The following is a 46,677-nucleotide window of genomic DNA, read 5'->3' as shown; positions in this document are numbered from 1 at the left end:
GGCAGTCCGGGCCGCCGTCCGGCCCGCAGCAGCTCCCGCCGTCGGGTCCGCAGCCGATCCCGCCGAACCAGCCGCCGAACCGCGGCCAGCTCCCGCAGCCGACCCCGCCGCCCGCGAACGTGCCGGGCCCGCAGCCGCCGGTGCACCGCGGCCGCGGCCCGCGTCCCGGCACACCGATCCGGCCGTGGCAGGAAGAGGCGATGCGGGACCCGGACGCCACCCGGTTCATCCCGCGCACCGCGGGCGTTCCGCTGGCGGCCCCCTCGCGCTGGCCGACCGCCGACCCGGACGTGCTGCGCCCGTACGACGCGCTGGCCACCCAGGTCATGCCGCGGATCAAGGATGCGCCGCTCGCGCGTCCGGCCGAGGCTCCCGAACAGCCGAAGGACGAGGGTCCTTCGGTCGCGAAGGAATCCGGCCGGATGGCGATCGCGTCGCTGATCAGCCGGATCACCGGGTTCCTGTGGAAGGTGCTGCTCGTCGCGGCGATCGGCAACGGGATCGCGACCGACTCGTTCAACGTCGCGAACACGATGCCGAACATCATCTTCGAGCTGCTGCTCGGCGGCGTGCTCACCAGCGTGGTGGTGCCGCTGCTGGTGCGTTCGCAGGACGACCCGGACCACGGCCAGGCCTACGCGCAACGGCTGCTGACCACCGGCGTCACCGTGCTGTTCATCGGCACCGTGATCGCGGTGATCGCGGCGCCGGCGTTCACGTCGCTGTACATCGATTCGTCCGGCAACGCGAGCGCGGGCCTGACCACCGCGTTCGCCTATCTGCTGCTGCCGGAGATCTTCTTCTACGGCGTGTTCGCGCTGGTCTCGGCGATGCTGAACGCCAAGCACGTGTTCGGTCCGACCGCGTGGGCCCCGGTGATCAACAACCTGGTGGTCATCTTCACCATCCTCGTGGTGTGGCTGATGCCCGGTTCGATCGACACCGGCAACCCGTCGCTCACCGATCCGAAGGTGCTCACGCTCGGCCTCGGCGTCACCGGCGGCATCGCCGCGCAGGCGCTCATGCTGATCCCGCCGCTGCTGCGGTCCGGCTTCCGCCCGCGCTGGCGCTGGGGCCTGGACAGCCGGATGAAGGAGTTCGGCGGGCTGGCCCTGTGGGTCGTCGGCTACGTCGCGGTCAGCCAGGTCGGCCTCACGATCACCACTCGCGTGCTCACCAAGGGCACCTCGGGCGGCGTCACCGCCTACAACTACGCGTGGCTGCTGTTCCAGCTGCCCTACGGCGTGCTCGGCGTCTCGCTGCTGACCGCGATCATGCCGCGAATGAGCCGCGCCGCCGCCGACGGCGACACGAAGAAGCTGGTCAGCGACCTGTCGTATGCCTCGCGGATCTCGACGGTGACCCTCGTCCCGATCTCCGCGGTGATGACGATCGTCGGCTCGTCGATGGGTGTCGCGCTGTTCGCGCTGGGCAAGGGCTCGCTGGAAGGCGCCGAGCGGATGGGCCAGGCGCTGGCGATCACCGCGTTCGCGCTGCTGCCGTACGCGCTGGTGATGCTCCAGATGCGGGTGTTCTACGCGATGAAGGACGCCCGCACGCCGACGTTGATCATGATCGTGATGACCGTGGTCAAGGTGCCGCTGCTGTTCCTGTGCCCGGTGCTGTTGAACCCGGAGAACGTCGTGCTCGGCGTGATGATGGTGAACGCGCTGACCTACGTGATCGGCGCGATGCTCGGCCAGGTGTGGCTGTGGGTGACGCTCGGCAACCTGCGCAGCAAGCGGGTGATCGGGGTGATCCTGTTCACGGTCGTGGCGAGCGTCCTCGGGGTCGGCGCGGCGTGGGTCGTCGGGCTGATCGTGCCCTCGTCCCTCGGCCCGGTTCTGCACGCCTGGATCAAGCTCGTCCTGCAGGGACTCGTCGGGATCGTGGTCTCGTTCGGGGTGCTCATGGCGCTGAAGGTCGAGGAGCTGAAGCCCGTAACATCGAGATTCACCCGATTGATCAAGCGCGGGTAACGATTGATTCACGACTCACGACGCTTCTACGGCTGATGATCCGGGTACCCTCGGTGCCGGGAGCGAAGCGGGAGAGAGCGTGGACACGAGACGAAGCGAGCAGGCGGGGGACGCCGCGGGCATTCGCGCCCGGGGCGGATCGCTCGCGCCCGGACGCGTCGTAGGGGACGGCCGGTATCGCCTGCTTGCCCAGTTCGGGGTAGATGAGCGGGCCGCCGCGCACCTCTGGCGCGCGCGGGACGGGCAGCTCAAACGGGACGTCGCACTGACGCTGCTGGTCGGCGATCCGGCCGATCCGGAGGCGGCGAGGCAGGCGAGGCGCACCCTGGAACGGGCCGCGCACGCGTCGAAGTTCGGGCACGGCGGCGTCGCGCGAGTGCTGGATGTGCTCAGCCTCGGCAGCGGCGTCACCTCCAGCGAGGGACTGCTCGGCGTCGTGGTGGCGGAGTGGACCAAGGGCAGCGACCTGGTGGACCTGGTCGCGCAGCGCCCGGTGGCCCCCGCCGCGGCCGCGCGGATGGTGCAGGCGCTCGCAGAGGCGGTCGACCACGCCCACCAGAACGGTCTCGTCCTCGGCCTCGACCACCCGCAGCGGCTGCGGCTCACGCCGGGCGGCGCGCTCAAGCTCGCCTTCCCCGGCCCGCTGCCCGAAGCCACTCTCCGCGACGACGTCAAGGCGCTCGGCGCGGTGCTGTATCTGCTGCTCACCGGACGCTGGGCGCTGCCGGGCGGGCCGCCCGCGATCCCCGCGGCGCCGCTCACGCCGCAGGGGCACGTCGTGCCGCCGCGGTCGCTGGTGCCTGCGGTGCCGCCGGAGCTGTCCTCGCTGGCCGTGCGCACGATCGAGGACGGCGGCAGCGGCGGGATCCGCACCAGCTCGGCCATTCTGCGCGTGCTCGGCCAGGTCGCCGAGCAGGAGGAACGCACCCAGCTGATCAACGCGGTCGGCAAGGACGACCCGGCGGCGGAGACCGACGGCACGATCTGGACCACGAAGAAGCCGGTGAAGGACGTCGCGCGGCGGCGGAAGCTGGCCTTCGGCGTCACCGTGCTGGTGGTCGCGACCGTGGTCATCCTCGCGTGGGGCGGGCTGATGCTGATCAACCTGTTCCAGGGCGACGGCAAGCCGACCGGTCCCACGATCAACGTCGCGGCCCCGCCGAGCAGTGCTCCGGCGAAACCGGGCAACCCGGCGCCACCGCCGGGCAACCAGCCGCCCGCGGCGCCGAAGATCGGCGACCCGGTGGCCCCGAAGTCGGCGACGCTCTACAACCCGCAGGGCTCCGGCGACAACGCGGGCCGGGCGAAGAACACGATCGACGGCGACCCGGGCACGGTCTGGAAGACCGACCAGTACCAGCAGCAGCTGCCCGCGCTGAAGCCCGGCGTCGGCATCGCGGTCTCGTTCGACAACCCGGTGAACCTCGCGCAGGTGAAGATCAGCGCGGACAGCCCGGGCACGAAGGTCGAGATCCGGTCGGCGGACAGCAAGAATCCGCAGCTCGACGACACGAAGGTGGTCGGGAGCGGCGACCTGAACGGCCCGGACACCACGATCACCCTGCAGCAGCCGACACAAAGCCAGTACTTCATCGTCTGGATCACCCAGCTGGGCGACAACGGCGGCGACGGCTTCCTGAGCCAGATCGGAGAGCTGAGCTTCCTGCCTGCGGCGTGAGCTGCGAGCACGACTCAGTAGGCTCTGCCGGGTGACGGCTGCAGCTCCCACGGATGCGGATCTGATCGCGGCGCACGCCGCGGGCGATCCGCATGCGTTCAGTGAACTGGTCCGGCGGCATCGAGACCGCATGTGGGCGGTAGCGCTGCGCACGCTGCGCGATCCGGAAGAGGCGGCGGACGCGCTGCAGGAGGCGTTCATCTCGGCCTTCCGCGCGGCGGGCAAGTTCCGCGCGGAGTCGCAGGTCACGACCTGGCTGCACCGGATCGTGGTGAACGCGTGCCTCGACCGGATCCGGCGGAAGCAGGCCCGGCCGACCGTGCCGCTGCCCGAGACCGGCGAGTACAACGAACCGGCCGCGCCCGGCGACTCGATGGCCGAGAAGGAGACCAGCCTGCTGGTCCGCAAAGCGCTCGACGAGCTGCCCGAAGACCAGCGCGCGCCGATCCTGCTCGTCGACGTCGAGGGCTATTCGGTGGCCGAGACGGCGAAAATGCTCGGCATCGCCGAGGGCACGGTCAAGAGCCGGTGCGCGCGCGGCCGGGGAAAACTCGCGAAGGTTCTCGGGCATCTGCGGAACCCGGACGGGGGTGGCGACGTCCCAACTAACGAAAGCAAACGCAAGCACGCCACTTCGGAGGGGTCCCGGAGTGCCGGGCGAGCCCAGCGCTCGCCGGGGAACGGGGAGGGACGATGACGGACGAGAGCCGGGGGGCAGGCGGAACCATCGGGCCGCCCTGGTCTGTCGACCTGCTCGCCGACCTCCACGCCGGGGTCCTCGACGACCAGGAGGCAGCGCAGCTGTGGCCGCGGGTGAACGCGGATCCGGAGGCGCGCGCGATCATCGAGGCCCTGGAGGCGACCACCGCCGACCTGTCCGCGCTCGCCGCGGAACCGGCGCCGCCGATGCCCGCCGAGTTCGCGGCGAGGCTCGACGCCGCGCTCGCCGCGGAGTCGGCGGCCCGGCAGGAGGCGACGTTTCCGGCGGCCGCACCGGAGCCCGCTGAACAGGCGGTCGCGCCGGTGGTGGACCTGTCGGCGGCGCGGAAACGGCGGAACCGGCAGCTCGGCTGGGGCGCCGGGATCCTGACCGCCGCCGCGGCCGCCGCGGTAGCGATCACGCTGACCGTTCCCGGTGCGACCAAGACCAATACGTCCGGCGTCGCCGCGCCCGCGCCGTCTTCGGCAAGCGGCCCGTCCGTCGGCAGCGACGGCAGCGGTGCGGAAGCGCTGCTGGGCGGCGGTCTCGGCGTGCGGAACTACGGTCCGCTGCAGGACTCGAAACGCTTCGACGCGTGCGTCGCGGCGGCCGGCATGGACCCGGCGGTGCGGCCGGAAGGCGTGCGGCCGGTGACCGTCGAGGGCAAGCCGGGCGTGGTGGCGATTTACACCACCGGCAAGCTCGCGCAGTTCCGGCTGGTCGCGTTCGGCGCGGACTGCGGGCCGGGGAACGCGGACAAGCTGTTCGACAAGGTGGTCGGCAAGAAGTAGCGGGCAGGACGTAGCGGGCGTCACCGCCGGGAACACCTCCACCTACGATCGTGTTGAGCCTGGAGCACAGGTCATGACGAGCGGAGGGTTGACGGGTGGCTGCCGAGGAAATCAGGAACCTGATCGTCGTCGGGTCGGGTCCTGCCGGTTACACCGCAGCGGTCTACGCGGCGCGCGCACAGCTCGAACCGCTGGTGTTCGAGGGCACGCAGTTCGGCGGCGCGCTGATGACGACCACCGAGGTCGAGAACTTCCCGGGCTTCCGCGACGGGATCCAGGGTCCGGACCTGATGGAGGAGATGCGCAAGCAGGCCGAACGGTTCGGCGCGGAGCTGCGCGCGGAGGACGTCGAGTCGCTTGAGCTGACCGGCGACGTGAAGTACGTCGTCGCGAACGGCAAGCGCTACGCCGCCCGCGCCGTCGTGCTGGCCATGGGCGCCGCCGCGCGGTACCTGAAGGTGCCGGGCGAGCAGGAGCTGCTCGGCCGCGGCGTGTCCGCCTGTGCGACCTGTGACGGTTTCTTCTTCCGCGACCACGACATCGCGGTGGCCGGCGGCGGCGACTCGGCGATGGAGGAGGCGACCTTCCTGACGAAGTTCGCCAAGTCCGTCACGATCGTGCACCGCCGCGACGAGTTCCGGGCGTCGAAGATCATGCTCGAACGCGCTCGCGCGAACGACAAGATCAAGTGGCAGCTGAACTCGCAGATCACCGGCGTCGAAGGCGACGGGACCGTGTCCGGCCTGAAGGTGCGCGACACGCAGTCCGGCGAGGAGAAGACGCTCGACGTGACCGGGTTCTTCGTCGCGATCGGCCACGATCCGCGCAGCGAGCTGGTGCGCGGTCAGGTGGACGTGGACGAGGACGGCTACGTGCTCACGCAGGGCCGCACGTCGTACACGAACCTGCCCGGGGTGTTCGCCGCCGGCGACCTCGTGGACCGCACCTACCGGCAGGCGATCACCGCGGCCGGTTCCGGCTGCAGCGCGGCGATCGACGCGGAACGATGGCTCGCGGAGCACGGCGAGGCCGAGGCGAACGAAGCACCGGAACTGGTCGGCGGCGGCTACGGCGCCGGCGAGCACTGACTTTCCCACCGAGTTGAAGGAGCAAGCGATGTCCGAACCCGTGAAGGTGACCGACAAGTCGTTCGTGGACGACGTCCTGACCAGCGAGAAGCCCGTTCTCGTCGACTTCTGGGCGACCTGGTGCGGGCCGTGCAAGATGGTCGCCCCGGTGCTCGAGGAGATCGCGAAGGAAAACGGCGACAAGATCACCGTCGCGAAGCTCGACATCGACGAGAACCCGAACACGGCGCGTGACTACCAGGTGATGTCGATTCCGACGCTGATCCTGTTCCAGGGCGGCAAGCCGGTGAAGCAGATCGTGGGCGCGAAGCCGAAGGCCGCGCTGCTGTCCGATCTCGCCGACGTGCTCTGAGCGGTCCACCTGCTGAGAACCCGGGCCAGCGGCGATCGACTCGCCGGTCCGGGTTCTCGCACGTTCGGGAACCACCCGCACGGGGGTGGGCACGCAGGTGCACTCGGCGTGTCCGCCGCGCGGCGACGCACCCGCCGGTGGCGCACCGACCGGGCCTGCGTCCTTACCGAGAGTTCACAGGGCACAATAGGTGCCTGGGTACACCCCCTACCCGGGTTTCTGTTTCGCATCGAGCCGGTTTCGGTGCCTGAGGAAGAGCGAGGAGTGCATGCGGGTACTCCGCCGCGGTGACGCCGGTCCCGACGTCGCCGAGATCAGGTCGATCCTTGCCGGGATGGATCTGCTCCCGCCGGTGGCGGGGACCGAGCGGTACAACACGTTCGACGTCGCGGTGGAGCAGGCCGTGCGCGCGTTCCAGCAGCGCCGCGGGCTCATCACCGACGGGGTGGTGGGCCCGGCGACGTACCAGGCGCTCAAGGGCGCGAGCTATCACCTCGGGAGCCGCCCGCTCCAGTACCTTTTGTCGTCGCCGGTGCACGGCGACGACGTTTTCACTCTTCAGGAGCGGCTCACCGAACTGGGCTTCGACGCGGGCCGCCCGGACGGCTATTTCGGCCCCCAGACCGAACGCGCCCTGCGCACGTTCCAGCGCGACATGCGGCTGACGTCGGACGGCATCTGCGGCCCGGCCACCATCCGCGAACTGCACCGCCTGTCCTCGCCGCGCGCTCGCGGCGGCCGCCCGGTTTTCCTGCGCGAGCAGGAGCAGGTGCGCCAGGCGGGCCCGCGGCTGCGCGGCAAGCGCATCGTGATCGACCCGGGCCACGGCGGCGAAGACCTCGGTGTCGTCGCGGGAGGCCTGCGCGAGGCAGACATCGCCTGGGACCTGGCGCGGCGGCTCGAAGGCCGGATGCAGGCCACCGGCATGGAGGCCCTGATCAGCCGGGGCCCGAACCACAGCCCGACGGATTTCGAACGCGCCCGTTTCGCCAACGACGCTGGCGCGGACCTGTTCCTGTCGCTGCACAGCGACGGCAACCCGTCGCCGCGCGCGCAGGGCGTCGCGAGCTTCCACTTCGGCACCGGCAACGGCACGACGTCCACCGTCGGCGAACTCTTGGCCGGCTTCATCCAGCGCGAGGTCGCGGCCCGTACCGGCCTGCTGGACTGCCGCACGCACTACAAGACGTGGGAGATCTTCACCCGCACGCGCTGCCCGGCCGTCCGCGTGGAAATCGGCTACCTGACGAACCCGGACGACGCCGCCCGCCTTGGCGACCCCGCCTTCCGCGACGTCGTGGCCGAGGGCATCCTCATCGCGGTCAAGCGCCTCTACCTCCTCGGCGAAGGCGACCAGCCCACCGGCACCTTCACCTTCGCCGACGTCCTGGCCCACGAACTGGCCAAGGCCGAATAGCCCTCTCTCGCTATTCGCCCCCTCCGGTTCTCCCTGCCTTACCCCTAGCCCCACCCTGATTCGCCCTGCCCGGGCCTTTCCCCGCCAAGACCGCCCAGGGCCCCACTCAGCGCGCCCCGCCGCCGCACCGCCCTCTCAGCCCGTGTTTACCCGTGCTGACCCGCCCGCACCCCGAGCAACCACTACCCACAGTCACCACCAGCCGCCGCCCCCTCGGCGACCCCTCCCGAGCACCGCCACCCCCGAACCAACCGCACCCGCGCCCTAAAACAACCGGAGCCCCCACACCGCTTAACCGGCGCCACAAGAACTTGCGCCGAACTGCCACAACACCCACCACACCTGGGGGCAGCCCCCACCCTTCCCGGGGGGCGTCCCCAGATCCATTCTATCCATCCACAGCTTTTCCACGGCCTCTATCTGCAATCTGTGGATAACTCGGGGACTCTTCCACAGTTGTGCACAGGTACCGGGAGTGGGTGTTTTCCGCGCGGATCCGAGGTGGTATGGGGCTCGTCGGACTCGGTCCTGGGGCATCCGAGGTCCACCCCCGGCGGCGGCGAACAGGCCGGGGCTGACCTCGGGCGATGCTGTTCGAGCGGCCGCACAACCCAGTCGGGAATGAGGGTCGCGGTGAGCAGTAAAGCGGGCGAGCGGCGGTAGTTGTCGCGACGGTCGGCACGGAGAGTGACCGGGTAGCCGGGGAGTGGCGGAGTACTGCGGGCTAGCCGGGACGGGCGTTCATGGTGGGTGCCAGCGAGGTCATTCTGGCTGACCTGCCTGGGGCACGAAGCCGGTCAGGCGCGGCCGAGGCTCGGTTCCGCGGTCGTGATCGTCACTTGGCCCAGCAGACGTTCGAGTGCCGCTTCGACGTCTTCCTTCCAGGTGATCGCCGAGCGCAGTTCCAGGCGCAGGCGCGGGTACTTCGGGTGCGGGCGCACCGTTTTGAAGCCCACGCTCTGCAGGAACGCGGCGGGGAGCACGCACGAGTGCTGGCCCAGCGGGTCCTCGTCGTCAGGGGTGGCGTCGCCGAAGGATTCGATCGCGCGGACGCCGCGTTTGGTCAGGTCCTTCGCCACGGCCTGCACCAGCATCCGGCCGAGGCCGCCGCCGCGGAATTCCGGCAGGACCTGGAAGGCGGTGAGCAGGACGGCGTCGGCGCTCGGCGGCGACGTCGGGAAGGCGAGCGAGCGGGGCACCGCGTTCGGCGGGGCGTACAGCACGAACCCGACCGGCAACGTGTCGCTGTAGACGATGCGGCCGCAGGAACCCCATTCCAGCAGCACGCTGGACACCCAGGCTTCCTTCTCGACCTCGGTGGAGCCGTACTCCTCGGCCTGCGCCTTCAGGTGCGGCGCGAGCTCCCAGTACACGCACTGCCGGCAGTTCTTGGGAAGGTGCTCGAGATTGTCCAGGGTGACGCCCACCACGCGACGTGACACCTGAAACCTCCCTGGACCCCGCAACTCCGGCCATCGCGCCCGCAAGAGCGCAGGCGGCACCGGAAGAACCACCCCGAGGATAGGCCGATGTGACAAGCGCCGGAAGAGCGGGGAGCCGGAAGAGGCCGCGGTTACACTCGATGGATCTACCAGCAGGTACCCACCGAGCCCTCAGGTGTCCGATGACCGAGAACCGCCCCGCCAAGCCGCAGACCGGCCGCCACAATCTCGACCCGCACCTCGACCGGTACGCAGCACGTACCGCCGGGATGACCGCATCCGAGATCCGCGCGCTTTTCGCAGTGGCAAGCCGGCCGGAGGTCGTCTCGCTCGCCGGCGGCATGCCGAACCTCGCCGCGCTGCCGCTCGACACCCTCTCGGCTCAGGTCGGCGAGATCATCGCCGAGGAGGGGCTCGTCGCCCTGCAGTACGGGTCCGCGCACGGGATTCCCGCGCTGCGTGACCAGATCTGCGAAATCATGGCTCTCGAGGGGATCAAGGCGCACCCCGACGACGTCGTGGTCACCGTCGGTTCCCAGATGGGCCTCGACATGGTGACCCGGCTTTTCTGCGACCCGGGTGACGTCGTGATCGCCGAGGGCCCGTCGTACGTCGGTGCGCTCGGTTCGTTTTCCGCTTACCAGGCGAACGTCGTGCACGTCGCGATGGACGAGCACGGTCTCGTGCCCGAAGGGTTGCGGGAAGCCTTGCGCCAGGCTGAAAAAGCCGGGCAGCGGGTCAAATTCCTTTACACGATCCCGAATTTCCACAACCCGGCCGGCGTGACGCTGTCGGTCGACCGGCGGCCGGAAATCGTCGAGATCTGCCGCGAGCACGGCGTGCTGATCATCGAGGACAACCCGTACGGCCTGCTCGGTTTCGACGGCCAGACCTACCCGGCGCTGCGCTCGCTCGACCCGGACAACGTCGTGTACCTCGGCTCGTTCTCGAAGACGTTCGCCTCCGGGCTGCGCGTCGGCTGGGTGCTCGCGCCGCACGCGGTGCGCGAAAAGCTCGTGCTGGCAGCGGAATCCGCGACGCTGTGCCCGCCGACCTTCAACCAGATGATCGTCTCGCGCTACCTCGCGACGCACGATTGGAAGGGCCAGATCAAGAAGTTCCGGGAGAACTACCGCGAACGCCGCGACGCGATGTTGTCGGCGCTGCAACAGTATTTGCCGCCCGGCTGCTCTTGGACCAACCCCGACGGTGGCTTCTACGTGTGGGTCACCGTGCCGGAAGGCGTTGACACCAAAGCGATGTTGCCGCGTGCGGTCACCGCTCGGGTCGCGTACGCGTCCGGCACCGGTTTCTACGCCGACGGTTTCGGCTCCCGCCAGATGCGGTTGTCGTACTGCTATCCGACGCCGGAACGCATCCGCGAGGGCGTGCGCCGGCTCGCCGCCGTGCTCGAGTCCGAAATGGACCTCAACCGCACCTTCGGTAGCGTGAAGGCGCGCACCATCCCGGGGCCCGAGACCCCGTCTCCGGACACGGTCTGACCGGCCCAGCAACACTAAGGAGTTCCCACGGTGGTCGACCGTACCGTTGCCGTGCTCGCCGGCGGGCTTTCCCACGAACGCGACGTTTCGCTCCGCTCCGGGCGCAGGCTTTCCGCCGCGCTGCGGGCCGAGGGCCTCACGGTGGAGGAGTGGGACACCGACGCCGGGCTGCTGGAACGGCTGCGCACGCAGCGTCCGGACGCGGTTGTCGTCGCCCTGCACGGCGGTGAGGGCGAGAACGGCTCGGTGCAGACCGTGCTGGAGATGCTCGACGTGCCGTTCGTCGGCACCCATTCGCAGGGCTGCCGCCGCGCCTGGGACAAGCCGACCGCGAAGGCGTTCGTGCAGCAGGCCGGGTTCTCGACGCCGGACTGGATTGTGTTGCCGCACAGCACTTTCCGCGAACTGGGCGCGCAGTCGGTGCTCGACGCGATGGTCGAGCGGCTCGGTCTGCCGCTGATCCTCAAGCCGGATCAGGGCGGGTCGGCGCTCGGCACGCAGGTGGTTCGGGAGGCAGCGGAGCTGCCCGCGGCGATGGTCGGCTGCTTCGCCTATGGCGACACCGTGCTCGCGGAACGGTTCGTAGACGGCGTTGAAGTGGCCGTCACGGTCATCGAAGGGGAGAACGGGGCCGAGGCCCTGCCCGCGGTCGAGATCGTGCCGGAGAGCGGCGTCTATGACTACACCGCGCGCTACACCGCGGGGCTCACCGACTTCTTCACCCCGGCCCGGATTTCCGACGAGGCCGCGAAGGCGGTCAGCGAACTCGCCGTCGGCGCGCACCGGTGGCTCGGGCTGCGCGACATCTCGCGCACCGACGCGGTGATCACGCCGGACGGGGGAGTCCACTTCCTCGAAGTGAACCTCTCGCCGGGTCTCACCGAAACGTCGACGGTGCCGATGGCGGTCGAAGCCGCCGGCACCACGCTCGGTTCAGTTTTCGCGGACCTCGTCGCGCGCGCCGTCGCTCGCGCGAACTGAAAACTGGCGGACGGGGGCGGGCGGCGGACTGCCGCCCCTCCCCGCGCCGGTCGATTCCGGCGGCCACTCCGCGTGACCGTGGCCGCCTCGATCCGCAATCATCACCGTGACGAAACGCCCCTGGGTGATCCCTAATCGGTTTCGTCGCTCTGATTCGCCGATTTTTCCCCGGAATTCGCGTCGATGATCCCGACGATCCGCTCAAGATCGTCAACCGACCCGAACTCGAGAACGATGCGCCCCTTGCGCCGGCCGAGGTCGACCTTCACCCGAGTATCGAACCGATCGGACAGCCGGTTCGCGAGTTCCTGCAATCCGGGTGCCTGGATCTGCTTTCGGGGAGCGGCCTTCGGCTTCGCCGGCTTCTCGCTCTTCTTCAGCGTGACGGCTTCCTCGGTGGCCCGCACCGACATGCCCTCCGCGACGATCCGCGCCGCCAGTTCCTCCTGGCTTTCCGGATCCTCCAACGACAGCAGCGCCCGCGCGTGCCCGGCGGACAGGACGCCCGCGGCCACCCGCCGCTGCACGGGGAGGGGGAGCTTGAGCAACCGGATGGTGTTCGTGATGACCGGACGGCTGCGCCCGATGCGACCGGCCAGCTCCTCGTGTGTCACCGCGAACTCGTCGAGGAGCTGCTGATAGGCCGCCGCCTCTTCGAGCGGGTTCAGCTGCACGCGGTGGATGTTCTCCAGCAGCGCGTCCCGCAGCATCGACTCGTCGGCGGTCTGCCGCACGATCGCCGGGATCGCCTCGAGCTCCGCCTGCTGCGAGGCGCGCAGCCGGCGCTCGCCCATGACGAGTTCGTACTCGTCGTCGCCGAGTTCGCGGACGACGATCGGCTGCATGAGCCCGAACTCGCGGATCGAATGCTCGAGTTCGGCGAGTGCTTCCTCGTCGAAAACCTGGCGCGGCTGCTTCGGGTTCGGCTTGACCGAGCTGACCGGGATCTCGCGGTACACCGCGCCGGCGACCTCGCCGCTCGGCTGGCCCGCGGCACCGTTCGCCGCGAACCAGCCCTTGTCCTCGCGTACCGCTTTCTCCGCGGGCGTGCTGGCCTCGGTCGCGGCCGGAGGAGGCGTCGCCGGTCCGGTCGGGATCAGGGCCGCCAGTCCGCGGCCGAGCCCTCCTCTGCGCTCAGTCATGCGGTGCTGCTCCTCTCGTTCACGCCCCGCTCGGCGATCTCCTTCGCCGCGTCGAGATAGCTCATGGCGCCACGTGAACCGGGGTCGTAGGAGAGGACGGTCTGGCCGTAGCCAGGCGCCTCGGACACCTTCACGCTGCGCGGGATGACGGTCTTCAGCACCGTTTCGCCGAAGTGGTTCCGGACCTCGTTGGTCACCTGGTCGGCCAGTTTGGTGCGACCGTCGTACATGGTGAGCAGAATCGTCGACACGCTGAGTTCGCGGTTGAGGTGCTGCTGCACGAGTTCGATGTTGCTGAGGAGCTGCCCGAGACCCTCGAGTGCGTAGTACTCACACTGGATCGGGATGAGCACTTCCTGCGCCGCCACCATCGCGTTGACGGTGAGGAGACCGAGCGACGGCGGGCAGTCGATGAAGACGTAGTCGACGCCGATCTCGTCGAGCGCGCCGGACGACAGCGCCTCCTTGAGACGCGTCTCGCGGTTCGCCATGGAGACGAGTTCGATCTCGGCACCGGCGAGGTCGATCGTCGCGGGCACGCAGTAGAGGTTGGGGGACTGCTCGCTCTGCTGCGCGGCCTCGGCGATCGAGACCTCGCCGATGAGCACCTCGTAGATCGACGGCGTCCCGGAGCGGTGGTCGATGTCGAGCGCGGTGCTGGCGTTGCCCTGCGGGTCGAGGTCGATCACCAACGTTTTCAGCCCGTGCACGGCGAGCGCCGCCGCCAGGTTGACGGTGCTCGTCGTCTTGCCGACCCCGCCCTTCTGGTTGGCGACGGTGAGCACGCGGCGACGAGAGGGTCGGGGGAGTACCCCTTCCTTGGGGTGGAGCACGCTCGCGGCGCGAACGGCTTCTTCAGCGATCGGCGTCCAGCCCATCTCCTGGCTGGCCTCCGCGGAGTCGGACGGCGGGGGATTCACCGGTCTCGACACCTCCTCCTGGTAGACGATTCGGGGGCGTTCACACCGCGATGTTTCACGTGGAACGGCGCGGCTGTTGTCGTTCGCTAGCTCCGCCTGCCGCGTGGCCGGTTCGGCTTCGGCGGCAGGCGACGGATCAGGACCACCGTGCTGGGGACTTCGAGTACTGCCTTCCCGCATTCCGCGACCTGTGGTTCGGCCCCACCGGCCTTGCGCACCGCGTCGCGGTCGCGGGAGATCTCTTCGGCGGCGCTGGCGCCTTTGAGGGCAACCAGTCGACCTTCGGGACGAACCAGGGGAAGGCACCAGCCCGCGAGCCGAGCAAGAGGGGCGACCGCGCGGGCGGTGACGACGTCTGCGCCACTCAGCTGCTCGCGTACGGACCGCTCCTCGGCGCGTCCACGGACGATGGTGATCGGGAGTTCCAGCTTCTCGGCGACCTCGGCCAACCAGTCAACCCGGCGAGCCATGGGTTCCAAGAGCACGATATCGAGGTCCGGTCGAGCGATCGCCAGCGGTACTCCCGGAAGCCCCGCGCCCGACCCGACGTCGACCACGCGTGCCTCGGACGGGATCTGCTCACCGATCACCGCGGAGTTCAGCACGTGCCGCTCCCACAGCCGATCGACCTCACGCGGTCCGATCAACCCTCGCTCGACCCCATGAGTCGCCAGCAGCTCCACGTACCCGGCGGCTTGCTCGATGCGCTCCCCGAACACCTCCACCGCCGCGGTCCGGACCGTCCCGGTGGCGCCGTCCAAGCTCACTACTCGCACTCCTCGCTCCGCGCGTTTCACGTGAAACGCGCTCGATTGATTGTCCCTGATGCCGACGCCAAATCGAGCCGACAGACCGCAACTGTGGACAAGTCCACTCGAGTCGCCGAGCGATCCACAGGTCGTTTCACGTGAAACGCGATCGGCCAGGGGAGGAGGCGGCGAGTTTCACGTGAAACGCCACGCTTGTAATTCGCTGCGGCGTCGAGTCGGAGCGATGACGATCCTCGGGCGACTGAACGCTCGGGCGTCACTCGTCGCGTGCGGGGGAGCCGGGCGGCGGCTGATGAACGTGACGGCAGTCGTCCTTGCCTAACCGCTGCCTAGAACATGACAGGGAACAGGAGTGCCGCCAACGGACGACGCGCGACGCGGCATCGCCTAGAGGCCAGGGGCTGCTCGGCGGGTCCGACAGGCACGGTGCCGGTCGTACTCGCGGTGCCGAGGGACCGCGTCAGAAGGCAGGCATAAAAGAAGCGGCCCACCGGAGTGAATCCGGTGGGCCGCTTCCGCTCAGTGCTTCCGAGGGCTCAGTCCTCGGGGAAGATCACCACGCGCCGCTTCGGGTCCTCGCCCTCGCTCTCGCTCGTGACGCCCTTGACCGTCGCGACCGCGTCGTGGACGACCTTGCGCTCGAACGGGCTCATCGGCTGCAGGCGCACCCGCTCGCCGCTCGACAGCACCGACTCCGCGGTGGACCGGCCGAGTTCGCGGAGCTCCTCGCGGCGGTCCGCGCGCCAGCCGGCGATGTCCAGCATCAGCCGGCTGCGCGAGCCGGTCTCCTGCTGGACCGCGAGACGGGTCAGCTCCTGCAGCGCTTCGAGCACCGTGCCGCGGGGGCCGACCAGCTTTTCGAGGTCGTCGCCGCCGTCGATGCTGACGATCGCGCGGCCCGCTTCGACGTCCAGGTCGATGTCGCCGTCGTAGTCGAGCAGGTCCAGCAGACGCTCGAGATAGTCGCCGGCGATGTCGCCCTCTTGCACGAGAGCGTCGTCACCGCCCGCCTTCGGCTCGGCCGCCGCACTCGTCTCTTCCTGATCGGCGTCGATCGTGTCGACCGTCTCCGACATCTTCAGTCTCCTCTCCGAACCCGAAGCGTCAGCGACGCTTCCGGCCCGACTTCCTGTTCGAGTCCTTGAGGAGCCCGGGCACTCCGGTGCCGTTCTCCTTCGATCCGTTCTGGGTCGACGTCTGCTCCGGCGCGCTCTCCGCCGCCTCGGCCGTCTCGGCTGCCTTCTTCTGCGAGGAAGCGACACCGCCGGACTTGCCGCTGGAGGACGAGGTCTGCGCGAAGCCGTGCGCCGAACCCGCCTTGGTCACCTTGCCCTGCTGACCCTGCTGCTGGTTCTTCTTCTGCTGCACCGGCTTCTGCCCGACCTTCGGCGCGGTCGGCTTCTGGCCCGGCTTCGGGCCGAGCGACGCGCGCTTCTCGGCCGCCTCGGCCTTGCGGGCTTCCTCTTCCTTGTCGATCTTCGTGTAGACGAGGCGCTGCTGCATGAGCGTCCAGCCGTTGTTCGCCAGCCAGTAGAAGAGCAGGCCGAGCGGGAAGAACGCACCGAAGACGAGCACACCGAGCGGGAAGACGTACATGGTGAGCTTGTTCATGATCGCGGTCTGCGCGGTGCCCGCGGCCGACGCGTTCTGCCGGGAGACCGAGTGGCGCGCGGTGAGGTGCGTGGCGATCGAGGCGATGATCATCAGCGGCAGCGCGACCGGGAGGACCTCCCAGTGCCACCCGCCGTTCGCGACGTGCCCGGCGACGGCGCCGACACCGTTGTTGACCGCCTCGCCCAGGTTGACGCCGAAGAGCTTCGCGCTGACGTAGGAGTTCACGTCATGGGCGTTGAAGAAGTAGTTCTCGGTCTTCGGGCTGCCGTCGGCGGGCTTCATGGTGAACGCGCGCAGCACGTGGTTCAGGCCGATGAAGACCGGGATCTGAAGGATCATCGGAAGGCAGCTGCCGAGCGGGTTGACGCCGTGCTCGCGCTGGAGCTTCTGCATCTCCTGCGCCTGGCGCTGCCGGTCGTTCGCGTACTTCTTCTGGATCTTCTTCATTTCCGGCGCGAAGTCTTGCATCTTCTTCATCGACCGGACCTGGTTCACGAACGGCTTGAACATGATGCCGCGGACGGTGAACGTCAGGAAGATGATGCCGAGGATCCACGAGATCGCGGTCGCTTCCCCGAAGACGAACCCGAAGACCTTGTGCCAACACCACAAGATGAAGGACACGGGGTAGTAGATGAAATCGAGCACTGAGCTACTCCTCGATCGGTGTTTCAGGCGTGCGGTGCCGCCACGAGAACTTCTCGGGCACCGGGTCGCGGCCGGGCGGGGTCCACGGGCCGCAGCGAAGCAGCCGGCGCAGCGCGAGGTAGGAGCCCTTGGCCGCGCCGTGGCGGGTCAGTGCTTCGACTGCGTACGCGCTGCAGCTCGGGTAGAACCGGCAGGCCGGAGGAAGAAAGGGCGAAATCGCCTTGCGGTAGAACCGCACGGGGAGGAGCAGCACCCACGCGACCGGTCCAGGCCGGGGCGGCGACTCGTCCTCGGGTACTTCGGTGGTGCTGTGTTCGGAGGTGGCGTCCATAGCCGTTTACACCGCTGATCCGTGGTCGGGTGCCGTGCCCTGCTGGCGCGGCTGCCGGGGAGCATCGGCCCCGGCCGGGCGGCCGGACGGCGCGAGGCCGAGCCGGCGCAGTGCGGCGTCGAGATCCGCGGCGAGCTCAGCGCTCGACGCGGACGCGGCCGGAGGCAATGCCCGTACCACCAACGAGCTGCCCGCGGGCAGTGTTCCGAGACGCGCGGAAACCAGGTGCCGCAACCGCCGGGTCACCCGGTGGCGCACCACCGAGTTCCCGACGGCCTTGCTCACCACAAAACCCGCCCTGGCCGCGAACGAAGCGGCCACGGACGGGTCCGTGGTCAACGCGTGGACGACGAGGCGGCGCCTGCCGGCTCGGGACCCCCGGCGGAGGACGACCCGGAAGTCCTCGCTCCGCCGCAGACGTGCGCCAGCGGGCAGCACGACGCGGTCCGGCTGAGCCGGATCAGGCGGACAGCTCGGCGCGGCCCTTGCGACGGCGCGCCGCGAGGATCGCGCGGCCCGCACGGGTCCGCATGCGCAGGCGGAAACCGTGGGTCTTCGCGCGACGACGGTTGTTCGGCTGGAAGGTGCGCTTGCCCTTGCTCACTGCTTCTCCTGTGTCTCGGCCGTCGGGCGACGGCGGATTCCCCGGCGCCCGGCGTGTCGTGCGGGTCGCACGGAAGTTCGTGCTGTCTCCTACCACCGGGTGGCCTCGTCACGACGAGCGACGACATACGTAGGCACGCGAAACGCACCCGTCGCATACGGGAGACCTTACGAGGGTACGCACCCCGGTCGTGAACGCTGCAGGCGCCCCTCCGGCGCCCTCGGCGACCGACCGGCGAGACTGCCTTCCGGCACGGCGCGGCACCGAATGGCAACACGCCGTACACCGTGAAATGCTTGCGCAGCACCACGTCTTGTGGCATCGAGCAGGGCTTGTTAGCGTGCCTCTCTCGGCCTCCGGGCAGGACTGATTCGGCCTCGCCGACGCCGGGGGGTGTGGAGGCGCCCGGGGAGTACGCCGAGCCCGCAGGTCGCGTGGCTGCGGACGGCCGTACATTAGTGCACAGCTGTGGACAACTTTGTGGATATCGCTGTGCCGTCGCGCGGGTGAGTCCGGACCGCGTGCTCGAGGCGAGCTTCCAGGACGTGCTCGGGGCGGGTCGCAGGCGTGCGCGCCGACGAGGGGAGGGGAGTCAGACCGGTGTCGGAGCACCAGCACAATCTGGGCGTCATCTGGGAGCAGGTGGTGCGGGAGCTGTCCGACGGCACCCTCTCCCCGCAGCAACGAGCCTGGATGCGGGTGACCCGCCCGATCGGTCTCCTCGACGGCACCGCGCTGCTCGCCGCGCCGAGCGATTTCGCGAAGGAAGCCATCGAACGCGCGCTGCGCACCTCCATCACCGAAGCGCTGTCCCGGCGGCTCGGCCGTCCGGTGTCGCTCGCGGTGAAGGTCGACAGCACCGAACCGGTCGCGCCCGCCCCCCGCTATGCGGCGTCACCCGCCCGGGTGGAAAACGATGTCCCGCGGCCGGAGCCGGTGCCGCAGGCGAGCCCGCACCTGGAGAACGGCCAGGCCGACCACGTGCGCCCGGAGCGCCCGAAGCCGAAACCGCCGCCGCGCCGGCCTCAGGTCGAAGCGGCCGGTCTTCCGCCGGCGCGGGTCGACCCGCCGCCGCCACCGCCTCCTCAGCAGCCGCTGCACCCCGTCCTCGACGACCTCGAGGACCCGGACGAAGAAGTCGACGAAGAGGGCGAAGCGCTGGCGACCGCGAACGAGATCTGGCCCCGGTTCGCCGGGCAGCCGATCGCGGGCCAGCCCTACACCGCTCCCGCGCAGCCGCAGACGTCGAAGACGAAGCTGAACGAGAAGTACAACTTCGACACCTTCGTCATCGGCGCGTCCAACCGCTTCGCGCACGCCGCCGCGGTCGCCGTCGCCGAGGCGCCCGCCCGCGCGTACAACCCGCTGTTCATCTGGGGCGAGTCCGGGCTCGGCAAGACGCACCTGCTGCACGCCGTCGGGCACTACGCGCAGCGGCTGTTCCCCGGCATGCGCGTGCGCTACGTCTCGACCGAAGAGTTCACGAACGACTTCATCAACTCGCTGCGCGACGACCGCAAGGTCGCTTTTCAGCGCCGCTACCGCGACGTCGACATCCTGCTGGTGGACGACATCCAGTTCCTGGAGGGCAAGGAAGGCACCCAGGAGGAGTTCTTCCACACCTTCAACACGCTGCACAACCAGAACAAGCAGATCGTCGTCAGCTCCGACCGGCCGCCCAAGCGGCTGGAGACCCTGGAGGACCGGCTGCGGACGCGGTTCGAATGGGGCCTGATCACCGACATCCAGCCGCCTGAGCTGGAGACCCGGATCGCGATCCTGCGCAAGAAGGCGGCTCAGGACCGGCTCGCGGTGCCCGGCGAGGTGCTGGAGTTCATCGCGTCGCGGGTCGAGGCGAACATCCGCGAACTGGAGGGCGCGCTGATCCGCGTCACCGCGTTCGCGTCGCTGAACCAGCAGCCGGTGGAAGTCGGGCTCGCCGAGATCGTGCTGCGCGACCTGATCCCGGATTCGCACACGCCGGAGATCACCGCGCCGACCATCATGGGCGTCACCGCCGAGTTCTTCGACGTGACGCTCGACGAGCTGTGCGGGCCCGGCAAGACGAAGGCGCTCGCCACGGCGCGGCAGATCGCGATGTACCTCTGCCGCGAGCTGACCGAGATGTCGCTGCCGAAGATCGGCCAGACGTTCGGCGGCCGCGACCACACGACCGTCATGCACGCGGACAAGAAGATCCGCAAGGAGATGGCCGAGCGCCGGCGGATTTACGACCAGGTGCAGGAGCTCACCTCGCGCATCAAGCAGCGCGCTCGGCAGTAGCCGACTGCCGCGTTTGGACACTCGCTTGTAGACAGTCTGGTTTCGACGATAAGGGCACCACGGACCACCCGTGGTGCCCTTTTTGCTGCCATGACTGGCTTCTCGCGCGTACGCAGCCGAAGCGTGCGTACGGATAAGCAGCGGAGCGAAGCACGCGTACGCATCCACAGACGTCCACAGCCTGTGTACAGAGAATTTCCCAAACTCATTGATACACAAGGGGTTTTCCCCAGGGTGTGTGCAGTTTGCCCACAGTGCCAACGAATCCCAGACCTGCGGCGACCCGGATTTGATCCACATCCCGTTCACACCGGATCCACAGGTTGTCCCCAGGGTTGTCCACGCGGATTCCCCAGGTTGCCCACAGGTCATCCACAACTGTGGGTCGTCACTCACCAGGGCGATCCCGGCCGCTTCGGCTGCCCCCAGAGCCTGGGTACAACTCGGTCCCAACCTGGGGACAACTGTGGGGATAACTGGGGACAACTGTGGATGAATCCGGGACGGCTCGAAACCATCCACGGATCGCCCGAACCATCCACCGATCCGCCACCAGGGCTGCCCACAGGCCGACGCACGCCACGACCAGCGCGAACGAGCGCTGTCCACACAATCCACAGCCCCTATTACTGCTACTGGTTTTTCATCTCTTCTAAGAAAGAACAGAACAAAAACAGGCGGAGGACGAAACTGGGGACAAGCCGAGATTCGTGTCGTCTTGTCGACAAAGTGAAGGGGAGGCCGAGGTGACGGCACCCCCGGCGACGGCCTAACGTGGATGTCTGCAGCTGGTCCGTTCCCGCGCGGGGCGGACCGGACCGGCGGGGACCCGGTCGCGCGCGGTGCTCACGACTGGCGCCCGGCGACCCCTTCACGAGCCGAGGGGCTCGGCTGTCGAAAGGAAGCGCGCATGAAGATCCGCGTCGAGCGCGACGGGCTCGCCGACGCCGTCGCGTGGGTGGCCAGAAGCCTCCCCTCCCGGCCTCCGGTGCCGGTGCTGGGCGGTGTTCTCCTCGACGCGGGCGCGGACGGGGAGTCCGACGCGCTCACAGTCTCCGGCTTCGACTACGAGGTCTCGGCCACGGTCGGCGTTCCCGCGACCATCGCCGACGGCGGACGGCTGCTCGTCTCCGGCCGCCTCCTCGCCGACATCACCAAGGCGCTCCCCGCGCAGCCGGTGGAGATCTCCGTCGACGGCGCCCGCGCCACCATCACGTGCGGCAGTGCCCGGTTCAGCCTCCCGACCATGCCGGTCGAGGACTACCCGCAGCTGCCGTCCCAGCCCGCGCACGCGGGCGAGCTCACCGGCGACGTCTTCGGCCAGGCGGTCACCCAGGTCGCCACCGCGGCGGGCAAGGACGACACGCTCCCCATGCTCACCGGCATGCGGCTGGAGATCTCCGGCGAGACGCTCACCCTCGTCGCCACCGACCGGTTCCGGCTCGCCATGCGCGAGTTCACCTGGAAGCCCGCCGAGGGCCTGTCCGACGCCGCGGTGCTCGTCCCGGCGCGCACGCTCGCCGAGGCGGCCAAGACGCTCGGCGGCGCGGGCACCACCGTGCAGCTCGCGCTCGCTTCCGGCGACGGACTGCTCGGCCTGTCCGGGGCCGGCCGCTACACGACCACCCGGCTGCTCGACGCCGAGTTCCCGCCCTACCGCCAGCTGCTGCCCGCGAACCACACCTCGCGCGCGGTCATCGAGGTCAGCGCGCTCACCGAGTCGATCAAGCGCGTGTCGCTGGTCGCCGAGCGCGGCACCCAGGTGCGGCTCGAATTCGGCGACGGCTCCCTGCGGCTGTCCGCTGGCGGCGACGACGAGGGCAGCGCCGAGGAAGAACTCCAGGTCGACTACGAGGGCGAGCCGGTCACCATCGCGTTCAACCCCGGCTACCTCGTCGACGGGCTCGGCGCGCTGCACAGCGACCGGGCCGAGCTGACGTTCACCACGCCCAACCGCCCGGCGCTGATCAAGCCAGCCGACGCCGAGGGCAACGTCGTCCCCGGGTATCTCTACCTGCTCATGCCGGTCCGGCTGCCGGGCTGAGCGGCGCGCGTCCAACCGAGGAAAACCGATCCAATCCAAAGGGGATCTCATGGTTCAGCTGGGTCTCGTCGGCCTGGGCAAGATGGGCTTCAACATGCGCGAGCGGCTGCGCGCCGCCGGGCACGAGGTGGTCGGCTACGACCGCAACCAGGACGTCAGCGACTCGACGTCGCTCGAAGACCTGGTGTCCAAGCTGTCCGGTCCGCGGATCGTGTGGATCATGGTCCCGGCGGGCGAGCCGACCCGGCAGACCGTGACCGAACTCGGGCAGCTGCTGTCCGAGGGCGACCTGGTGATCGACGGCGGGAACTCGAAGTTCACCGACGACAAGCTGAACGCTGATCTGCTCGCCGCGCACGGCGTCGGCTACCTCGACTGCGGCGTCTCCGGCGGCGTGTGGGGCAAGGACAACGGCTACGGCCTGATGGTCGGCGGCGCGGCGTCGGACGTCCAGCGCGCGATGCCGATCTTCGACGCGCTGCGTCCGGAGGGCCCGCGCGAGGAAGGCTTCTCGCACGCCGGCTCGGTCGGCGCCGGGCACTACGCGAAGATGATCCACAACGGCATCGAGTACGGCATCATGCAGGCCTACGCCGAGGGCTTCGAGCTGCTCGAAGCCGCGAAGACCGTCGACGACGTGCCCGCCGTGATCAAGGGCTGGCAGCGCGGCACCGTGGTCCGCTCCTGGCTGCTCGACCTGCTGGTGCGCGCGCTGGACGAGGACCCGGAGCTGGACGACCTCGAAGGCTACGTCGAGGACTCCGGCGAAGGCCGCTGGACGCTGGAGGAAGCGGTCAACAACGCGGTGCCCGCCCCGGTGCTGTCGGCCGCGCTGTTCGCCCGGTTCTCCTCCCGGCAGAAGGACTCCGCCGCGATGCGTGCCGTCGCCGCGCTGCGCAACCAGTTCGGCGGCCACGCTGTGAAGAAGGCCGGGAGCTAGCTCCCGCGGTCCCCGCCCGTGTATCTGCGACATCTCCAGGTCACCGACTTCCGGTCCTGGCCGCTGGCCGACCTCGCCCTCGAACCGGGGCCGGTCGTGCTCGTCGGCCAGAACGGCCGGGGGAAGACGAACCTGCTCGAAGCGATCGGCTACGTGGCGACCCTCGGTTCGCACCGGGTCGCCACGGACGCCCCGCTCGTCCGGCACGGCTGTGAGCGCGCGCTCGTCCGGGTCGCGGTCGTCAACGAAGACCGCGAGCTGACGGTCGAACTCGAGATCACGCCCGGCCGCGCCAACCGCGCGCGGGTGAACCGTGGCGCGGTCGGCAAGCCGCGCGACGTGCTCGGCATTCTGCGTACGGTGCTGTTCTCTCCGGAGGACCTCTCGCTGGTGCGCGGCGATCCGAGCGAACGCCGTCGGTTCATGGACGAACTGCTCGTGCTTCGCGCGCCTCGGTACGCAGGCGTGCGCGCGGACTACGAGAAGGTGCTTAAGCAGCGCAACGCGCTTCTCAAGACCGCGGGCAAACGTCGTACTGGTCGCGAAGACCCGTACGCGCTGTCGACGCTCGACGTGTGGGACGACCATCTCTCGGTGGCTGGCGCGCAGCTGCTGGCGGCACGGCTGAACCTCATCGCGGACCTCGCGCCGTACACGGCCGACGCCTATATGGGGGTCGCGCCCGACTCTCGCCCGGCGAAGATCGCGTACAAGTCTTCGCTCGGCGAAGCGCTTCCGCCGTCGTACGGAGTGCCTGGCGGAGAGCGTGCCGAGGCAGAGGTACTGCGCGAGTTGTTGCTGAAGGCCCTGGCGGACACGCGTCGGCAGGAGCTGGAGCGAGGGATCAGCCTGGTCGGCCCGCATCGGGACGAACTGGAGCTGATTCTCGGCGAAGCGCCGGCGAAGGGGTACGCGAGCCACGGCGAGTCGTGGTCGTTCGCGCTCGCGTTGCGGCTCGGAAGTTACGAACTTCTGCGCGCCGAAGCGGGCGAACCGGTCTTGTTGCTGGACGATGTGTTTGCCGAACTCGACCGCAAGCGCCGGGCGCGGCTGGCCGAGGTCTCCGCGAGCGCCGAGCAGGTGCTCATCACCGCGGCGGTGGCCGAGGACGTGCCCGAGGAGCTCGCCGGTGCGAGGTTCACGGTGGCCGACGGGGAGGTGAACCGTGCCTGAACAGCCACGACGACCACGCGGGGTGACCGGGGTCACGCGGGTTGCCCACCGATCTGGGGACAAACCTGTGGACAGTGTGGATAAACCCGGAGCCGCGTTATCGCCGCGAGTGACGAACCGGCCGGATGGCGGTCTTGACACCCCGGCAGCGGGCGACACTTCCGGAAATCCCGCGCGTGGCGCGACTGAGCGTGACAGTTCCACTGGGCCGAACGAGACGGCCGCTGGGGACAAACCGAGCGGCCGCGACCTCGCGCACGCCGCGCTCGAAGCGGCGAAGGCGAAAGCCCGCGAACGCGGAGCCCCGCCGAACCTCCGGCGCGGCCGGATCAACGGGGGCGGCGGGCAGAACCGGGCGCGGCGGCGCTGGTCCGGTCCCGGCGCGGATCCGCGCGACCCGCAGCCGCTCGGCAGGCTCGTCTCGCGGCTGATCTCCGACAGCGGCTGGCAGGACACGATGACGAACGCGCGCGTGTTCGGGCAGTGGGCCCGGCTCGTGGGCGAGGACGTCGCCGAACACGCCCAGCCGGTCGCGCTGAAAGACGGCGAGCTGACCGTCCGCGCGAGTTCCACCGCGTGGGCGACGCAGTTGCGGTTGCTGCAGGGCAAATTGCTGGCGAAGATCGCCGCGGGCGTCGGGAACGGCGTGGTCAAGCGGATGCGGATCCAGGGTCCGACCGCTCCGAGCTGGCGGAAAGGGCCCCGGCACGTGCCTGGTCGCGGGCCGCGTGACACGTACGGCTGACGGGGGTTGCGCTCCGGCGGATGAGTTCCCCGAGGACCGGGCCGCGCAGCTTCGGATACGAGATGACTCAACTGAGGGTGATTTCGTCCCTCTGCGACCGGCTGAGGGGTGTCCTAGCCGCATGTGAGCGCGTGCGGGCAAGTACACTGTTGTAGTAGCGGGCGTCCGCTCGGGCGAGACGAGGAGAAACAACGCCGGTGACCGAGAACAAGAGCGAGTACAACGCGTCGTCCATCACCGTGCTCGAAGGCCTCGAAGCAGTTCGCAAGCGCCCCGGCATGTACATCGGTTCCACCGGTGAGCGCGGCCTCCACCACCTGGTCCAGGAGGTGGTGGACAACTCCGTGGACGAGGCGATGGCGGGGTACGCCACCAAGGTCGAGGTTACCCTGCTCGCGGACGGCGGGGTGCGCGTCGTCGACGACGGCCGCGGCATCCCGGTCGACATGCACCCCAAGGAGAAGAAGCCGACCCTCGAGGTCGTGCTGACCATCCTGCACGCGGGCGGCAAGTTCGACAGCGACTCCTACGCGGTGTCCGGCGGTCTGCACGGCGTCGGCGTCTCCGTGGTGAACGCGCTGTCGACGAAGCTGCTCGCCGAGATCAAGGTGAACGGGCGCAGCTGGCGCCAGGAGTACACCAACCAGGTCCCCGGTCCGCTCGAGGACCTCGGCCCGGCCAGCGACACCGGCACCACCATCACGTTCTGGGCCGACGGCAGCATCTTCGAGACCACCACCTACAACTTCGAGACCATCTCGCGCCGCCTGCAGGAGATGGCGTTCCTCAACAAGGGCCTCACCCTGTCGCTGCGCGACGAGCGCGTCGCCGACGAGGAGACCGAAGAGGACGCCGCGGGCAAGCAGGCCAGGGTCAAGGAAGTCGTCTACTGCTACCCGGGCGGGCTCGAGGACTTCGTCAAGCACATCAACGGCAGCAAGGACCCGATCCACGAGAGCGTCATCTCCTTCGACGCCAAGGGCGCTGGCCTCGAGGTCGAGGTCGCGATGCAGTGGAACACCGGGTTCACGCCGTCGGTGTACACCTTCGCCAACACGATCAACACGCACGAGGGCGGCACGCACGAAGAGGGCTTCCGCGCCGCGCTCACCCGCGTGGTCAACGCGTACGCGCGCGACAAGAAGCTGCTCAAGGAGAAGGACGCGAACCTGACCGGCGACGACGTGCGCGAGGGGCTCGCCGCGATCGTGTCGATCAAGCTGTCCGAACCGCAGTTCGAGGGCCAGACCAAGACCAAGCTGGGCAACAGCGAGGCCAAGACGTTCGTGCAGCAGCAGTCGAACGAATGGCTCGGCGACTGGTTCGAGCGCAACCCGAGCGAAGCCAAGACGATCATCAACAAGTCGATCTCGTCGGCGCAGGCCCGGCTCGCCGCCCGCAAGGCGCGCGACCTGGTGCGGCGCAAGGGCGCGCTGGAGATCGGCGGTCTTCCCGGCAAGCTCAAGGACTGCCGTTCGAACGACCCCGGCGAGTGCGAGCTCTACATCGTGGAGGGCGACTCGGCCGGCGGTTCGGCCAAGGAAGGCCGCGACTCGATGTACCAGGCGATCCTGCCGATCCGGGGCAAGATCATCAACGTCGAGAAGGCCCGCATCGACCGCGTCCTCAAGAACACCGAGGTCCAGTCGCTGATCACCGCGCTCGGCACCGGCATCCACGACGATTTCGACATCTCGAAGCTGCGGTACCACAAGATCGTGCTGATGGCCGACGCCGACGTCGACGGCCAGCACATCACCACGCTGCTGCTCACCCTGCTGTTCCGGTTCATGACGCCGCTGATCGAGCACGGCCACGTGTTCCTGTCGCGGCCGCCGCTGTACAAGATCAAGTGGCCGCGGTCGGAGCCGGAGTACGCGTACTCGGACAAGGAACGCGACGCGGTCATCCAGGCCGGCGTCGAGGCGGGCCGCCGTCTTCCGAAGGACGACGCGATCCAGCGGTACAAGGGTCTCGGCGAGATGAACGCCGAGGAGCTGTGGGAGACCACGATGGACCCGGCGAACCGGCTGCTCGGGCAGGTCACCCTCGACGACGCCGCACAGGCCGACGAACTGTTCTCCGTGCTGATGGGCGAGGACGTGGAAGCCCGCCGTTCGTTCATCACGCGCAACGCCAAGGACGTGCGCTTCCTGGACGTGTAGGCGTCCCCTTCTCACCCGCTTCCCAGGACTGCTCACAAGAAGGACCCCATGACGGAAACCTTGCCGCCGGAACACGACCGGATCGAGCCGGTCGACATCCAGCAGGAGATGCAGCGCTCCTACATCGACTACGCGATGAGCGTCATCGTGTCGCGGGCGCTGCCGGACGTGCGCGACGGCCTCAAGCCGGTGGCGCGCCGGATCCTGTACTCGATGTTCGACTCCGGGTTCCGCCCGGACCGCGGGTACAACAAGTGCTCCCGCGTCGTCGGCGACGTCATGGGCAACTACCACCCGCACGGCGACTCGGCGATCTACGACGCGCTCGTGCGGCTCGCCCAGCCGTGGTCGCTGCGCTACCCCTTGATCGACGGCCAGGGCAACTTCGGCTCGTCGGGCAACGACCCCGCGGCCGCGATGCGGTACACCGAGTCCCGGCTCGCGCCGCTCGCGATGCAGATGCTCGCGGACATCGAAGAGGACACCGTCGATTTCCGCGACAACTACGACGGGCGCACCCAGGAGCCCGACGTTTTGCCGTCGCGGTTCCCGAACCTGCTGGTCAACGGCGGTTCCGGGATCGCGGTCGGGATGGCGACGAACATCCCGCCGCACAACCTGCGCGAGGTGTCCGAAGGCGTCGTGTGGGCGCTGGAGAACCCGGAAGCGACCGACGACGAACTGCTGGCCGCGCTGCTCGTGCGGATCAAGGGCCCGGACTTCCCGACCAAGGCGATGATCCTCGGCACCTCCGGGATCGAGGACGCCTACCGCACCGGTCGCGGTTCGATCCGGATGCGCGCGGTCGTCGAGGTCGAGGAGGACGCGAAGGGCCGCACCATCCTGGTCGTGTCCGAGCTGCCCTACCAGGTGAACCCGGACAACCTGGTGGAGAACATCGCCCACCTGGTGCGCGACGGCAAGATCACCGGCATCGCGGACATCGCGGACGAGTCCAACAGCCGTTCCGGCATGCGGATCGTCATCACGATCAAGCGCGACGCGGTGGCGAAGGTCGTGCTGAACAACCTGTTCAAGCACACCCAGCTGCAGCAGAACTTCGGCGTGAACATGCTGGCGCTGGTCGACGACGTGCCGCGCACGCTGCGGCTCGACCAGATCATCCGGCACTACGTGAAGCACCAGGTCGACGTGATCGTGCGGCGGACCCGGTACCGGCTGCGCAAGGCCGAGGAACGGGCCCACATCCTGCGCGGTCTGGTCAAGGCGCTCGACATGCTGGACGAGGTGATCGCCCTGATCCGGCGGTCGCCCTCGGCCGACGAGGCCCGGCCGGGCCTGATGTCGCTGCTCGAGATCGACGAGATCCAGGCGACCGCGATCCTGGACATGCAGCTGCGCAGGCTGGCCGCGCTGGAGCGGCAGCGGATCATCGACACCCTGGCCGAGATCGAGCTGGAGATCGCCGACCTCAAGGACATCCTCGCGAAGCCGGAGCGGCAGCGGTCGATCATCCGCGACGAGCTGATGGAGATCGTCGACAAGTACGGCGACGACCGGCGCACGCAGATCATCCCGTTCGACGGCGACGTGTCGGTCGAGGACCTGATCGCGCAGGAAGACGTCGTCGTCACCATCACCCGCACGGGCTACGCCAAGCGGACGAAAACCGATCTGTACCGGTCGCAGAAGCGCGGCGGCAAGGGCGTGCAGGGCGCGACGCTGAAGCAGGACGACATCGTCCAGCACTTCTTCGTGTGCTCCACGCACGACTGGATCCTGTTCTTCACGAACAAGGGCCGGGTGTACCGGGCGAAGGCCTACGACCTGCCCGAGGCCAACCGCAACGCGCGCGGCCAGCACGTGGCGAACCTGCTCGCGTTCCAGCCGGACGAGCAGATCGCCCAGGTCATCGAGATCCCGAACTACGAGGTCGCGCCGTACCTGGTGCTCGCCACGCAGCGCGGCCTGGTGAAGAAGACGAAGCTCACCGACTTCGACTCCAACCGCGCGGGCGGGCTCATCGCGATCAACCTGCGCGAGGGCGACGAGCTGATGGGTGCGGTGCTCGCGGCGGCCGAGGACGACCTGCTGCTGGTGTCGGCGGGCGGCCAGTCGATCCGCTTCCACGCCACCGACGAGGCGCTGCGCCCGATGGGACGGCCGACCTCGGGCGTGCTGGGCATGCGGTTCAACGAGGGTGACGAACTGCTCGGCATCAGCGTGGTCAAACCGGACAAGTTCCTGCTGGTCGCCACGGACGGCGCGTATGCGAAGCGGACGCCGATCGAGGACTATCCGGTACAGGGCCGCGGCGGCAAGGGCGTGCTCACCATTCAGCACGACAGCAAACGTGGCAGGCTGGTGGGGGCACTCATCGTCGACGAGGACGACGAGCTGTTCGCCATCACGTCCAGCGGCGGGGTCATCCGCACACCGGCGCGGGACGTGCGCAAGGCGGGCAGGCAGACCAAGGGCGTTCGGCTGATGAACCTGGGTGACGGAACCACTCTTCTCGCGGTCGCACGCAACGCGGACGAGGGTTCGGACGTCGCCAATGGTGGCGAGGACTCCGCCGAGGAAGCCCCCGAGATTTCGGGGACTCCGGAAGACTCGGCCTCCGAGACGGTTTCGGAGGACGCGGCGGAGGCTACGCCAGAGGAGCCCACAGCAGAAGACGGCACGGCGCCGGAGCAGTGATCGGCGCCCCACGCACGGGTAAGGACTGACTCAACGTGGCACCATCCGACAAGGCCGACGACGCGTCGGCCAACCCGCCCTGGCAGCGCACCGCCAAGGACGGCGGCGGCGACTCCGAGGCCATGGCCACGGCGCGGATCGCGACCGAGGACGTGCCCACCGCGGCTCCCGAACCGGCCGCGCCCGAGAACGACTACCCGGTGACCGGCTCGGCGGCGCCCCGGCTCTTCGGAGGCGAGGCACCACCGCCGGCGGCCGACGTGCCGGCCGCGGGCCGCACCCGGCCGACGCCGAGCGCGCTGCGCCGCCCCGGCCGGGGCCCGCGGCGGGCGAGCCTGCAGATCAAGCGGTTCGACCCGTGGTCGGTGCTGAAGCTGGCACTGGTGCTCGGCGTCGCGATGTTCTTCGTCTGGCTGGTCGCGGTCGGCGTGCTCTACACGGTGCTCGACGGCATGGGCGTGTGGGACAAGCTGAACGGCACGTACTCGTCCCTGGTCGGCGGCGAGGGCGCGAACGCGTCCGCGGAACCGCTGATCAGCGCCGGTCGCGTGTTCGGCATCGCGGCTATCCTCGGGGCGATCAACATCGTGCTGGTGTCCGCGCTGGCCACGGTGAGCGCCTTCATTTACAACGTGTCGGCGGACCTGGCGGGCGGCCTGGAGGTCACGCTCTCGGAGCGAGAGTAACCCGGTTGCAAGGGCGGATGGGGAGTCCGGTAGAGTTCTCCTCGTTCGACGGGCCCATAGCTCAGGCGGTTAGAGCGCTTCGCTGATAACGAAGAGGTCGGAGGTTCAAGTCCTCCTGGGCCCACATTTCCGGAAGGCCGGTTCGCAGTCGCGGACCGGCCTTTCTGGTATTTCGGATGACTGCGCGGCGGGGTTCTCGCCAGAATCAGCGGCATGCAGACTCCCGCGCAGATCCGTGCGCAGCTGAGCCTCGGCCGTGATCAGTCTGGTCTGGCCGAAACCGAGGCATGGCTCGCGTCGGCGACCGCGCGCGAGCTGCTGCGGATCGACCACTACGCCCGCCAAGCTCGTTATCCGGTGCCGCTGCTGGGACGGGCGCGCAGTTGGCAGCTGAAGAACGCCTCACCGGTTGTCGCGGCGCTGGCTTCGATGCATCCCGACGGCCGTCTTCGCGAACAGGCCGTTCGCGTGTTGTGCGGGTTGGCTGGTGCGTTGAGCGATCGGGCGTTGGCGATCCGGGTTGCCGATCACGTCGAGGTGGTCCGCGAGTTGGCCGAGGAAGAGGTGCTGCGGCGTACGACGTTGGCGCAAGCGGAGCGGATCGTGCCGGTGGTGCAGCGGATTTCGCAGCGCGGTCGGGGTTCGCAGGTGCAGGCGCGCTATCTGCGTGCGCTGGTCGACGCGCATGGCGAGGCGTCGGTGTGGGCGTGCTTGCGAGGTTCCGGGGACGTCGATGTGCGGCGGAGCGCGTTCCGGCACAGTTTCGAGACGGGATTGCTCGGCTCGGTGGACGCGGTCCGGTTGCTTCCTCGGGAACGGGACCAGGGCGTTCGTCGGAAGTTGATCCAGGTGATTGCCGAGACGGCGACGCCGGAGGTCATCGCCGAGACGTTGCTTCGCGGACGGTCCGCGGAAAGCCGGGTGCTGGGGTTGGTGAAGCTGACCGCGGCGCAGCTCGATCCCGTTGCGGTGGAACAACTTCTGCTCGACCGGTCGGTGCTGGTGCGGTTGTGGGCGCGGTTGCGCTGGCAGGAAATGGGCCGGGATGCGGGCGAGGTTTATGCCGCGGTCGCGCGTTCTGCTGCCAAGCCGACGGTGCGGGCTCGTGCGTACGCCGGGCTCGCGGAAACCGGGGCTGAGTTTGACCGGGCGGAGGTTGTCGAACTCGCGCAGAGCGCGGATTTGGCGTTGAAGAAAACCGGGTTGTCGTTGCTGCGCGGCAAAGTTGACGCAGCGGACGTGCCTTGGCTGCTGCGGGAAATGACCGGGGAGGACTCCCGGGTGGCCCGGTTGGCGGGAGACGTGCTGAGCGGCAGTCCGCAATTGTGGTCGTTGGCGGATTTGGGTGTGCTGAAGGATTCCGCGGATGTCGTGATTCAGCGTCGGGGATGGTGGCTGCACCGCAGTCTCGGCGGTTGGGAGGCGGTGATCGTCGACCTGGAGTCCGGAGCGTTCCGGGATCGGCTGGAGCTGCCGATGTATGTTCGGCCGACTGTCGCGCAGCAGCAACGGATCGCGGACCTGCTCGGCACGCTTTCCCTTGGCCTTGATCAGGTTTCGGGGATCACGTTCGCGGCTGGGCTTCCGCGGTGAGCGGCGAGGAACTGGGCGAGGGCTGGGACAGCGTCGCGACGCTCGTCGACGGACGGTGGGTCGAGCGACGGCCCAAACGGGACGAGGTGCGCGCGTGGCTGCTGCGCGAGACGCGGGTGCTGCCCTGGCTGGCTCCGCAGTTGCCGTTAGCGGTGCCGATTCCGTTGGTGTGGCGGGAAAATCCGTTGGTGATCCGGCATGAACTGGTGCCGGGCGAGCCGGGCGAACTGACCGCCGACGACGGTCGCGTACTCGGCCGGTTCCTCCGCGCGTTGCACAGTGCGGACGTCGCCAAGGCGCGTGAACTCGGTGCCGCGACGGAAGTACTGGCACTGGACGCGGTCCCGCCGTTGCTCGGTCCGCTCGCTGATCGCGGGTGGGCGCTGCTGGCGGAAGTCCGGGGTTATCCAGCAGCCACGGTCATCCATGCCGACCTGGGACCGGAGCATGTGCTGAAGCGGGACGGCCGGGTGAGCGGGGTGATCGACTGGACCGACGTGTCTGTCGGCGACCCCGCGCGGGACCTGGCGTGGCTGCTGCACGGGACCTCGGCGGAGTGCGTCGCGGGGTTCTCCGCGGAGTACGAGGTCACGCCGGTACTGCGCCGGCGCGCTGGGGCGTGGAACCGGCTGGGGCCGTGGTACGAGGTGACGTACGGGCTGGAGAACGACCGGCCTGACCTGGTCGAATCGGGCCTCGCCGGCACCCGCGCGCGGCTCGCGGAGACGAGTCAGCCCTGCCGGGAAGAGAAGGACCGGCAGGGCTGAGTTGTGCGTGGCCGCTGGGACCGCCTGTTTCAACGGACCGCTCACTCCGGATATTCCCCGGTGTTCCACGTGGAACGAGCGAGACGGAACCGCTGGACGGGACGCGCGGCGGGTCCGGTAGCATCGTGGGGTAGCGCAAGCACTCAGAAGGGGGCTTCAGGTGAAGAAGCTGTTGGCACTCGCGGTCGTCGCGGGCGGCGTCCTGTTCGTCGTCAAGCGCAACAAGGCGGCCAAGGCCGAGGCTGACCTGTGGCGGGAAGCCACCACGCCTGCCGCCCCGTCGGCGAACGGCAGCGCGCCGGCCAAGGCCGCGGACGCGTCGCGCAACTGACGTAGTACTTAGCGGACCCCGGTCCGCACCGGGCCTGTAGCTCAATTGGTAGAGCACCGCCTTTGCAAGGCGGGGGTCAGGGGTTCGATTCCCCTCAGGTCCACCCGCACTCCCCGTTCGGCCGAAGCCGGACGGGGATTTGTGCGTCAGGGGCTCTGCTTCAACCGGTCGATGATCTTGAAAATGGCCTCGCCGAACACCTGGTTGAGCGTCGGCTCCTGGTAGTCCTCGCTGCGGAAAGTCGAGTTCGTGACCACGCGGCGGCCCACTTTGAACGACAGATCCTCGTGACCCGGGGGCATCGGAATTCAGCTGATCTCGCCGTCGCCCACCTTCCTGTTCGAGGTGGCTTCCTTGGGCTGACCGCCCGGACCGGCGACGCGGGTGGCAGTTGCCGTGGTTCGTGCGGAAGCAATCGCTCCACGCGTACTGCCAAGGTCCCTTGCCGTGCTCGCCGGGATCGGAGCTCAACTGGGACGGTTGTACGGAGGACTGTTCCTCGGCCCGGCCGGAAACCGTGTCGTTGGTGAACGAAAGTCCCCAGTCCTCGGCTTTGTAGATCTCGTAGATCTGCAGGTCGCCGCGGGGTTAGCCCGCGACTACGGTGCTGCATCCGGCTGCCAACAGTGCCGACACCGAGACAGCCCATCATCTTGGCGTGCTTGGAAACTATCAAGAGCCCCTGCCCTCGTAGCCGTCAGAGTAACGAGAGTCGTGGTTGATGGCTTGACTTCAACTTCCCTTGAAGTTCGATCCTTCAAGAGTCGTCATCGATCTTGGAAGGACACTCATGACTGTCAATCGCGTTGCGCGCCCTGACTTTGTGCGCACGGACGTCGACGCTGTGCTGGTTGCCGAAACGACCGTCGAGGCGGCGGAGGTGCTCGCCCGGCTGGAGAAAGAACCGTGGCCGGCCGGGCTGATTTCGTTCAATACCTTGGCCAGTACCGAGGGCGAGGGCACGCTGGTCTATACCCAGTGGGCCGAGGGAGCAGCTGATCCCGGTCTGGTGCAACGGGTTTCCGGGAGTGATCCAGTCGAATATCGGTTGTATCGCAGCGGAAATCGGGACAACGCGACCGTTCCGGGGTGCATTGTCGTGGTGAGCGTTGAGTTCGACGGTGCGGACGCGCAGCGTCAGCGGCGGTGGGTGGACACCGTGTTCGGCGCGTTGGCCGGTGAGGAGAAACCCGCGCCGGGTGGGCTGTCCGGGCACTTCCATGTCAGCACCGACGGGACGCGAGTGCTCAACTACGCGGAGTGGACCGACGAACAGTCGCACCGCGACGCGCTGGCGCGGTCCAGCCGGGGGACGGTCGGGGTGTCCGACGAATGGCAGAAGGTGCAGGAATTCCCGGGCGTGCGTGGTGGCGGATTCCGGCGGTATCGGATGGTGCGCAGTCTTTCGCTGGGACTGTCCGCGAAAGAGCCAGCCTGATTCAGGCGTCTTGCGGAGCGAAGTCGGGCGCGGGCAGCGTGCCGAGCTGGATGCGGGCGCCGAGTTCGTCCCGGACGCCCCAGTGTTCGGCGAGCAAAGTGCCTTCGGTGCGGTAAATGTGCACCGTGGTCATCTGGTACGGCTTGCCCGCGGCGCCCGCGCCGTGCACCGCGTCCACTCCGGTTCCGGTGGCGGTCGCGCGGACGACGACGCGGTCGTCAGTGTCGAAGATGTCGTCGATCGCGTATCTGATGTTCAGCACGTGGTGCACGAAGGTGAGGATCTGCCGGTAGCCCGCGGGTCCGGGCGGCAGCGGGAACGGGGATCCGTGGTCGACGAAGTCCGGGGTGACCAGGTCGTCGAGGACGGACAGCTCTCCGGTGTTGATCGCGTCAAACACGGCAAGGGCGGCGGTGCGTGCGGGGTTGGTCACGGCTAAGCTCCTCTTCGAACTTGACTGGAACCCAAATCCAGTGGAATCAGAATCTAGCGGATTGGGAGGGCTGTGGCAAGGCAATACAGCGCCCCGCAGCGCGAGGAGAAGGCCCAGGCCACCCGCGCGCACATCGTGCGGACGGCGCGCGGGCTGCTCCTCGGCGGTGGTGGCTACGCGGGCATGACGATCACTGGCCTCGCCGAGGCGGCGGGGGTCAGCCCCCAGACGGTGTACAACTCCGTCGGTGGCAAGGCCGAGGTCATCAAGGCGGTCTATGACGTGATGCTCGCCGGCGACGAGGATCAGACGCCGATGAGCGAACGTCCCGAATTCCGCCGGGTGGCCGACGCGACCGACGTGCCGTCCTACGCGGCCGCGTATGCCGCTTGGGTACGCGCTATCTCCGACCGGGTCGGGCCGCTGCTCGGGGTTCTGGTCGAACACGGTCCCGGCGGCGACAAGGTGCTCGAGGACTTCGTGGCGACCATCGACTCCGAACGCAGAAAGGGCAACACGAACAGCCTGCGCGGTCTCGCGGAACGCGGGCACCTGCCGTCGCAGCGATTCGACGAGGCGGTCGACGCCGTCTGGACGCTCACCGCACCCGAGGTGTACGACCGGCTCGTCCGGCGCTGCGGATGGACATCGGCGGCCTTCGAGCGATGGCTGGCCAACCAGTTGGGCGCGGTGCTGTCCGATTAACGGTGGTAGTCCGGCGCGGTCATCGGCAACGGGGTTGGGTTGAGCCGAACCCACGCGACGGCGAGTTCGGACAGCCGGGCCAGTTCGTCGTCGGCTCCGTTGCCGGAGCGGATGCGCTTGGCGAGGCTCTGCGCTTCCTGAAGTTCGGGCAGCGGGGTGCCCGACGCGAAGCAAGCGGGGAGCGTGTCGGCCATCGCGCGGAACGAGTGGTCCCAGTTGATGCTGCCGTTGTCGAGGATCTCGTGCGCAACTTTGCCGGAGAGGCGGATCGCTTCTCCCTGCACGGTTTTCGCCGCGCCGGAGGGCGGTACGAGCAGCTCCCACAGGTGGTCATGCTGCTTCTGCCAGGGCCCGTCGGGCACCTCGATCGGGGCGGTTCCGTCGTGGATCAGCCGCGGCGGGACCGGTTCGACGTCGAACAACCGGTACAGCTCGTGCAGTCCGGCGTCGGTCGCGTCGAGGAGATCGTGGCTGAAATTCGGGCGGTGGAACTCGAATTTGGCCCCGATCCGGCGGACCAGCTCTCGCGCCTCGTCCGGTACGGGAGCGCCGGCTTCGAGGAGCAGCGCGGCAGTTTCGGCCATCCCGGCGATCCCGATGTTCTCGGTGAGCCGCAAGCCGTGCAGGAGCGGGGTGCGGCCTGGTTTGCCGTCGATCGTGGCGTGCACATTCGCGCCGTGCTCGATCAGGACTCGTACGGTCTCCGGTCTTTGCCTGCCGGCCGCACCGTGCAATGGAGTACCGCTGTGCGCGCGTGGCCGTTCGATGTCCGCGCCGAGCGAAAGCAGCAGTGGGATTTGCGCGGCCGCGCCTCTCGCGGCTCGTGTCCACAGTGGAGTCTCGCCGTACTGGTTGGCGGCGTCCACGTCGAGGCCTTGCTCGACTAGCCAGACGATGAGTTCGTCGGGACACTCGAGAAAGCCGATTGCCGTTTCCTTGCCGTATCCGCCGCGCGCGGCCAACTCGGTGCGCTGGAACACTGCCTGGAGTTCTGCGAGCGATGCGGAGGACAGCAGTTCGCTGAAATTCTTCGGCAGCGTTTTTCGCTTGCGCATCGAGGGTTTCTCCTTGGCGTGGCATCCGGCGAAGCCAGCTTAGGTCAGTTCGGACCGCAGGCGATGGCGCAGCTCGATGAGCGTCTGCCGGGCCAGTTCGAGGCGTTCCAGGTCCAAGCCGTCGGTGGTGCGGAGGGCCAGATCTTCGTACGCTGCTTGCATTCGGTGCAAAGCCGTGCGTCCGGACGGAGTCGCTTCGAGCAGTTTGGCGCGTTGGTGCGCGGGGTTCGGGCGATAGCAAGCGAGGCCGTCGTCGACAAGCAGGTCGGCGACTCGTTGGACGCTTTGCCTCGTGTGGCCCAGCTGCGAGGCGATGGTTCCGACCGGGGCGGCTTCCGCTTCGACCGCGGCCAGCACCTGGTACCGCGCGACGCTCAACCCCGTCGGGCGGGCGATGCCGTTGCCGACTGCTTCCAGGACGTCGGAGAGTCGGATGACCTCGTCCATCAGGTCGTTGTAGGAGTCGCAGGCCTTCTTGACAGCATGCTGTCGTATCGCTAGCTTGTCGGACATGACAGCATGCTGTCATTGAGAGCCGGGTCAGGCAACAGTTCGAGAGGATCATCGGGTGCGAATCGGCATCGGGCTTCCGAATCAAGTGCGCGACGTCGACCCCGCGGTCGTGCCGCGGTGGGCGGCGAGGGCGGAGGAGGCGGGGTTTTCCTCGCTGGCGACGATCGGCAGATACGCGTATCCGGGGGTGAGCGACACGGTTTCGCTGGCCGCCGCGGCCGGGGCGACGACGCGGATCGGTCTGCTGAGCGGCGTGCTGCTCGCGCCGACGTGGCCCGGAGCGTTGCTGGCCAAGGAAATCGCGAGCATCGACGGGGTTTCCGGGCATCGGCTGACGTTCGGGGTCGGGGTGGGGCTTCGGGAGGAGGAGTTCACCGTTCCTGGGCTCGGCGCACGTGGCCGGGGCGCTCGGTTTGATGCCGACCTGGAGACTTACCGGGAAGTCTGGAGCGGCGAGAACGCGGCGGTGCCGAGCGGGACCCGGCAGGTGCCGATGTTGTTCGGCGGCTACACCGAGCAGGCGTTGCGGCGGATGGTGCGGTGGGGCACCGGATACATCGCCGGTTCGGGCTCGGTGACGGCGACCGCTCCTCGGTTCGAAGCGGCGAAACGTGCTTGGCGCGAGGGCGGCCGGACCGGGGAGCCGCGGCTGGTTTCGTTGGCGTACTTCGTTTTGGGAGACGTCGACGCCGGGTTGGCGAACGTCCGGGACTTCTATCGGTTGGCTCCGAAGGAAGTCGCGGACAGTGTCGTGCCCTGTGTGTCTCCGGAGATGGTCCGGAAATGCATCGCGGAGTTTGCCGAGTTGGGCGCGGACGAGCTGGTCTTCGTGCCGACGACTGACGACGTCGACGAAATCGCCCGGCTGGCGGACGTCGTCAGCTGAGCATCGTTCTGGAAGATGACTTCGCTATCGGGGGCATCACCGATGCTGCCGGGGGTCGCGCGGCTCCAAGCTGGAGTCATGAGACTACGCGTAATTGCGATCGTCGCGGCGATGCTCGCCGTGGTCGGGGCGGGGACAGCGCAGGCGGCACCGAGATTGGCGTTGCCGCGGCCTGGCGGGGTCAGCCCGGTCGGTACTACTGCCTTTCACTTCACCGACACTTCCCGCGCGGATCCGTGGGTTCCTTCGCAGCGGCGGGAAATGATGGTGACGCTGTGGTATCCGGCGCAATATCCCGGATGGCGGCCCACGCAGTACCTCACTCAGCGAGAGTCGGAGCTGATGGTGAAGGAGCTGGGCGATAAGTCAGTGCCGGAGGACGCGCTGACGAAGGTGCGGACACATTCCACTGTGGACGCTCTGCCACAGTTCCGGCGGATGCCGTTGGTGGTGCTGTCGCCTGGGTTCACGTTGCCGCGCGCGACGTTGTCGTCGTTGGCGGAGGAGCTGGCCAGTCGCGGGTATGTCGTGGCGGGGATCGGGCACAACTACGAGTCGACAGCGATCACCTTCCCGGACGGGCATACGACGGAATGCGTGGCATGCGTTGCGAAGGACTGGGTGAAACTTGTCCAAGCCCGGGCGGCGGATGTGTCGTTCGTACTCGATCGGCTCGTGGGCCGGAATCCGGTGTGGGGCGGCGGGCGGCTGATCGACGCGCGGCGGATCGCGATGATCGGGCATTCGATCGGGGGAGCCAGCACGGCGCCGGCGATGCTGGCCGACCGGCGGATCCGCGCCGGGGCGATGCTGGACGGCATGTACTACCTCCCGGTGACCGGGCTGGATCGGCCGTTTCTGCAGTTCGGAGCGCCGGTGCACGAGCCGGGCGGGACGGTCGATCCGTCGTGGGATTCGGCGTGGCGCGAGATGACCGGATGGAAGCGGTGGATCACCGTTAACGACGGGGAACACAGCATGTTCACTGATCAGCTGCTGCTCTGCCAGCAGGCCGGGGTGCCGGTGCCGGGACTGAAGATCGATCCGCTGCGGGCGATCCGGGTCAGCGAGGCGTACCTGACCGCGTTCCTGGACGAGCACCTGCGCGGGATGCCCCAGCGGCTGCTGGACGGGCCGTCGCCGCGGTACCCCGAAGTGCGGTTTTGGGGCTGAAGCGCTTTCCCGACGAAGTCCGCGGAATTTCTTCGCAACCCCCTCCGGCGGTGTGCGTCTCTATAGGCAAAGGGAAAGCCAAGAGCTGGTCAGGGGAGAATGGAAATGCTCAGGAAGACTGTCAAATTGGCCACCGTCGGAGCGGCTCTCGGTGCGGTCGCACTGCTTTCCGCGTGCTCTGGCCAGAATTCGGCAGCCCCGGCGAGCAACCAATCCGCCCCGGTCAACGTCGCGGCAAAAAGCCAGGTGCAGCAGCCGGAAACGCCAGTGAAAAAGGGCGGCAGCGGCGGTGGCGGGGCCAGTGCGGAGGACGTTAATTGCAGCACGCTCGGGGGTCCGGTCGGTCCGCGCAAGGTTGATTTGATCGCGGACGAAACCAAGGCAGGTACCGTTGGTTGCGTCGAAGCGTTCAATGTCATCACCGAATACTTCGACAATATCGACAAGGCCGTCGGATCCAACTACATGATGACTGTCCGGGGTTGGCAGTGCCTGACCGACACCGGCGCGGAGGGCACGCACGAGATCCGCTGCGCGAAGGACGGTTTCAAGCTGCACACCACGCCGCCGAAGGACGAGAACGCTCCGGACCCGCAGGAACAGGGCACCGGGTACAACGGGGTGCCGATCGACCCGCCCGCCGACCAGGACCAGGGCACCGGATACCACGGGGTTCCGGTGGACCCGCCGAACGCGCAGGACCAGGGGACTGGGTACCAGGGCGTGCCGGTCGACAGCCCGGATCAGAACTGAGCGAGCGCGAACTGCGGGAGTGGGCCAGGCCTTGCGAGGTCTGGCCCTTTCGCGCGGCCCCCGGACTGAGTCACAGCACCGAAGCCAGCCCCTCCCGCAACATCCGATACGCCGCCTCCGCCCGGGCAACAGCGTCCGGATAAGTCTCATCAGCGCTTCGCCCACCGCGGATCTCCCGGGCGTTGTGGAACCCCAAGATCCGCTGCGCCCCGAAGATCTGCGCAGCCACCAACCGTGCGGTGAACTCGTCCGGAACCCCACACGACGCGCGCAGTTCCTCCACCAGTTCCTGTTCCTTCTCCAACAGGTACGTGGCAAGCCGCGCCAGCAGCGCAGGCGTTGAGTACAGCAGCGTGTGGCACGTGATCGCGTCCGGCGAGTCGTTCAGGCCGGTCAGCGGATCGCGGGCGGCCAGGCGGTCCAGGAAAGAACGTTCCAGCGCGGACAGCGCCGACACCTCAGGCGGCCGCGCGCGGACGATCTCCGCGGGGCCGTTTTCGTCGACGAACTGGTGGATGACCAGGTCTTCCTTCGTCGGGAAGTACGCGAACAGCGTCGGCTTCGAGATCTCGGCCTCGGCGGCGATATCGGCTACCGACACCCCGTCGAAGCCGGATTCGCGGAACAGGCGCAGGGCCGCCGAGGCGATGGCTTCCCTCGTGCGGCGGCGTTTGAGCTCGCGCAGTCCTGGCACGGCCGTCAGCCTAACCGGAACTCGAACCAGGATAAAAACTTGACTCGGTTGTATATTTAACCCAGTGAAGATACTGGAACCAGAGATCCGGGCGGAGCGCGAGTTTCTCCAGGCCTGTCACGCCGAGCTGGACCGCATGCGGGCAGAGATCAAGACCGCGATCGCGACGGGAATGGGCGAGGGCGACGCGGTCGACGACAAGTACTTCAACCACGTCCTCAGGCAGTTTCGCATCGAGATCGCCGAGGAGCTAGCGGATATCGACGACGCGCCGCTCTTCTTCGGCCGCCTCGACTATCCGCCGGGCGAGGTCTACGAGGCGGCGCGCGGGTCGCACACCCGGTCGCCCGAGCATGACCTCGTTTACCTGGGCCGCAGAGGGATTCGTGACGACGACGGCGAACCTCTGGTGATCGATTGGCGGGCGCCGCTCGCGAGGGCGTTTTACGAAGCCGATCACGATCATCCGATGGGCGTGCGGGTCCGGCGGCGCTACGGGTTCGACCAGGCCGGAGTGCTCAGCGCGTACGAGGACGAGCCGCTCGATCGGCCGGGGTCGGCGGAGAATCGTCTGCTCACCGCGGAGATCGAGCGGCCGCGGCAGGGGCCGATGCGCGACATCGTCGCGACGATCCAGCCGGACCAGATGCGGCTCGTTCGCGCGCCGGTCGACCGGACGATCTGCATCCAGGGCGCACCGGGCACCGGCAAAACCGCAGTGGGGCTGCATCGGCTGGCGTACCTGCTCTACACCGAGCGGGTGCGGCTGCAGAAGGCAGGCGGGGTCGCGGTGATCGGGCCGAACCGGTCGTTTCTCGCTTACATCGCGGGCGTGCTTCCGGCGCTCGGCGAGGTGGCGGTTTCCCAAGCCACGATTGACGAACTGACCGGGGCGGGCCAGTCAGCCGAGTACGTCGACGATCCGCGGACGGCGCGCATCAAGGGCGACGTCCGGATGGCGGAGGTCGTCCGGCGGCACGTGTGGGCGCGGATCCGGCCGGTCGACCGGACGCTCGAGGTGAAGTACCAGCACCGGACCTGGCGGTTGTATCCCGAGGACATCGCCGAGGAACTCACGGAAATCCTCAGCCGCGGCGCGGATTACAGCGCGGGGCGCGAATTGCTGGCCCAGCGGCTCGCGCATCGGGTCCTGCGCGAGATGGAGCGGTCCGGCGGCACGAGCGCGACCCTCCATCAGCTTCGCCGCAATGCCGCGATCAACAAGGCGGTCCGGGACATGTGGCCTACCGTCGAGCCCGCGCGGCTGGTCTATGACTTGCTTACCGATAACGCACTTCTCGCCGAAGCAGCCGACGGAATTCTCACTGCTGAGGAACAGGAAGCGCTCATCCGTCCGCGTCCGCGCAGTCGCAAGGCGATGACCTGGTCGACGCTCGATCTCGCGTTGCTGGACGAGGTCGCGGCGCTGATCGAGCGGCCGGCGAAGCTCGGGCACGTCGTGGTCGACGAGGCGCAGGACCTCAGCCCGATGCATCTGCGGGCGATCGCACGCCGGCTGGCTGGTGCGTGCACGGTTCTCGGCGACGTCGCACAGGCGACCAGTCCGTCCGCGGTCCGCGATTGGACGACCGTGCTCACCCATCTCGACCGGCCCGGCGGGCGGATCGAAGAACTCACGCACGGCTACCGCGTTCCGGCGGATGTCCTCGACTTCGCTGCCCGACTGCTCCCGCACATCGCGCCGGAACTCCGGAGTCCCACGTCGTTCCGGCATTCCGCGGATGCCTTGCACCTGACCGAAACCGACGAGACGGTTGCCGCCGCGGTCGATGCTTGCGCGAAGGCCCTGCAGCAGGAAGGGTCGATCGGGCTGCTGGCCGCCGACGCGGACATCCCGGAATTGCACCGCGTCCTCACCGAGCGCGGGCTGGACCACACGGTGCTGGGTACCGAGGGGACAGCCCGGATCACGCTGGCACCGGTGAGTTTGGCGAAGGGGCTGGAGTACGACACGGTCCTGGTGGTCGAACCGGCGCGCATCGTGGCGGCGGAAGAGCGTGGGCTGCAACGGTTGTACGTCGCGCTCACCCGGGCGGTCAGCACCTTGCACGTACTCCACGCGGACCCGTTGCCGGAGCCGTTGCTGACTCAGACCGCGGCGGTCTGACGGCGCGTCGAGTAGCACTGCCAGCCCAGAAAACCCAGCGCCAGCAGCAAGTAGCTGTTGCCGATGACGTGCTCGACCGGTCCCCAGGACAGCTCCAGGTACCCGTTCTTCGGCAGCCACGAATGCGGGGCGATCACGAAAATCGCCGCCACGGCAGCCAAACCGGCGACCGCGGTCCGGGTGTGCGCGCGAGCGGCGAACAGCACGATCGCGGGCACGATCCACACCCAGTGGTGCGACCACGAAATCGGCGAACACACCAGAATCGCGGCCGCGTTGAGCAGGAACGCCATCGACGGGTCGGCGCGCAGCATCGCGGGAACGGTCAGCGCGAGCGCGGCCAGGGTCAGCACCGCGACCAGGATCAGCGTCGGCGTTTCGGCGAGCCCGAACCGGTGCACCGCGCCCTGGATGGTCTGGTTTGTCGCGAAAATCGATCCGCTCATCCCGGACGCGCCGGTCAATCCGCCGCCGAACCAGTACTTCATCGACGCTTCCGGCGCGATCACGAACCCGGCCGCGCCGGCGAGCACGAAGGTGACCACCGTGGTCAGTGCCGCCCGGAAGTCCCTTTTCAGCAGGAAGAACAGCAGGAATCCGGCCGGGGTGATCTTCATGGCGGCGGCGAGGCCCAGCAGGACGCCGCGGGGCAGCCTGGTCCGGGGGCCGAGGCAGTCGATCACCACGAGAGCCATCAGCAGGAGGTTGATCTGCCCGAACCACAACGTCTCGCGGACCGGTTCGAACGCCAGCGAACCAGCCCCGATCACGAGCGCGGCCAGCATCGCGGTCCGCCGCCCGGCATGCGGCCGGACCACCACGTAGACCGTCCCGCACAAGCACGCCAGCGAGACGGCGAGCATCAGCATCGCGCCCAGCGGCAGCGGCATCGCGGCGAACACCAGGAACACGACGGCCGCGAACGGCGGGTAGATGAACGGCAGGATCAGCCCGGCGCGGGTCGGCGGGAGCGGACCGTAGACGTCCTCGCCCTGGGCCAGCGCCCGCGCGCCGGACCGGTAGATCTCCAGGTCGAGCGGCCACATCGTGCAGACGAGCCACAGAACCGTCACTGCCACCGCCACCGAGGCGAGGACCAGCAGGAACACCGCCGGACGACGGGTGCCGGCGTCGTCTAGCCACCGGCGCAGCGCGACAGCGGGGGGCCGGATGGAAGTCACTCCGCGATCATGCCGGTGCGATCACCCGTTCGCGCAGTGGGGGGCGAGACCAGGCGACCTCGTCGACTGCGAGCCACGGCGCGTTCGCGGCGGCGGAGGGGGTGACCCCGGCGAAAGCTTTGACCTCGTGGTGCAGGTGTGACTGGTCGACGTAACCGCTCTCCGCCGCCACCAAAGCGGGACTTTCGCCCGCGGCGAGCCGGTGCACCGCGTGGTCGAACCGGACCAGTTGCGCGGCGCGTTTCGGGCTGAGCCCGAGCTGGCTCCGGAACCGGGACCACAGGCGTTTCCGGCTCCATCCGGTCTCGTCGGCCAGCTGCTCGATCCGCACCTGACCGTGGTGCGCGTCCATCCGCCGCCAGGCGAAGGCGACTTCCGGATCGACCGTGCGACCGGCCTCGTACCGCTTGCCCAAAGCGGCTTCGACCAGGGCGAACCGGTCGTTCCAGGAATCGAGCGCGCGCAGCCGGCCGGGCAGCTCGGTGGGCCAGACGTCCTCGAGCGACACGACCTCGCCGCTCAACTCCGTCCCGAGCACCGCGTGTGCGACCTCGGGCGACAGCCGGATCTGCACGCATTCGATGCCCTGGCCGCGCACGCGCATGCCGTGCGGCACGAGTCCGGCGACGACGCTGCCGCGCGCCACGTCGTTGACGAGCAGCTTTTCGCGCAGGTTGAGGAACAGCGTGACGGCCGGGTACGGGACCACTGTCAGGTCCACCTGGTCGACGGTGTCGCCGACGAATCCGGCCATCCGCACGCCGGGCAGCCGGAGCGGCCGGGACGGCACGGCGATGCCCCACACCGCTGGTCCGTCGCGAGCCCACTCGGCTGGTCGCATGCCGCCATCGTACGTAACTTCGCCCGCGCGACATTTCTCCAAGACCGGCCACCATCGCCCCGACCAGGCTGAACGGGTACCGGAAAGGGGATCCGTGATGATCAATCCGTTCAGCTCCGCCGTCGAAGTCGCCGCCGCCATCCGCGCGAAGGAGGTGAGCCCGGTCGAGGTCGCCGAGTGCTATCTCGACCGCATCGCCGAGCTGGATCCGAAGTTCAACGCCTTCTGCTTCCGCGCCGACGACGAGGTCCGTGCCGCCGCGAAAACCGCCGCCGACGCTGTGGTGCGGTGCGCGCCCGAGGAACTGCCGCCGTTCCACGGGGTTCCGCTGCCGATCAAGGACCTCGTCAACGTCGCCGGCTGGCCGACCACTTACGGTTCGCTGGCCACCGACCGTTCCCCGCAGCCCAAGTCGGACCCGATCGTGCAGCGGTTCACCGACGCGGGTTTCCTCCCGCTCGGCAAGACCACGACGTCGGAATTCGGCGCGGTGCCCTTCACCGAGAGCGAGGCACAGGGCATCTCGCGCAACCCGTGGGACCCGGACCGCACGCCCGGCGGTTCGTCGAGCGGCGCGGGGGCCGCCGTCATCGCCGGAATGGCCCCGGTCGCGCACGCGGAGGACGGCGGCGGATCGATCCGCATCCCGGCGTCGTGCACCGGTATCGTCGGGTTGAAGCCGACCCGCGGCCTGGTCACGAACGCCGTCGTGGAGGTCGAGGGCTTCGCGACCAGCGGCGTCGTCAGCCGGACGCTGGCCGACACCGCCGCCACGCTGGACGTCCTCACGAGGCACGACCCGGGCGCGTGGTGGTCGCAGCCGACGCCCACCCGGTCGCTCGCCGACGCGCTGAACACCGAACCCCCGACTCGCCTGCGGATCGGTGTCCTCACCACCTCGCTGATCGACGGGATCGAGGTCGACCCGGCCTGCCTGACCGCGGTCGACAAAACCCTTCGCGCACTGGAGGAAGCCGGACACCAGCTTGTCGACAAACCGCTTCCGCTGCCGACGTCCGAGGAACTGCTGGCGACGTTCCTGAAGGTCTGGAACGTCGCCAGCGCAGGCGTCCCGGTAATCGACCCGGACCGCATCGAACCGCACAACCGGGCACAGCGCGAAGCCGCGAAGTCGGTCGATTCCTGGACTTACGCGGAGAGCGTGCACCAGACCCAGGTGTTCTCCCGCCGCATTGTCGAAGCCTTCGTCGGCAGCTTCGATCTGCTGGTTACGCCGACCATGGCGTGCCTCCCGCCGAAGGTCGGCGCGTGGCGAGCGAGCGGAAATCCGGTGGTGGCGGCGTACCCGATGGGCGTGTTCACGTCGCTGTTCAACGTGACCGGCCAGCCCGCGATCTCCCTCCCGCTGCACCACGACGAGGCGAGCGGCCTGCCGGTCGGCGTCCAGCTGGTCGCCGCGCCCTGGCGGGAAGACCTGCTGCTGCAGGTCTCCCGCACCCTGGAGCAGGCGCTGCCCTGGACCGACCGGCGGCCGCCGCTCGACTAGCCCACGTAGGCGGCCAGGTGCTT

At 68.6% G+C, this 46,677-nt stretch carries 44 protein-coding genes and 2 tRNA genes (1 of these 46 only partly in view); 29 read left to right on the top strand and 17 right to left on the bottom strand.

The window, feature by feature from the left end; translation table 11 throughout:
- Positions 1–200 precede the first annotated feature (200 nt).
- The 7 genes from murJ to EIZ44_RS07330 all read left to right on the top strand — a co-directional run bounded on the left by murJ (position 201) and on the right by EIZ44_RS07330 (position 8,005).
- Entirely contained in the window at positions 201–1,979 is a 1,779-nt protein-coding gene (gene murJ, locus EIZ44_RS07360; RefSeq protein ID WP_235146700.1) for a murein biosynthesis integral membrane protein MurJ, read from the top strand.
- A 79-nt stretch (positions 1,980–2,058) separates the two neighbouring features.
- The gene (locus tag EIZ44_RS07355) at positions 2,059–3,657 is read left to right on the top strand and encodes a protein kinase family protein (RefSeq protein ID WP_037809120.1); all 1,599 of its coding nucleotides are present in this window, start codon (positions 2,059–2,061) and stop codon (positions 3,655–3,657) included.
- A gap of 31 nt (positions 3,658–3,688) precedes the next feature.
- Complete coding sequence (sigM, locus tag EIZ44_RS07350; RefSeq protein ID WP_043831404.1) at positions 3,689–4,354, top strand: RNA polymerase sigma factor SigM; 666 nt, start codon at positions 3,689–3,691, stop codon at positions 4,352–4,354.
- Complete coding sequence (locus EIZ44_RS07345) at positions 4,351–5,148, top strand: RsmA family anti-sigma factor (RefSeq protein ID WP_134728051.1); 798 nt, start codon at positions 4,351–4,353, stop codon at positions 5,146–5,148. The genes sigM and EIZ44_RS07345 overlap by 4 nt, the downstream gene beginning before the upstream one ends.
- Positions 5,149–5,243: 95 nt before the next feature.
- Positions 5,244–6,236 (top strand): thioredoxin-disulfide reductase, encoded by a 993-nt coding sequence (gene trxB / locus EIZ44_RS07340; RefSeq protein WP_037809124.1) that lies wholly within the window; start codon positions 5,244–5,246, stop codon positions 6,234–6,236.
- Between the two features lie 28 nt (positions 6,237–6,264).
- Complete coding sequence (trxA, locus tag EIZ44_RS07335) at positions 6,265–6,588, top strand: thioredoxin (RefSeq protein ID WP_009085330.1); 324 nt, start codon at positions 6,265–6,267, stop codon at positions 6,586–6,588.
- 268 nt (positions 6,589–6,856) lie between these two features.
- Complete coding sequence (locus EIZ44_RS07330; RefSeq protein ID WP_037809125.1) at positions 6,857–8,005, top strand: N-acetylmuramoyl-L-alanine amidase; 1,149 nt, start codon at positions 6,857–6,859, stop codon at positions 8,003–8,005.
- A gap of 797 nt (positions 8,006–8,802) precedes the next feature.
- On the opposite strand, the gene EIZ44_RS07325 is transcribed toward EIZ44_RS07330, so the two are convergent.
- Positions 8,803–9,447: a GNAT family N-acetyltransferase gene (locus EIZ44_RS07325; protein ID WP_106961273.1), complete on the bottom strand. Its 645-nt coding sequence runs from the start codon at positions 9,445–9,447 to the stop codon at positions 8,803–8,805.
- A 182-nt stretch (positions 9,448–9,629) separates the two neighbouring features.
- On the opposite strand from EIZ44_RS07325, the gene EIZ44_RS07320 reads away from it, so the two are divergent.
- The gene (locus EIZ44_RS07320; RefSeq protein WP_043831398.1) at positions 9,630–10,949 is read left to right on the top strand and encodes an aminotransferase-like domain-containing protein; all 1,320 of its coding nucleotides are present in this window, start codon (positions 9,630–9,632) and stop codon (positions 10,947–10,949) included.
- A gap of 30 nt (positions 10,950–10,979) precedes the next feature.
- The gene (locus EIZ44_RS07315) at positions 10,980–11,930 is read left to right on the top strand and encodes a D-alanine--D-alanine ligase family protein (protein WP_009085339.1); all 951 of its coding nucleotides are present in this window, start codon (positions 10,980–10,982) and stop codon (positions 11,928–11,930) included.
- A 131-nt stretch (positions 11,931–12,061) separates the two neighbouring features.
- On the opposite strand, the gene EIZ44_RS07310 is transcribed toward EIZ44_RS07315, so the two are convergent.
- The 8 genes from EIZ44_RS07310 to rpmH form a co-directional block, all read right to left on the bottom strand.
- Positions 12,062–13,072, bottom strand: coding sequence for a ParB/RepB/Spo0J family partition protein (locus tag EIZ44_RS07310; protein WP_037809127.1), 1,011 nt, complete (start codon positions 13,070–13,072; stop codon positions 12,062–12,064).
- The gene (locus EIZ44_RS07305; protein ID WP_037809129.1) at positions 13,069–13,992 is read right to left on the bottom strand and encodes a ParA family protein; all 924 of its coding nucleotides are present in this window, start codon (positions 13,990–13,992) and stop codon (positions 13,069–13,071) included. Before EIZ44_RS07305 ends, EIZ44_RS07310 begins: the two co-directional genes overlap by 4 nt.
- Positions 13,993–14,078: 86 nt before the next feature.
- A complete protein-coding gene (gene rsmG, locus EIZ44_RS07300; protein WP_134728050.1) occupies positions 14,079–14,759 on the bottom strand; it encodes a 16S rRNA (guanine(527)-N(7))-methyltransferase RsmG in 681 nt (226 codons plus the stop codon).
- Between the two features lie 539 nt (positions 14,760–15,298).
- Positions 15,299–15,838: a Jag family protein gene (locus tag EIZ44_RS07295; RefSeq protein WP_037809133.1), complete on the bottom strand. Its 540-nt coding sequence runs from the start codon at positions 15,836–15,838 to the stop codon at positions 15,299–15,301.
- Positions 15,839–15,866: 28 nt separating this feature from the next.
- Positions 15,867–17,024, bottom strand: coding sequence for a membrane protein insertase YidC (gene yidC / locus EIZ44_RS07290; protein WP_134728049.1), 1,158 nt, complete (start codon positions 17,022–17,024; stop codon positions 15,867–15,869).
- 4 nt (positions 17,025–17,028) lie between these two features.
- Positions 17,029–17,355: a membrane protein insertion efficiency factor YidD gene (gene yidD, locus EIZ44_RS07285; protein ID WP_037809137.1), complete on the bottom strand. Its 327-nt coding sequence runs from the start codon at positions 17,353–17,355 to the stop codon at positions 17,029–17,031.
- A gap of 6 nt (positions 17,356–17,361) precedes the next feature.
- Positions 17,362–17,793 (bottom strand): ribonuclease P protein component, encoded by a 432-nt coding sequence (rnpA, locus tag EIZ44_RS07280; protein ID WP_037809139.1) that lies wholly within the window; start codon positions 17,791–17,793, stop codon positions 17,362–17,364.
- A gap of 22 nt (positions 17,794–17,815) precedes the next feature.
- Positions 17,816–17,959 (bottom strand): 50S ribosomal protein L34, encoded by a 144-nt coding sequence (gene rpmH / locus EIZ44_RS07275; protein ID WP_037363527.1) that lies wholly within the window; start codon positions 17,957–17,959, stop codon positions 17,816–17,818.
- A 600-nt stretch (positions 17,960–18,559) separates the two neighbouring features.
- Here rpmH and dnaA point away from each other — a divergent pair.
- The 13 genes from dnaA to EIZ44_RS07210 all read left to right on the top strand — a co-directional run bounded on the left by dnaA (position 18,560) and on the right by EIZ44_RS07210 (position 33,450).
- Positions 18,560–20,242, top strand: a complete 1,683-nt coding sequence (dnaA, locus tag EIZ44_RS07270; protein ID WP_037809141.1) for a chromosomal replication initiator protein DnaA — start codon at positions 18,560–18,562, stop codon at positions 20,240–20,242.
- A 910-nt stretch (positions 20,243–21,152) separates the two neighbouring features.
- On the top strand, positions 21,153–22,286 hold the full coding sequence (gene dnaN, locus EIZ44_RS07265) for a DNA polymerase III subunit beta (protein WP_037809143.1): 1,134 nt from the start codon (positions 21,153–21,155) through the stop codon (positions 22,284–22,286).
- A 49-nt stretch (positions 22,287–22,335) separates the two neighbouring features.
- Positions 22,336–23,226, top strand: a complete 891-nt coding sequence (gene gnd, locus EIZ44_RS07260) for a phosphogluconate dehydrogenase (NAD(+)-dependent, decarboxylating) (protein WP_134664677.1) — start codon at positions 22,336–22,338, stop codon at positions 23,224–23,226.
- Positions 23,227–23,244: 18 nt separating this feature from the next.
- Positions 23,245–24,399, top strand: a complete 1,155-nt coding sequence (gene recF / locus EIZ44_RS07255) for a DNA replication/repair protein RecF (protein WP_037809147.1) — start codon at positions 23,245–23,247, stop codon at positions 24,397–24,399.
- Positions 24,400–24,508: 109 nt separating this feature from the next.
- Positions 24,509–25,144 carry a DciA family protein gene (locus EIZ44_RS07250; protein WP_037809148.1) on the top strand — a complete coding sequence of 212 codons (636 nt, stop codon included), beginning with the start codon at positions 24,509–24,511 and terminating at the stop codon, positions 25,142–25,144.
- 197 nt (positions 25,145–25,341) lie between these two features.
- Positions 25,342–27,309 carry a DNA topoisomerase (ATP-hydrolyzing) subunit B gene (gene gyrB / locus EIZ44_RS07245; protein WP_037809150.1) on the top strand — a complete coding sequence of 656 codons (1,968 nt, stop codon included), beginning with the start codon at positions 25,342–25,344 and terminating at the stop codon, positions 27,307–27,309.
- A gap of 48 nt (positions 27,310–27,357) precedes the next feature.
- Positions 27,358–29,970: a DNA gyrase subunit A gene (gene gyrA, locus EIZ44_RS07240; RefSeq protein ID WP_037809152.1), complete on the top strand. Its 2,613-nt coding sequence runs from the start codon at positions 27,358–27,360 to the stop codon at positions 29,968–29,970.
- A 35-nt stretch (positions 29,971–30,005) separates the two neighbouring features.
- Positions 30,006–30,656: a DUF3566 domain-containing protein gene (locus tag EIZ44_RS07235; protein WP_037809154.1), complete on the top strand. Its 651-nt coding sequence runs from the start codon at positions 30,006–30,008 to the stop codon at positions 30,654–30,656.
- A 50-nt stretch (positions 30,657–30,706) separates the two neighbouring features.
- Positions 30,707–30,780, top strand: a tRNA-Ile gene (locus tag EIZ44_RS07230).
- 89 nt (positions 30,781–30,869) lie between these two features.
- Complete coding sequence (locus tag EIZ44_RS07225) at positions 30,870–32,249, top strand: hypothetical protein (protein WP_134728048.1); 1,380 nt, start codon at positions 30,870–30,872, stop codon at positions 32,247–32,249.
- Positions 32,246–33,016: a phosphotransferase gene (locus EIZ44_RS07220; protein WP_134728047.1), complete on the top strand. Its 771-nt coding sequence runs from the start codon at positions 32,246–32,248 to the stop codon at positions 33,014–33,016. Before EIZ44_RS07225 ends, EIZ44_RS07220 begins: the two co-directional genes overlap by 4 nt.
- Before the next feature lie 160 nt (positions 33,017–33,176).
- A complete protein-coding gene (locus EIZ44_RS07215) occupies positions 33,177–33,347 on the top strand; it encodes a DLW-39 family protein (protein WP_020663676.1) in 171 nt (56 codons plus the stop codon).
- Between the two features lie 30 nt (positions 33,348–33,377).
- Positions 33,378–33,450: transfer RNA gene (locus tag EIZ44_RS07210), tRNA-Ala, on the top strand.
- Between the two features lie 43 nt (positions 33,451–33,493).
- Here EIZ44_RS07210 and EIZ44_RS44615 read toward each other — a convergent pair.
- Entirely contained in the window at positions 33,494–33,649 is a 156-nt protein-coding gene (locus tag EIZ44_RS44615; protein WP_167754020.1) for a hypothetical protein, read from the bottom strand.
- Positions 33,650–34,137: 488 nt separating this feature from the next.
- Here EIZ44_RS44615 and EIZ44_RS07205 point away from each other — a divergent pair, with 488 nt between their 5' ends.
- Positions 34,138–34,785 (top strand): antibiotic biosynthesis monooxygenase, encoded by a 648-nt coding sequence (locus tag EIZ44_RS07205; RefSeq protein WP_134728046.1) that lies wholly within the window; start codon positions 34,138–34,140, stop codon positions 34,783–34,785.
- Position 34,786: 1 nt separating this feature from the next.
- Here the strand turns inward: EIZ44_RS07205 and EIZ44_RS07200 are convergent, their stop codons facing one another.
- Complete coding sequence (locus EIZ44_RS07200; RefSeq protein ID WP_037809158.1) at positions 34,787–35,218, bottom strand: ester cyclase; 432 nt, start codon at positions 35,216–35,218, stop codon at positions 34,787–34,789.
- 72 nt (positions 35,219–35,290) lie between these two features.
- On the opposite strand from EIZ44_RS07200, the gene EIZ44_RS07195 reads away from it, so the two are divergent.
- The gene (locus EIZ44_RS07195) at positions 35,291–35,923 is read left to right on the top strand and encodes a TetR/AcrR family transcriptional regulator (protein ID WP_134728045.1); all 633 of its coding nucleotides are present in this window, start codon (positions 35,291–35,293) and stop codon (positions 35,921–35,923) included.
- Here the strand turns inward: EIZ44_RS07195 and EIZ44_RS07190 are convergent.
- Together EIZ44_RS07190 and EIZ44_RS07185 are read right to left on the bottom strand one after the other, a co-directional pair.
- Positions 35,920–36,978: an ankyrin repeat domain-containing protein gene (locus EIZ44_RS07190; RefSeq protein ID WP_134728044.1), complete on the bottom strand. Its 1,059-nt coding sequence runs from the start codon at positions 36,976–36,978 to the stop codon at positions 35,920–35,922. The two genes, EIZ44_RS07195 and EIZ44_RS07190, sit on opposite strands and share 4 nt — an antisense overlap.
- Positions 36,979–37,017: 39 nt before the next feature.
- Positions 37,018–37,491 (bottom strand): MarR family winged helix-turn-helix transcriptional regulator, encoded by a 474-nt coding sequence (locus EIZ44_RS07185; RefSeq protein WP_134728043.1) that lies wholly within the window; start codon positions 37,489–37,491, stop codon positions 37,018–37,020.
- Between the two features lie 55 nt (positions 37,492–37,546).
- Here EIZ44_RS07185 and EIZ44_RS07180 point away from each other — a divergent pair, with 55 nt between their 5' ends.
- The 3 genes from EIZ44_RS07180 (at position 37,547) to EIZ44_RS07170 (ending at position 40,303) form a co-directional block, all read left to right on the top strand.
- A complete protein-coding gene (locus EIZ44_RS07180; RefSeq protein WP_134728042.1) occupies positions 37,547–38,377 on the top strand; it encodes an LLM class flavin-dependent oxidoreductase in 831 nt (276 codons plus the stop codon).
- 78 nt (positions 38,378–38,455) lie between these two features.
- The gene (locus tag EIZ44_RS07175) at positions 38,456–39,550 is read left to right on the top strand and encodes an alpha/beta hydrolase family protein (RefSeq protein WP_134728041.1); all 1,095 of its coding nucleotides are present in this window, start codon (positions 38,456–38,458) and stop codon (positions 39,548–39,550) included.
- A gap of 105 nt (positions 39,551–39,655) precedes the next feature.
- Positions 39,656–40,303, top strand: coding sequence for a hypothetical protein (locus EIZ44_RS07170; protein WP_134728040.1), 648 nt, complete (start codon positions 39,656–39,658; stop codon positions 40,301–40,303).
- A 70-nt stretch (positions 40,304–40,373) separates the two neighbouring features.
- On the opposite strand, the gene EIZ44_RS07165 is transcribed toward EIZ44_RS07170, so the two are convergent.
- The gene (locus EIZ44_RS07165; RefSeq protein ID WP_134728039.1) at positions 40,374–40,997 is read right to left on the bottom strand and encodes a TetR/AcrR family transcriptional regulator; all 624 of its coding nucleotides are present in this window, start codon (positions 40,995–40,997) and stop codon (positions 40,374–40,376) included.
- A gap of 64 nt (positions 40,998–41,061) precedes the next feature.
- Between EIZ44_RS07165 and EIZ44_RS07160 the strand changes: the two genes are divergently transcribed.
- The gene (locus EIZ44_RS07160) at positions 41,062–43,125 is read left to right on the top strand and encodes a HelD family protein (protein WP_240691236.1); all 2,064 of its coding nucleotides are present in this window, start codon (positions 41,062–41,064) and stop codon (positions 43,123–43,125) included.
- Here the strand turns inward: EIZ44_RS07160 and EIZ44_RS07155 are convergent.
- Positions 43,107–44,306, bottom strand: a complete 1,200-nt coding sequence (locus EIZ44_RS07155) for a glycosyltransferase 87 family protein (RefSeq protein WP_037809168.1) — start codon at positions 44,304–44,306, stop codon at positions 43,107–43,109. The genes EIZ44_RS07160 and EIZ44_RS07155 overlap by 19 nt on opposite strands.
- A 7-nt stretch (positions 44,307–44,313) precedes the next feature.
- Positions 44,314–45,147 (bottom strand): AraC family transcriptional regulator, encoded by an 834-nt coding sequence (locus EIZ44_RS07150; RefSeq protein ID WP_134728038.1) that lies wholly within the window; start codon positions 45,145–45,147, stop codon positions 44,314–44,316.
- Positions 45,148–45,244: 97 nt separating this feature from the next.
- On the opposite strand from EIZ44_RS07150, the gene EIZ44_RS07145 reads away from it, so the two are divergent.
- The gene (locus EIZ44_RS07145; protein ID WP_167754018.1) at positions 45,245–46,654 is read left to right on the top strand and encodes an amidase; all 1,410 of its coding nucleotides are present in this window, start codon (positions 45,245–45,247) and stop codon (positions 46,652–46,654) included.
- Here EIZ44_RS07145 and EIZ44_RS07140 read toward each other — a convergent pair.
- Positions 46,651–46,677 carry the 3' portion of an ATP-binding cassette domain-containing protein gene (locus EIZ44_RS07140; protein ID WP_134728036.1) on the bottom strand. 2,352 nt of this gene lie beyond the right edge of the window, so 27 of the gene's 2,379 nt are visible here — the last part of the coding sequence; its start codon lies off the right edge, out of view; its stop codon occupies positions 46,651–46,653. The genes EIZ44_RS07145 and EIZ44_RS07140 overlap by 4 nt on opposite strands.

The organism is Amycolatopsis nivea, assembly GCF_004522235.1.
Classification (GTDB): Bacteria; Actinomycetota; Actinomycetes; order Mycobacteriales; family Pseudonocardiaceae; genus Amycolatopsis; species Amycolatopsis nivea.
Note: the sequence above shows the minus strand (reverse complement) of the source record. Positions and strands in the feature narration are given on the sequence as shown.

Bases quoted from the DNA above. Each gene is read 5' to 3' on its own strand.
- murJ (WP_235146700.1), top strand. From the start codon at position 201: ATGCGGGACCCGGACGCCACCCGGTTCATCCCGCGCACCGCGGGCGTT.
- EIZ44_RS07345 (WP_134728051.1), top strand. From the start codon at position 4,351: ATGACGGACGAGAGCCGGGGGGCAGGCGGAACCATCGGGCCGCCCTGG.
- trxA (WP_009085330.1), top strand. From the start codon at position 6,265: ATGTCCGAACCCGTGAAGGTGACCGACAAGTCGTTCGTGGACGACGTC.
- EIZ44_RS07330 (WP_037809125.1), top strand. From the start codon at position 6,857: ATGCGGGTACTCCGCCGCGGTGACGCCGGTCCCGACGTCGCCGAGATC.
- EIZ44_RS07320 (WP_043831398.1), top strand. From the start codon at position 9,630: ATGACCGAGAACCGCCCCGCCAAGCCGCAGACCGGCCGCCACAATCTC.
- EIZ44_RS07310 (WP_037809127.1), bottom strand. From the start codon at position 13,072: ATGACTGAGCGCAGAGGAGGGCTCGGCCGCGGACTGGCGGCCCTGATC.
- EIZ44_RS07295 (WP_037809133.1), bottom strand. From the start codon at position 15,838: ATGTCGGAGACGGTCGACACGATCGACGCCGATCAGGAAGAGACGAGT.
- yidD (WP_037809137.1), bottom strand. From the start codon at position 17,355: ATGGACGCCACCTCCGAACACAGCACCACCGAAGTACCCGAGGACGAG.
- dnaN (WP_037809143.1), top strand. From the start codon at position 21,153: ATGAAGATCCGCGTCGAGCGCGACGGGCTCGCCGACGCCGTCGCGTGG.
- gnd (WP_134664677.1), top strand. From the start codon at position 22,336: ATGGTTCAGCTGGGTCTCGTCGGCCTGGGCAAGATGGGCTTCAACATG.
- gyrA (WP_037809152.1), top strand. From the start codon at position 27,358: ATGACGGAAACCTTGCCGCCGGAACACGACCGGATCGAGCCGGTCGAC.
- EIZ44_RS07225 (WP_134728048.1), top strand. From the start codon at position 30,870: ATGCAGACTCCCGCGCAGATCCGTGCGCAGCTGAGCCTCGGCCGTGAT.
- EIZ44_RS44615 (WP_167754020.1), bottom strand. From the start codon at position 33,649: ATGCCCCCGGGTCACGAGGATCTGTCGTTCAAAGTGGGCCGCCGCGTG.
- EIZ44_RS07205 (WP_134728046.1), top strand. From the start codon at position 34,138: ATGACTGTCAATCGCGTTGCGCGCCCTGACTTTGTGCGCACGGACGTC.
- EIZ44_RS07190 (WP_134728044.1), bottom strand. From the start codon at position 36,978: ATGCGCAAGCGAAAAACGCTGCCGAAGAATTTCAGCGAACTGCTGTCC.
- EIZ44_RS07185 (WP_134728043.1), bottom strand. From the start codon at position 37,491: ATGTCCGACAAGCTAGCGATACGACAGCATGCTGTCAAGAAGGCCTGC.
- EIZ44_RS07175 (WP_134728041.1), top strand. From the start codon at position 38,456: ATGAGACTACGCGTAATTGCGATCGTCGCGGCGATGCTCGCCGTGGTC.
- EIZ44_RS07170 (WP_134728040.1), top strand. From the start codon at position 39,656: ATGCTCAGGAAGACTGTCAAATTGGCCACCGTCGGAGCGGCTCTCGGT.
- EIZ44_RS07150 (WP_134728038.1), bottom strand. From the start codon at position 45,147: ATGCGACCAGCCGAGTGGGCTCGCGACGGACCAGCGGTGTGGGGCATC.
- EIZ44_RS07145 (WP_167754018.1), top strand. From the start codon at position 45,245: ATGATCAATCCGTTCAGCTCCGCCGTCGAAGTCGCCGCCGCCATCCGC.